We start from the raw sequence: 56,122 nt of genomic DNA, 5'->3' as shown, positions 1-56,122 counted from the left end.
GACATTGGCCAGGTGCGAGAACAGCTGCAGTTTCGACACCAGGCTGACACCGGCGTCATAGCCGCCCTTCAAGCTGAAGGTGAACACCGCGCCGGCGCCCTTCGGCGCATATTTGCGGGCGAGCTGGTTGTACTTGTCGCTCGGAAGGCCGGCATAGCTCACCGAGGCCACCGCGGGGTGGCCGGCGAGGAATTCGGCGACCGCCTTGGCGTTTTCGCAGTGCCTCTGCATGCGCAGCGGCAGCGTCTCGATTCCCGTGAGGATCATGAAGGCATTGAAAGGCGACAGCGCCGGGCCGAGGTCGCGCAGGCCGAGCACGCGGCAGGCGATCGCGAAGGCGAAATTGCCGAAGGTCTCCTGGAGGCGGATGCCGTGATATTCGGGGCGCGGCTCCGACAGCATGGGGTATTTGCCGCCCGTGGACCAGTCGAAGGTGCCGGCGTCGACGATGATGCCGCCGAGCGAGTTGCCGTGGCCGCCCAGGAATTTCGTCAGCGAGTGCACGACGATGTCGGCGCCGTGGTCGATCGGGCGGATCAGGTAGGGCGAAGCCAGCGTGTTGTCGACGATCAGCGGCACGCCCGCCTTGCGCGCGACCGTCGAGATCGCCTCGATGTCGGTGATGCTGCCGGCGGGGTTGGCGATGGACTCGATGAAGATGGCTTTCGTGCGCGGCGTCACCGCGCGCTCGAAGCTTGAGATGTCATCGGGATCGGCCCACACCACATTCCAGCCGAAACTCTTGAAGGCGTGCGTGAACTGATTGATCGAGCCGCCATAGAGCTTTCGCGCAGCGATGAACTCGTCGCCGGGCTGCAGCAATTGCTGCAATACCACGACCTGCGCGGCATGGCCCGAGGCCACCGCAAGCGCGGCCGTGCCACCTTCAAGCGCGGCGACGCGCTCTTCGAGCACGGCATTGGTCGGGTTACCGATGCGGGTATAGATGTTGCCGAACGCCTGCAGGCCGAACAGCGAGGCGGCATGGTCGGCGTCGTTGAAGACGAAGGACGTCGTCTGATAGATCGGCGTTGCGCGCGCACCGGTGGTGGGGTCGGGCTGCGCACCGGCATGCACGGCAAGAGTCGAAAATCCCGGAAGGCGATCGCTCATTTGGGCGTCCTGTTTCTCGTTGTCTGAAATCGCGCGGCATGCTGATCGGCGCCGCGCTCGCCGTCAAGGCGCGGCTTCACATCGGAATGATCGTGCTACGCATTGCCGCGTTCGCGAAAGAAATCCTTCGCAATTGCGTCAGCTCTGTTCGCTCTTGTTTTTCGCGGCGCGATCCGATGCTGCGGTATCGCCACCGCCGACACTCATCCGATTGAGGGATAGCCGCATGCCCTGCGTCGGTGCCGGCGCCCGCTTCGAACTGAGCGTGCGCGAATTCACGCCCATCCAGGAGATTTCGGACGACAGCCGGCCATACTCGATCTTCGGGCAGCGGTTCATGACCACCTTGATGCCGACCGACTCCGCCTTTGCCGCCGCGGCCTCGTCGCGCGCGCCGAGTTGCATCCAGATCACCTTCGGCAGCGGGTCCAGCGTGAGCGCCTCTTCGACGACAGGCATGATGTGGCTGGAATTGCGAAAGATGTCGATCATGTCGACGGGACGGCCGAGGTCGGAGAGCGAGGCGACGAACGGCTTTCCGAGCAGCTCCTTGCCGACATGGCCGGGGTTGATCGGGATCATGTCGTAACCGCGCTGCGCCAGATACTTGAACGCAAAATAGCTCGGCCGCACGTTGATCGGCGAAGCGCCGACCATCGCGATCGATTTCACGCTGTTGAGGATGCCGCGGATGTAATTGTCGGGATAGGCGTCGTGGTTCATTTGTTTCTTTCTCTGACCCTCATGGTGAGGAGCGCGGCACGCGCGTCTCGAACCATGAAGCCGCAGTCGGGCCTCTATCCTTCGAGACGCCGCGTTCCGCGGCCTCTCAGGATGAGGAGTTGACTATTCATCCCGCCATGTCGGCGTGCGCTTCTCGATGAAGGCGCCGATGCCTTCCTCGGCGTCGCGCGCCATCATGTTCTCGGTCATCACCTCTGCCGCATGGCGATAGGCGTCTGCAAGGCTCATCTCGGCCTGGCGGTAGAACGCCTCCTTGCCGAGCTTGATCGTGTAGGCGGATTTCAACGCGACCTTCTGCGCGAGCGCAATCGCGGCCTCGCGCTCGGTGCCGGCGGGGACGACGCGATTGATGAGCCCGATCTCGCGCGCACGAGTGGCCGGAATTGGCTCGCCCGTCAGCAGCATCTCCATCGCCTGCTTGCGCGGCACGTTGCGCGACAGCGCCACCATCGGCGTCGAGCAGAACAGGCCGATGTCGACGCCGGGTGTCGCAAAGCTCGCTGCTTCGGAGGCGATCGCGAGATCGCAGCTCGCGACGAGTTGGCAGCCGGCCGCGGTCGCGATGCCCTGGACGGCGGCGACCACCGGCTTTGGCAGGTGCACGATCGCCTGCATCATCGCACTACAGGCATTCATCATCTCGGCGAAAAAGGCGCGGCCGCGATCCGGATCGGTGCGGCGTGCGGTGAGCTCCTTCATGTCGTGGCCGGCGGAGAATGCGGGACCGTTGGCCGCGATCACCACGCCGCGGACGGCCTTGTCGTCGCGGATCTCATTCAGCTCGGCATGCAGGCTCGCGATCATCGCCTCCGACAGGCTGTTGCGTGCGGCCGGGCGGTTGAGCGTCAGGACCGCGATGCTGCCGATCGTCTCGCGCAGCAGGATCTGTGGTTGCGGGGAGGGGGCGCGGGCAACCTGGACGGACATTGACGCGATTTCCGCTAAATGATTGCAATTGGATGACGCAGATAACTTAATGTAACAGCACAAGCGAAGCGAGGGTGGGGAACGGCATGGCGGTAGCGAAAATGAGCGTGGCGGAGCTTGAGCTGTTCCTCCGTGATGAATTTCCCCAGGCCTTCAGCGGTGACGACATTACGATCGAGAGCGCGGACGGCCAGACCTGCCTCCTGCGCCAGCGCTACAGCGAACGAATGCTGCGGCCGGGTGGAACCGTGTCGGGCCCGACGCTGATGGCGCTCGCCGATTTCGCGATGTACGTGGTGCTTTTGTCGGCGATCGGACCGATCGGGCTCGCGGTCACCACCAATCTCAACATCAATTTCCTGCGCAAGGGCCAGCCCGGGCAGGACGTGCTGGCTGAGGCGCGGCTGCTCAAGCTCGGCAAGCGCCTCGCGGTCGGGGAAGTGAACCTGCTGTCGGGGACCTCCCCCGACCCGATTGCCCATGTCACCTCCACCTATTCCATTCCAAATGTTTGAGCTTTTTGCGGGTAATATAGCACCATAATTCTAAATTATTGATTTTGCTAATGTAATTTATGTGCTTGGGCATTGACCGTTGCGCCTCTCTTCTCTAGAAAACCGCGCAGTCCGGTGCGGTGTTCGCGCCGATGTCTCCCTCACGGAAATTCTGACATGAAAACCTTTTCGGCAAAGCCGGCCGAGGTGACGAAGAAGTGGGTGCTGATCGACGCCAAGGGTCTGGTCGTCGGCCGTCTCGCCACCATCGTCGCCATGCGGCTCCGCGGCAAGCACCTCCCGACCTACACCCCGCACGTTGATTGCGGCGACAACGTCATCATCATCAACGCGCAGCATGCGGTCCTCACCGGTCGCAAGCGCGAGCAGAAGACCTACTACAAGCACACCGGTTATGTCGGTCACGTCAAGGAGCGCACCGCGCGCCAGATCCTCGAGGGCCGTCATCCCGAGCGCGTGCTCGAGAAGGCCGTCGAGCGCATGATCCCGCGTGGCCCGCTCGGTCGCGTGCAGATGGGCAATCTTCGCGTCTATGGCGGGGCCGATCATCCGCACGAGGCGCAGCAGCCCGAGAAGATCGATATCGCCAAGTTGAACCGCAAGAACACGAGGGCCGCATAACATGGCCGAATCCATCCAGTCGCTCGACCAGCTCTCGCAGCTCAAGACGGCGGCAGCGCCCGAGGCGCCCAAGCACGAGAAGAAGGTCGACAAGTTCAACCGCGCCTATGCCACCGGCAAGCGCAAGGACGCGGTCGCCCGCGTCTGGATCAAGCCGGGTGCCGGCAAGGTCACCGTCAACTCGCGCGAGGTCGAGGTCTATTTCGCCCGTCCCGTGCTGCGCATGATGATCGAGCAGCCGTTCTCGGTGGCCCAGCGTTCGGGCCAGTACGACGTGATCTGCACCGTCGCCGGCGGCGGTCTGTCCGGCCAGGCCGGCGCGGTCCGTCACGGCATCTCCAAGGCGCTCACCTATTTCGAGCCGGAGCTGCGCGGCGTGCTCAAGAAGGGCGGTTTCCTCACCCGCGACTCGCGCGTGGTCGAGCGCAAGAAGTACGGCAAGGCCAAGGCCCGCCGCTCCTTCCAGTTCTCGAAGCGTTAATCGCTTTTGTCACATTCGCCGCGAAAGCGGCTTCAATGAGATGCAAAAGGGCGCTGATTTCAGCGCCCTTTTTGCTGTTCGTTTGTATGCAAATTGACGGCGTGTTTCCTGAAAACTTGGGCGTCCGCGAAAACCTGAATGGAACTCGCCGGACCTAGCGTCGCCTGTGGAAGGGCGCGCAAATCGGATGTGCCGATCGCGTAACTGCTATGTTCTAGAGGGGGCCGACATGATGTCGCTCGATAGCATCACGCTCTATTTGGTCGCCACCATGGTCGCCGCACTGCTCGGCGCCATGATGGTGTTTTTCGGCAAGCAGGAGAACAGCCCCGCGCTGAAATGGTGGGGCACCGCCTATCTGCTCGGTGCCGCCTCGGTCGCGCTGTGGACCGCGGCAGGCGACAGGCTGGGCCCCCATATTTACCTTGCGCTGAACGCCGTCGGTTTCGTCGCCTGCGGCATGGTGTGGAATGCGGCGCGCGTCTTCCACGGCCGCAAGCCGAACTGGCCTGGTCTCGTGCTTGGTGCGCTCGCCTGGGTCACGGCTGCGACGCTGCTCGATCCCGCTGCGTCCATGCTGCGCATGCTTCTCGGTGCAGGTATCGTCTCGATCTATGCGGCGCTGACCGCGAGCGAGCTCTGGGTCGAGCGGCGCAAGAGCCTGCAACGGCGCTGGCCCGCCGTCGTGGTGCCGGTGATGCACGGCGGCGTGTTGATGCTGCCGATTCTGATCGGCAGTTTCCTGCGTCCGCACGATGCTGGCTTTTCATCGAGCATCTGGGTGACCGTGTTCGCGGTCGAGCTCGTGCTCTACGCCGTCGGCACCGTGTTCGTGATCTTCATGCTGGTGTCGGAGCGCACCGTCACCGCGCACCGGACCGCGGCGTCCACCGATCCTTTGACCGGCATGCTCAACCGCCGCGGCTTCTCGGAAGCCTGCGCACGCGTGATCGAGCGCGAGGCCAAGGCCGGGCGGCCCGTGACCGTGATGATCTTCGACATCGACCACTTCAAGTCGATCAACGATCGCTTCGGCCATCCCGCCGGCGACGAGATGCTGAAGCTGTTCTCCACCGTCGTCGTCAGCAACTTGCGCATCTCCGACCTCTCGGGCCGCATCGGCGGGGAGGAGTTCGCCGCGCTCCTGCCGTGTTCGCTGGAGGAGGGCGTGCTGGTCGCCGAGCGCGTGCGCGAAGCGTTCGAGACCTCCGGCGTCGTGGTCGACGAGGGTCCGGTCGACACCACCGTCAGCATCGGCGTCGCCGGCGGTCCGGCCGGCACCGAGCTCGAAGTGCTGCTGGCCTCCGCCGACACCGCGCTCTACCAGGCCAAGCGCGGCGGCCGTAACCGCGTCGAGGCGGCCGAGGAGCTGCCGCTGTCGCTCGAGAACTGGCGCCGCCGGAGCGCGGCACGGATCGGCGCGCCGCAGGCGCGTCCGGCCACCGCCTGATCGCAGGGGCCTTGCGGTAATCCTCTGTTTACCGTTCGATTCCTACCATTGCGGTCATGGAATCGATCCGTCGACAGAATCCGCAAATCACCCTGATGTCGCTCGAAGCAGCCGCGGCCTCCGCACGCGGCGGTTTCGGCTGTCTGTTCTCGACCGCCGACGAATACGAGACGGCGCTGATCGCCGAACGTCGCGCGCAGGGACGCTACGGCCAGCACCGCAGCTATTGGCCCTTCGCAATGTTCGTCGGTTGCGTGTTCATCGTGGCGGGCACCGTTTTGCTGATCGCCTGACAGGCCTGCATTCAAGAGACCTGCGATCAAGAGACCTGCGATCAAGAGACCTGCATATTCCAGCGAGCCAGGCGCCGTTTCGGCGCCTTTTTCTTTGTCGCCGTCTGCGGTAGACACGCCGATCGAACGAGGAAAGGGTGGAAACCGATGATCACCGAGATCGCGCAAATCGACGTCAAGCCGGGCAGCGAGAAGGATTTCGAGGCGGCCGTCGCCAAGGCCAAGGCCGCGTTCGGCCGTTCCAAGGGGTTTCACGGCTTCGAGTTGCACAAATCCATCGAGAAGCCGCAGCGCTACCGGCTGATGGTGAAGTGGGCGACGCTGGAGAACCACACCGTCGATTTCCGCGGCTCGGAGAATTTCACCGAATGGCGCGGCCTCGTCGGCCAGTATTTTGCCTCGCCCCCCGAGGTCGAGCACACCGAGACCGTGCTCACGACCTGAAGGCCTGAGCGACGTCAGGCCGCCTCGGCGAGCGGCGGCGCCTCATACGTCTTGAAATGGTCGATCACGACCTTGGCGATGGCGACGAGCGGCAGCGCCAGCGCGAGGCCCCAGATGCCGAACACGACGCCGAGCAGGATCTGGAACGCGAACAGCGTCGCCGGCGGGATGTCGAGCGCCTGCCGCTGCAGGATCGGCGTCAGCACGTAGCTCTCCATGGCGTGCACGCCCATGAAGAGGAGAAAGGCCGACAAGGCAGGGATCCAGCCCGAGGCGAGGCTTGCCAGCACCACGATGACGCCGGCGATGATGGCTCCGACGGTGGGGATGAAGGCGAGCAGGCCCGCCTGGATTCCCAGGATGAACGCGCTCGGGATGCCGATGATCGCAAGCCCGATCCAGGTCACGACACCGACCGCGATCATGACGACGATCTGGGCGATCAGCCAGCGCTCCAGCGTTTCGCTGATACGGTCGATGACGAGGGCGACACGCGTGCGGTGCCTCGCCGGTGCCAGGAACAGCAGGCCGTCATGATAGACGGTGGGCTGGGCGGCGAAGGCGAGGCCCAGGAACAGCACGATGAAGATGTTGCCCACGCCGTGAATGGTGCCGAGCAGCAGCTTGAAGGTCTGGCTGACGATCGCCCCGCCGCTGGAGGCGAGCGCGCCGGCGCCGGGCAAGGGACCGCGCGAGGGCGCTGCTGGCGGGGATGTCGCCTCCGACGAAGGATTGGCGGAGGAGTCCGACGCAGCGTTGCCGAGATCGAAGAAGCTGGTGTCGATGCCGTGGTTATCGAGGAAGGACCTGACATTCACGATCTGCGACTTGATCGTCTTGCTCAGCAGCGACGCCTGCTCGGCGATGGTGGCGCCGCCAAGATAGGCGATGCCTGCGAGAAGCAGGGCAAGCGCGACACAGACCATCGCAAGTCGGACCGCGTGGGGCAGGTGAACCCGGCGGCCGAGCGCATGGATCAGCGCGTTGAGGCCGAGGCCGAGCAGCATGCCGGTGAAGATCAGCAGCAGCGTCGGCGCAAAATACCAGGTGAAGGCGAGCAGCGCGGTGAACAGCACGACGCCGATGCCTCCGACCGAAATCGCCCAGGCCTGGTCCCGAGCCAGGTCGCTGCGGGTCCGGGAGCGTTCATCTCTGGGAATCGTCACATTGGGTCCTTTTCGAGGGAGGCGGCGCCAGCGCACTCTTTCGCGAAATCCCGGCGGGGATCAAGCGGGACACGCGCCGGTTTGGCGCGCTGGCCGCCAACGCGGGGCTGTAGTCCCCTCCGAGCGATCGGACTCGCCGCCGCCCGGCCTGCCACGGCGCTCCAGTCCGGGCATTTGCGCGAAAATAGCATTGCCGTCCCGCGATCCCTTCTGTTGAATTTGTTCTATCGGAGGGGCATGTTGACGGAATCTTCTTACCCGGAGGCGCGAAACGACAGATGAGAAAGCCGGTCGTCGGCGTGATCGGGAATTCCCATCGCGTCGAAAATCGATTTCAGGTCCAGATGGTCGGCGAGCGAAACCTGCGCGCCGTGGCCGAGGTCTCCGGCGGCTTGCCGGTGATGTTCGCAGGCTCCCCCGACATCACGGATATCGCGGCGCTGCTCGATACCGTGGACGGCATCATCCTCACCGGCGCCCGCGCGAACGTGCACCCGACCCGTTTCAACGTCGATCCTTGCGAGAAGCACGAGCCCTACGACATCCACCGCGACGAGGTGGCGCTGGCGCTCTCCGTCGCCTGCGTCTCCCGCGGCATCCCGCTGTTCGGCATCTGCCGCGGTCTCCAGGAGATGAACGTCGCGTTCGGCGGCTCACTGCACCCCGAGATCCGCGAGATCCCGGGCCGTATGAATCATCGCATGCCCCGGCTCGAGAACGGCGAGATACATCCCGATCCGACGGTGGTGTTCGCCGACCGCCATGATGTCGACCTGACGCCGGGCGGGGCGTTCGCAAAAATCCTCGGCTGTGAGAGGATCCGGGTGAATTCGCTGCACGGCCAGGGCATTCTCGAACCCGGCAAGCGCGTCCTGATCGAGGGCGTCGCCGAGGACGGCACCATCGAGGCGATCCGCATCGCCGAAGCCCCGGCCTTTGCGCTCGGCGTGCAATGGCATGCGGAGTACGATCCGCAGCACAATCCGATCAACCGCAAGCTGTTCGAGGCCTTTGGCCAGGCATTGGCCGCGCGGCAAAAGGCGGCGGCGTAGCTCGCGCTTGCGTCCGGACGCGCTGCAGCGTTCCAAAGCTGCCAGCACCGTCAGCCGCGTGATGCGGCTGCGGCCTCCCCTCAAACGAAAAGGCGCCTCCTTCCGGAAGCGCCTTTTGCCTGTCGTGGTCTGTTCGAGCCGATCAGCCCGAATAGTACATGTCGAACTCGATGGGGTGCGGGGTCATCTCGAAGCGCTCGACCTCGGTCATCTTCAGCTCGATATAGGCGTCGATGAAGTCGTCGTCGAACACGCCGCCGGCCTTGAGGAAGGCGCGGTCCTTGTCGAGGTTTTCGAGCGCCTCGCGCAAGCTGCCGCATACCGTCGGAATCTGCTTCAGCTCTTCCTTCGGCAGGTCGTAGAGGTCCTTGTCCATCGCCGGACCCGGATCGATCTTGTTCTTGATGCCGTCGAGGCCGGCCATCAGCATCGCGGCGAAGCCGAGATAGGGGTTGGCGAGCGGATCGGGGAAACGCACCTCGACACGCTTGGCCTTCGGCGAAGCGGTGTAGGGAATGCGGCAGGACGCCGAGCGGTTGCGCGCGGAATAGGCGAGCAGGACGGGGGCCTCATAGCCCGGGACCAGACGCTTGTAGGAATTGGTCGACGGGTTGGTGAAGGCGTTGATCGCCTTGGCGTGCTTGATGATGCCGCCGATGTAGTGGAGGCAGGTCTCCGACAGGTCGGCATATTTGTTGCCGGCGAACACCGGCTTGCCGTCCTTCCAGATCGACTGGTGCACATGCATGCCCGAGCCGTTGTCGCCGTAGACGGGCTTCGGCATGAAGGTGGCGGTCTTGCCGTAGATGTGGGCGACCTGGTGGATGCAGTACTTGTAGATCTGGATGTGGTCGGCCATCAGCGTCAGCGTGTCGAACTTCATGCCGAGCTCGTGCTGGGCGGAAGCGACCTCGTGGTGATGCTTCTCGACCTTCACGCCCATCTTGGCCATGGCCCCGAGCATCTCCGAGCGCATGTCCTGGACGGAGTCCTGCGGCGGAACCGGGAAATAGCCGCCCTTGGTGCGGACGCGGTGGCCGAGATTGCCGCCCTCATATTCGGTGTCGGAATTGGTCGGCAGCTCCGAGGAGTCGAGACGGAAGCCGGTGTTGTAGGGAGTGGAGGAGAAGCGCACGTCGTCGAACACGAAGAACTCGGCTTCGGGACCGACGAACACGGTGTCGCCCACGCCCATCGACTTCACCATCGCCTCGGCCTTCTTGGCGATGCCGCGGGGGTCGCGGTTGTAAGGCTCGCCGGTGGTCGGCTCGAGCACGTCGCAGGTGATGACCATGGTGGTCTCGGCGAAGAACGGATCAATCGTCGCGGTCACCGGATCGGGCATCAGGCACATGTCGGACTCGTTGATCGCCTTCCAGCCGGCGATCGAGGACCCGTCGAACATCGTCCCTTCGGCGAAGATGTCTTCATCGATCATGCTGACGTCGAACGTGACGTGCTGCCACTTGCCGCGCGGATCGGTGAAGCGCAGGTCGACGTACTTGACGTCGTTGTCCTTGATCGATTTCAGGACGTCTTTGGCGGTCTTCATGCATACCCCTTTTGGCTCTGCGGATCGGTTTCCAGATGAGCAAACTCGTTCTCGCTTTGGGCGAGTTTTGCGCGACCGCACAAACGAAATCAGGCCGCCGAAGCAGCCTTATTTCTTGTCGGAGTGTCGCAAAACGCGGGATAGCACCCGGCTCAGATAGCGTCCAGCCCGGATTCGCCGGTCCGGATGCGGATCGCCTCTTCGATGTTGGAGACGAAAATCTTGCCGTCGCCGATGCGGCCGGTCTGCGCGGCGCGGCGGATCGCGTCGATGGCGCGCTCGACCAGATCGTCGCCGATCACGATCTCGATTTTTACCTTCGGCAGGAAGTCGACGATGTATTCTGCGCCGCGGTAAAGTTCGGCGTGACCCTTCTGCCGGCCGAAGCCCTTGGCTTCGGTGACGGTGATGCCCTGAAGACCGACCTCCTGAAGCGCTTCCTTCACCTCGTCTAGCTTGAATGGCTTGATGATGGCTTCGATTTTCTTCACTGCGCGACTCCCGGCCTTTCGATCAAATAGCAACGTCTTCGTCAGGATGCGCATCTCTCAACGCACGATCTTGTCTTCTCTATGCCGGGATCCCTGACCAGTCCGGCAACAACGGCCGGCCACACCCTGTAAGATGCCAGTGAGCACGACAAACCGAAGCGGCTTCCTCGAAAGCAGGGTCTATGCCAAGTTGCACATGCCCTGGTTATTGGAGCGTTATCAGCCTTTTAACGAGCATCCTGGGTGGTGGCGCCGATCTGCACAAAATACCGAAGACTACGAAATAGGCAAACGGTTCAATATATGTGCAGATCGATGTTCCCGCCGTCGGATCGGCACGGAAGGTGCCTGTTGAAGAGGCGTTTGTACTAGGAAGTGGCATGGAAGTTCTGACCAACGCCGAAATGCAGCGCGCCGACCAGCTCGCCATTGCGGCCGGTACGCCCGGTTTCAAGCTGATGCTGAGCGCGGGCCAGGCGGTCGCCGAGGCCGCCCATGCGCTGGTGGAGGAGGGGCCGATCCTGATCGTGGCCGGCCCGGGCAACAATGGCGGCGACGGCTTTGTCGCAGCCGCCGAGCTCGCCGCCCAGGGGCGGGAGGTCTCGGTGATCCCGATGTGCGAGCGCGATCGGCTCCAGGGCGATGCGGCCTCCGCGGCGCGCGGCTGGAAGCATCCGGTGCTTCCGTTCAACCCCCAGGCAATCGGAAAGCCTGCGCTGATCGTCGATGCGCTGTTCGGCGCCGGTCTCAGCCGTCCCGTCGACGGCGAGGCGCGCGAAATGATCGAGGCGATCAACGCCAACGGTGCTCCGGTGCTCGCGGTCGACCTGCCGAGCGGCATCAACGGCACCAGCGCGGCCGTGATGGGGGCGGCGGTGAACGCCACCGAGACCGTCACCTTCTTCCGCAAGAAGCCGGCGCATCTGCTTCTGCCCGGGCGGATGCATTGCGGCCGCGTGCGCGTCGCCGACATCGGCATCGATGCGCAGGTGCTGGACGAGATCGCGCCGCAGACCTTCGAGAACGATCCGGACCTCTGGGGCGCCGCCTTTCCGGTGCCGCGCATCGATGGCCACAAATACGCGCGGGGTCACGTGCTGGCGGTTTCCGGTGATGCGGCAGCGACAGGCGCCGCGCGGCTCGCTGCGCGCGGAGCGCTGCGGGCCGGCGCGGGCCTCGTGACGCTGGCGAGCCCGCGCGATGCGCTCGCGATCAATGCGAGCGCGCTGATTGCGGTGATGGTTCGCCCCGTCGACACCGCCATCGAGTTCGGCGAGCTGCTTGGCGACAAGCGCTATAGTACCTGCATCATCGGTCCCGGCGCGGGCATCGGTCAGCGCACCTGCGACCTCGTTCACACCGCTCTCAACGCGCAGCGGCATCTGGTGCTCGATGCGGATGCGCTGACGAGCTTCGCTGCGACCCCCGAGCGCCTGTTCGAATCGATCAAGTCCTCGCAGGACAATGCGGTGGTGCTGACCCCGCACGAGGGCGAGTTTCCGCGCCTGTTCTCCGACCTCAGCAACAAGCATCCCGGCCGCTCCAAGCTCGAGCGCATCCGCGTTGCCGCCGAGCGCTGCGGCGCCGTCGTGCTCCTGAAAGGCCCGGACACCACCATCGCCGCCCCTGACGGCCGCGCCACCATCGCCGCCAACGCGCCGCCCTGGCTCGCCACGGCCGGTGCCGGCGACGTGCTCTCCGGCATCATCGCAGGGCTCCTGGCGCAAGGCGTCCCGGCTTTCGAAGCCGCCAACATCGGCGTCTGGATGCACGGCGAGGCGGCAAGCGAGGCGGGGCCGGGATTGATCGCGGAAGACCTGACTGAGACGCTGCCGGCGGTGCACCGGCGGATCTACGATGCGCTCGGGGTGGATTACTAGTGCTCAGGCAGCTTGCGCTCACGGAAATGGGCGAGGCGGCGCAGATCCATCGGATCGCGTTTGACCAAGCGATGCCGTGGCTGGTCGGGCTGCACACGCCGGATCAGGATCGCTGGTTCTATCGTGAGCGTGTTCTCCAGACGTGCCGGGTATGGGGACGCTTCGACGGCGATCAGCTGAGCGGGATCATCGCGTTTCGGGACGGCTGGGTCGAGCAGCTCTACGTTCGTCCCGCGGCACAGGGACGGGGCTTCGGCACCGAACTCCTCAACGTCGCCAAAGGCACCTACGATCGGCTGGATCTCTGGACTTTCCAGCGCAATGCGTCGGCGCGGCGCTTCTATGAGATGCGCGGGTTCGCGCTGGTCGAGCAGACCGACGGAGCGCGGAACGAGGAGAAGGAGCCGGACGCTCGCTATCTCTGGATACGCCAGTAGGCGCTCACTCCACCCCATACCAGCGCACCAGGCGCGGCGCGGCCCAGTCGGTTGCGACGGATTCGATCAGCCAGCGTCCGGGGGCGATCGCCGCGAAGGCGATGCGCTGGGTCTGGCCGGGCTCGATCGCGAGCGTGTCGAGCCAATAGGGCTTCCAGCCATCGTCGAGCGTGTCGAGCAGGCGGAAATGGTGGCCGTGCAGATTGAAGATGGTGGCGATCGGGCCGGAGTTCTTCAGCGTCAGCACGACGGTGCGGCCGGTCCTGGCGCGGAAGATGGGGGCAGAGGCCGTGGAGAAATTCGCGGGCCGCGTCCAGGCGGCGTCGGCTGCGCCAAGCGCGACATCGAACCGCAGGGCGCCTCTCAGATCGAGCTTCTCGGGAAGGTCGTTCGAAGGGAGCGGCTGCGGCGGCAACAGCGGCACGTGCTCCTGCTTCCCGGAGATGGCGAGGCTTCCGACCTGGCGCGCCTCCTTGCCGTCATGGAGTAGGAATGGGGCCGGTGTGGCCGCATCAACAAATGCGTCGGCTCGCGCGCCCGGGGCCAGCACCAAGGCGCCGTTGCGCGCGGCGAACGGCTCGGCCGGCTGGCCGTCCAGGGCCATCACGCGGACCTCGTGGTTTCCCAATTTGATCGCCAGAACAGTACGTTGGGAGCCGTTGATGAAGCGCAGTCGCAGCCGCTCATTGGCCGCGGCTGAGAGTTCGAATGAAGTTCTGCCATTGACCGTGTAGAGCGGTGTCGTGTCCTTCGGGTCCTGGCCCGGCGGGACCGCGGTGCCATCCGGCCGCAGACGCCATTCCTCGATCAACAGCACCTCGTCACGCTCGGCGGCAACCCGGCCGGTCTCGGCCACGATGATCGGGAGCGGGCGCGCAGGATGCTTCAGGCTGCCCTCGAAGAGACGGAAGTCCGCCAGCAGGGTTCCCGCGCTTGGTATTGAAATGATTGATGTTTCGGTCGTGTCTGGTGCGGCGGGCGCGCGCCCTCGCAACGGGTCGGCGGCAGTCGCGCCATTGAGGCCGTACCAGACCGGTGCAAGTGGCACAGGCAGGTCATTGCGAAACACCACCTCGCATCGGTCGCCGCGCTTGAGACGGACGGTCCCGAGATGGCTTGCGGCGGCCAGCTCCCAGATTGCCGTAGCTGGTTGCCCCGCCTTCGAAGCCAAGGTTGACGGCCTTGCCTGAAGCGCAAGCTGGGCGGTCACAAGCGGGCCTGCGCCCCCGATCATCAGTCCAGCCGCCGAGGCCCCGAGACCGGTCAACACCTCCCGTCGGGTCGGGTCAAGAATCCGCGGTTTCATGGGTCGATCCGGACCATGCCATGCTGGATAAGTCCAGCCATCGAGCCTACTTGAAGCATGCCTCCAACCGGCCATTTTTTTGCTGCGAACAGTCAGGCACATGCTATAAGCCCGGCCGCCCGCGGCATCGCGGCCGGTCTTGATGCAAATTCACGCGGGCGTGGCGGAACTGGTAGACGCGCTGGATTTAGGTTCCAGTGACGAAAGTTGTGGGGGTTCGAGTCCCTCCGCCCGCACCAAGCGCTTATCGCGTTTGCACGGATTACGAGACCTGCTTCTGCGGATGATCGTCCGTCTGGAGCCGGTCCGATGAACCACCGGTGGTGAGGCGTTTGCCTCGTGCCGGATCGATTAATGACAGCGTCCCGACGCGCGACGTGCCGGGACCGAACGAGAAGAAGATTGGACGCCATGCAGGTCACAGAAACCCTCTCGGAAGGTTTGAAGCACGAGTTCAAGATCAGCGTTCCCGCGTCTGATCTCGATGCCAAGGCCGGCGCCAAGCTCGTCGACCTCAAGGACAAGGTCCGCATCAACGGCTTCCGTCCGGGCAAGGTGCCGGTCGCGCACCTGAAGAAGGTCTATGGCCGCTCTGTGATGGCCGAAACCATCGACCAGACCATTCGCGACACCAACACGCAGCTGTTCTCCGAACGCGGCTTCCGCCTCGCGACCGAGCCGAAGATCACCATGCCGACGGAGCAGAAGGATGTCGAAGAGCTGCTGAGCGGCAAGACCGATCTGACCTATACGGTCGCGATCGAAGTGGTGCCGGCGATCGCGCTCGCCGACTTCAAGACCTTCCAGGTCGAGAAGCCCGTCGCCGACGTCACCGATACCGACGTCGACGAAGCGATCAAGCGCATCGCCGATACCAACCGCACCTTTGCCGACAAGGGCGAGGGTGCCAAGGCTGCCTCGGGCGACCGCGTCACCATCAACTTCAAGGGCAGCATCAACGGCGAAGTCTTCGAGGGCGGCACCGGCGAAGGCATCCAGGTCGTGATCGGCTCCAACACCTTCATCCCGGGCTTCGAGGAGCAGCTGATCGGCATCGGCGCGAACGAGACCCGCACGCTGAAGGTGTCGTTCCCCAAGAACTACATGAACGACAAGCTCGCCGGCCAGCCGGCCGAGTTCGAGACCACCGCGACCCTGATCGAGGCGCCGCAGGACCTTGCGATCGACGACGCATTCGCCAAGTCGCTCGGCCTGGAATCGCTGGACAAGCTCAAGGAAGCCGCGCGCGAGCGCCTTTCCGCCGAGTTCGCGACCGCGACGCGCCAGCGCGTCAAGCGCGCGCTGCTCGACCGCCTCGACGAGGCGCATCGCTTCGAGGCGCCGCCCTCGCTGATCGACGAGGAGTTCAATCTGATGTGGAACTCGGTCAAGGCCGAGATGGATTCCGCCGGCAAGACCTTCGCCGACGAGGACACCACGGAGGACGCCGCCAAGGAGGAGTACCGCAAGATCGCCGATCGCCGCGTGCGGCTTGGCCTCGTGCTCTCCGAGATCGGCGAGAAGAATAAGATCACCGTGACCGACGACGAGGTCGGCCGCGCCGTGATCGAGCGCGCACGCTCGATGCCCGGCCGCGAGAAGGAGGTCTGGGACTATTACCGCAACAACGCCCAGGCGCTGGCCCAGCTTCGTGCACCGATCTACGAGGACAAGGTCGTCGACTTCATCCTCGAGCTCGCCAACGTGACGGAGAAGAAGGTCTCGCGCGAGGACCTCTACAAGGACGACGACGCGGAAAAGACCGCAGCCTGAGGGCCTTGGAACAGTCTTCCATTAAGGATGATCAGCGAAGAGGCCCAGCTAGCCAGATGGCCGGCTGGGCCTCTTTGTGCGAATCAGCTTCAACTGCCGCACGGATTAAGCCTTATTTCGCTCCGCACTTGTCAGAAGCGAATTGGGCTATATCTGTCGCTACGCCTTCTACTTCTACCATGTTCCTGCATCACAGGACGTCCATTCGCCCTTCCGGCAATCCAGCCAAACTGGCGGCCAGGCCCGGCGATGTCCGTCTCCGAAAACCCTAGGTGACTCATGCGCGATCCGGTTGAAACCTACATGAACCTCGTGCCCATGGTGGTCGAGCAGACCAACCGTGGCGAGCGCGCCTACGACATCTTCTCGCGCCTCCTGAAGGAGCGCATCATTTTCCTGACCGGGCCGGTCGAGGACGGCATGTCGACGCTGGTCGTCGCGCAGCTGTTGTTCCTCGAGGCGGAAAATCCGAAGAAGGAAATCTCGATGTACATCAACTCGCCGGGCGGCGTGGTGACGTCGGGCCTTGCGATCTACGACACCATGCAGTTCATTCGCCCGCCGGTCTCGACGCTGTGCACAGGCCAGGCGGCCTCAATGGGTTCGCTGCTGCTCGCCGCCGGCGAGAAGGACATGCGCTTCTCGCTGCCGAACGCGCGCATCATGGTGCATCAGCCCTCCGGCGGCTTCCAGGGGCAAGCCACCGACATCATGCTGCACGCCCAGGAAATCCTCAACCTGAAGAAGCGTCTCAACGAGATCTACGTCAAGCACACCGGCCAAACCTACAAGGCGATCGAGGATGCGCTGGAACGCGACAAGTTCCTGACTGCGAACGACGCCAAGGAGTTCGGCTTGGTCGACAAGGTCATCGACAGGCGCGCCGAGGAGCCGGCGCCGGTGAAGGCTCCGTAGCACTACGGGGTCGTCACGGCGATCCCTCAGATCGCCGTGGACCCGTCGGGGTGCGTTCACGTTAGATGCGGGTGCGCGCGTCGCAAAATGCGGTTTTGCGCGCTGCGACAAGCAGAAAGTTCCGCTTTCGTGCTTTTTTCGTGGCAATCCAGCAACGCCGGGGTGATTTCGATCACTTCGTCCGTGCCAAGACCGGAAATCACGGTATTGTCACGGGTAGCCGGCGGCGTCCGATTAGCGAATTCTTGATAGTCGGGTGACAGCATGGTTGGCTACGACTGATCGGCTATGATCGCGGGAGAATCGAGTGACCGTGATTCGCACGGGATGTGATGCGTAGGGTCTTTTTTGGTACGGAATTTGCTCTACTTAAGCTTCATGCCGGCCATCGTGTCGGAATGGAGCGATCGAGCGGAACGGGATCGAACCGCGGACGGAGACAGGAATGAGTAAGGTCGGCACGAGCGACTCCAAGAACACGCTATATTGCTCGTTCTGCGGCAAGAGCCAGCACGAAGTCCGCAAACTGATCGCGGGTCCCACGGTCTTCATCTGCGACGAGTGCGTCGAGCTCTGCATGGACATCATCCGCGAGGAGAACAAGTCCTCGCTGGTCAAGTCGCGCGACGGGATTCCGACGCCGAAGGAAATCTGCAAGGTGCTGGACGATTACGTGATCGGCCAGAGCCATGCGAAGAAGGTCCTGTCGGTCGCGGTGCACAACCACTACAAGCGCCTCAACCATCAGACCAAGCACAACGACGTCGAGCTCGCGAAGTCGAACATCCTGCTGATCGGTCCGACCGGCTCGGGCAAGACGCTACTCGCGCAGACGCTCGCCCGCATCCTGGACGTGCCGTTCACAATGGCGGACGCGACGACATTGACCGAAGCCGGTTATGTCGGCGAGGACGTCGAGAATATCATCCTGAAGCTGCTCCAGGCCGCCGACTACAATGTCGAGCGCGCCCAGCGTGGCATCGTCTATATCGACGAAATCGACAAGATCAGCCGCAAGTCCGACAATCCCTCCATCACGCGCGATGTGTCGGGTGAGGGCGTGCAGCAGGCGCTGCTCAAGATCATGGAAGGCACGGTGGCTTCGGTCCCGCCGCAGGGCGGCCGCAAGCATCCGCAGCAGGAGTTCCTGCAAGTGGATACCACCAACATCCTCTTCATCTGCGGCGGCGCTTTCGCCGGCCTCGAGAAGATCATCTCGGCGCGCGGACGGTCGACTTCGATCGGCTTCGGCGCCCAGGTGCTCGCCCCGGAGGACCGCCGTACCGGCGAGATCTTCCGTCACGTCGAGCCTGAGGACCTCCTGAAGTACGGCCTCATTCCCGAGTTCGTCGGCCGTCTGCCGGTCGTGGCGACGCTCGAGGACCTCGACGAGACCTCGCTGAAGAAGATCCTGACCGAGCCGAAGAACGCGCTGGTGAAACAGTACCAGCGGCTGTTCGAGATGGAGAACATCGAGCTGACCTTCGCCGACGAGGCGCTTGGCGCGGTCGCCCGCAAGGCGATCGAGCGCAAGACCGGCGCGCGTGGGTTGCGCTCGATCCTCGAGGCGATCCTGCTCGAGACCATGTTCGACCTGCCGGGCTTGGAAGGTGTGGAAGAAGTCGTGATTTCCCGCGAAGTGGTGGAAGGAACGGCGCGTCCGCTCTACATCTATGCCGATCGGTCCGATCGCGCCGTCGAGAACGCCAGCGCCTGATCCGGCGGCGCTGAAACGCTCCAATCGTCCCCTTGAGATGGGCTGCGGAACTGTATTTCCGCAGCCGATGTTGCGTCGCTTATTTGCGTGCGTAAGCGCCTGATGGCGCGCGTTTTTCAATGACTTGACACCCCCCGGGTCGATAGCCACCTAATGTCGGCGGCGAGCGAAAATTCTCTTCAAGATTCGCCTCAGTCCATCCGGCGAGCCGGTCCAACTTGTAGAAGACCGATCGGTTTTGCGGATCACCTCGGCACCTTGTGGCGGTTGCGCATCATCAGCGGGCTGCGTGCAAGGGGGCAAAGCAAAAGGAAAAGGCCATGACCAATCCCAAACCCCGGCCAACCATCGTGCATGGCGAAACGCACGCTTATCCCGTGCTGCCGCTGCGCGACATCGTCGTCTTCCCGCACATGATCGTGCCGCTCTTCGTCGGCCGCGAGAAGTCGATCCGCGCGCTCGAAGAGGTGATGAAGAACGATGCGCTGATCATGCTCGCGACGCAGAAGAACGCGTCCGACGATGATCCAGCGCCCGATGCCATCTACGAGACCGGGACGCTTGCCAGCGTGCTCCAACTCTTGAAGCTTCCGGACGGCACCGTGAAGGTGCTGGTCGAAGGGCTCGAGCGTGCGCGCGTGGCGAAGTACACCGATCGCGCCGACTATTACGAGGCGACTGCCGTCGCGCTCGCCGATACCGATGCGAAGTCGGTCGAGGCGGAAGCGCTGGCGCGCTCGGTCGTGTCCGACTTCGAGAGCTATGTGAAGCTCAACAAGAAGATCTCGGCCGAGGTCGTCGGCGTCGTGCAGGCGATCACCGACTTCGCCAAGCTCGCCGACACCGTTGCCTCGCATCTCGCCGTCAAGATCGCCGACCGCCAGGGCATCCTGGAGACGCTGTCCGTCACCACGCGCCTGGAGAAGGTGCTGGGCCTGATGGAGAGCGAAATCTCGGTGCTGCAGGTCGAGAAGCGCATCCGCTCGCGCGTCAAGCGCCAGATGGAGAAGACCCAGCGCGAGTATTATCTCAACGAGCAGATGAAGGCGATCCAGAAGGAACTCGGCGACGACGATGGTCGCGACGAGCTCGCCGATCTCGAAGAGAAGATCTCCAAGACCAAGCTCTCCAAGGAAGCGCGCGAGAGGGCGCAGCATGAATTGAAGAAGCTGCGCCAGATGTCGCCGATGTCCGCGGAAGCGACCGTCGTGCGCAACTATCTGGATTGGCTGCTGTCGATTCCGTGGAACAAGAAGTCCAAGGTGAAGAAGGACCTGGAGGCTGCGCAGGCCATCCTGGATTCCGATCACTATGGGCTCGAGAAGGTCAAGGAACGCATCGTCGAGTATCTCGCGGTGCAGTCGCGCGCCAACAAGCTGACGGGCCCGATCCTGTGCCTCGTCGGACCTCCCGGCGTCGGCAAGACCTCGCTCGGCAAGTCGATCGCGAAGGCGACGGGGCGCGAATTCGTGCGCGTCTCGCTCGGCGGCGTGCGCGACGAGGCCGAGATCCGCGGTCACCGCCGCACCTATATCGGCTCGATGCCCGGCAAGATCATCCAGTCGATGCGCAAGGCGAAGTCGTCCAATCCGCTGTTCCTGCTGGACGAGATCGACAAGATGGGCGCCGATTTCCGCGGCGATCCGTCCTCGGCCTTGCTCGAGGTGCTCGACCCCGAGCAGAACGCGACGTTCAACGACCACTATCTCGAGGTCGACTACGACCTGTCCAACGTGATGTTCATCACGACCGCGAATACGCTGAATATTCCCGGCCCGCTGATGGACCGCATGGAGATCATCCGGATCGCGGGCTACACCGAGAACGAGAAGGTCGAGATCGCGCGCAAGCACCTGATCCCGAACGCGGTGTCCAAGCACGGCCTGGACTCCAAGGAGTTCTCGATCGACGACGACGCGCTGCTGCTTCTGATCCGCCGCTACACCCGCGAAGCGGGCGTGCGCAATCTGGAGCGTGAGCTCTCGACACTCGCCCGCAAGGCGGTGAAGGAGCTGATGATCTCCAAGAAGAAGTCGGTCAAGGTCACCGAGAAGACTCTGGAAGAGCTGCTCGGCGTGCCGAAGTACCGCTTCGGCGAGATCGAGAGCGAGCCGCAGGTCGGCATCGTCACCGGCCTTGCCTGGACCGATGTCGGCGGCGAGCTGTTGACGATCGAAGGCGTCATGATGCCCGGCAAGGGCAAGATGACGGTCACCGGCAATCTGCGCGACGTGATGAAGGAGTCGATCTCGGCGGCGGCGTCCTACGTCCGCTCGCGCGCGATCAACTACGGCGTCGAGCCGCCGCTGTTCGACCGGCGCGACATCCACGTGCACGTGCCGGAGGGCGCGACGCCGAAGGACGGTCCGTCCGCCGGTGTCGCCATGGCCACCGCGATCATCTCGGTCATGACCGGCATCCCGGTCCGCCACGATGTCGCGATGACCGGCGAGATCACGCTGCGCGGTCGCGTGCTGCCGATCGGCGGCCTGAAGGAGAAGCTGCTGGCTGCGGCCCGCGGCGGCATCAAGACGGTGCTGATCCCCGAGGACAACGCCAAGGATCTCACGGAGATTTCCGATGCGATCAAGGGCGGCATGGAGATCATCCCGGTCTCGCGCCTCGACGACGTCATCGCCAAGGCGCTGGTGAGGAAGCCGGTGCCGATCGTCTGGGAAGAGGACACCAAGGTGACGGTGAAGCCGGACGGCGACGAGGCCGCCGGCGGCCTGACCGCTCACTGAGGTTCAGCTGAAGATGATAAAACGGCGCCTTCGGGCGCCGTTTTTGTTTGAGGGGAAGGGGAGGAGGCAATGCACATCGACGGACAATGCCATTGCGGAAAGATCACCTTCGAGGCCGAGATCAATCCGGAGGAGGTCTCGGTGTGCCATTGCACCGATTGCCAGGCATTAACCGGCTCGCCGTTCCGGGTGACCGTCATCTGTTCCGCGGCCGATGTCCGCCTGACCGCCGGCACGCCAAGGATTTACGGCAAGCGCGGCGACAACGGCCGGATGCGCTTCCAGCACTTCTGCGCCGACTGCGGTTCCCCGCTGTTCACGAGCGGCGAGGGCGACCAGGCCGACGATTGGGGCATCCGCTGGGGCAGTATCCGCCAGCGCGACCAGTTGCGGCCGGTTCGGCAGATCTGGTGCCAGTCGGCGGCGGTGTGGATCGATGCCGTACCGCTGCTGCCGGGAAGGCCGGGGGATTGAGGTCGGACCGGTCGGGGGTACTTGCCCGGTCGGGCTGCGAGAGGCTAAAGAGGCGGCGAGGGCGGTTAGCTCAGCTGGTTAGAGCATCTCGTTTACACCGAGAGGGTCCGCGGTTCGAATCCGTGACCGCCCACCAACATCTCATTGAACTTGTTGAAGTTTTGTTGGCGATCTCGCGCCGATGCGAGACAGTTCCCCGCGATTCAATCGAACTTCAATAGAAAACAGCCGCCGTTGGCATTTCAATTGTAGCTGCTGCATCACGAAGTCCGTCGCCAACGCGACGTCTTCAAGGAATTCGGGATCCTCCGCCTCGTAATTCGAGGTGGTCTGTGAGCCCTCGCGGACGACGTGACCCATCCAGATTGATCGCTGCTCGCGCGTGACGCTGCGGCAGAGACGGCGCACCATCGTGCTCATGAAATGCCTGTATCGACCCGGTGAGAACTTGATTCCGACCTTGCTGGCCTGCGCCACCAACCCCTTTTTGACGCTTGCGACCCGCTCGCCTTGGTACACCAACAGCGCTGCCGGCGGCGGTTCTCGCCCGGCCGCAATTGCGGTTTCACGCGCGGCGACGTCGACCACTGCCCAATGGTTCAGCCAGCCAGCGAGGCAGCGCGTCTCGGGAATGCGGGATCGGCGTTTGTTGGTCTCGACGCGTCCCGGGGGATTCAGGTCGATCAGGCCGCCGCTCCGCTGCGTGGCAGGCTCGAAATCCATCACGGCTTCCGGTCGCGCCCACGTGTTGAGGGACAATATCGCAAACCTGAACTGATGCTCATCCTTGAGCGCGTCAATGACCTTCGCCATGTCGTCGATGGTGAGGGTGTTGTGTCGCGGCTTCGAGGGCGCGATTTTCAGATCCTTGGCGATGCGAGCGCGCTTGTAAACAAACTTTGGTGCGTGCGTCATCAGCGCCGTTTCGATCTGCTGACCGAACGGATCGACACGCAATTTGACTTGGGTCATCTCGTGGAATGCGGCGCAGATCACATCAAGTCGGCGCTCGATCGAGGCCGGCTTATGTTTGAACGTCTCGTGCAGCCACTTCGCGAAATCTAGCTGCCGCGAAGGCGTCCAGAACGACACCGGCGCCATCGGCTTTTTGACGTGCTCAAGGTACTGCTTGGCCAATTCGCCTGCGCGGATCGCGTCGTCCTCGCTGCGAATGGTCGTCGCGTGACCGTCGATGTAATTGGCCAGTGCTGCGACTGTCAGGACCGCGTCGGGACCTGGGACGGTGGCGCTTGATCCGGCCGGGGCGGATAGGACGAGCGCGGCGAGCTTGACCTTGGCTTCTTCGAGATCCGCTGTCCTAAGAGAGCGGCGGCGGACGATGCCAGCTCCGCGGTCATACTGGCAGGCATAGAAAGACCCGCCTCGATCGGGGTGCGGTTGGTCGAGATAGTATCCGCCGATCTCGAAGCGTTCGCGACCGGCGACGTCTGCTGTCCCGATTGGGGCGGGCTCGGAAACTGCTGCTTTGGCTGTTCGGCGCATGACGTTTTCCGGAGATACGTGCGATCGATGTAATCTTGCACCTGTTGGTGCGTGTAGGAAGGGCCGGCTTTGAACGCAAAATGTTCAATCAACCGGTTCTTTCGAGCCTTCCGAAGCTCTTTGGCCGTGAGCATGGGCCAGCGTGCGAGCACGTCAGATTCGGAAATGTAGTCGCAGGACTCCAACTGCTTCATCGAGGCTACTCGTTTACAATGGAGGGATGGACCCCGCCGCGGTGAGACGACGGGGTCCGGTAACGGGGTCACGCTGCCAGCAAGGCTTCGCGCAGCGCGTCGGCGGCGCCCGCTCGGATGGATTCCTCATTGATGAGAGCCGCATAGGGCCGCCCGCGCACCGACGCGAGGCCTTCGGCGATCCGGGCCGGCGCGGTTGCCGCGGCATATTCCGCCAGGGCGGCCGAGATGCGCTGCGCCGAGTTGTCGGGCACTTCGCTGAGCCAGCCGGCGGCGTCGCTGATGCAGTTTGAGGCGGCTTGGTGGGCGGATTCCAGCAGATTCAAGGTCGAGGCGTTGCTTTTGGTCATTGTAGGTTCCCCTGCTTGTGTGAACTGACATTGGAGATTTTTCCAGAAACACCCGCAGTTGTCAACGGGGATTTTTTCAGTTATAACGACTGAAGTACAGATGGAGGGTTTGCGTATGAAGTTGTCGGAACTGGTCACGCACACGAGCGACTGGGTTGGAGTGCCGCGGACGGTCGTCGAGTCGCACGCTCGTTACCTGCGCGAGGCTGGATTGCTTACGACGGGAGGCCGTGGTCTTGCCGCGTCCGAAATGAACGATGACGACAAAGTTCGGCTACTGATCTCTGTTTGCGGAACAAGCGTCGCATCGGACGCCGCCGCGCGGCTCAATGATTGGCTCAACTGTCAGAGCGTGGAAGTCGTTCAGTCGGACGCTCCGTTTCGTTTCGAATTCCCCACCAAGTCGACTTTGCCGTCGGCGCTCATCGCCTTCTTTAAGCGCGATCTGCAAAGCGCAGAAATGAAGGCTTGGAAAAGTGGTGAGCGATTTGAAAAACCCCGCGGAGCGCAATTTCAAGCCACATCGGACATGCTGAGCTTGATTTTTGTGATCGACAGTATTCGAGCCAACATCAACCTTCAACGCGTAGCGGTTGTCGATAGCAAAATCGAAGCAAAGCAGACGATCAGCAATCGGTTTGCACTCACGCTCGATTTTTCGAAACCATTACCTATTGGTCGGAAGGAAAATTATCGCGCGAAAGCAGAGTTCACTTGTCAGCTCTCCGAAGAAAATTTGATCGGGTGGAGCGGGTGCTTTGACGAATGACTCGGGGAGAACACACATGATCGGTACGGTAAAATTCTGGAATCTGGACAAGGCTTTCGGCTTCATATCGCTCGAAGGCGAGCCCGACGTCTTCGTGCACCTGTCCGGGCTGAGTCCCGAATGCAGCGGCTATCTGACCCAAGGAGACGAGGTGCAGTTTCGCATCATCGTTGACGCGAAGACTCGACGCCAGAAGGCCGTGGAAGTCAGCCCGCGCAAGCCGAGCGTCGCGGAAGCGCTTCGCGAGATGCGGTCACTGCGACAGGTTCTCGACAATGGCCTCAAAGGCCCCGGCGCAAACGATGCGCTCACCGATCTGCGCCATCTCCTTAACGAACTGGAGCAAATCGCCGCCGCCTAAAACAGAAACCGCCCGGTCGAGTGTGCGACCGAGCGGCGAAACGTTGTATCTGAATTCCTGACAGTCTTTGAATACGACGGTTTTCCGCTTTTCGCAAGCGCTTTTCGATCGGGCTCTCAGGAAAGAGAGACCCAAGTGTACACTGAGAGTGACGTTCACAAACGACTCGCCGCCAAACTTCGGTTGCATGACTTCTATGATGGTCGCACATACGCGATGCCTCCGACGCTTCAAGATGCGTTGGCCGTTCCGATCCCGCGCGAGTTGGTCGCGTCCTGGCTGTTCTACATCGAGAAGAACGGACCACCCTGCTTCCCGATCACTAGTCTGATTTGGGATATCCGTCGCCTGCTCGGTGGCGATTACGATCTCGCCGAAGAATGGTTACTCCCCGTCCTATGGGAATGGGCTGATTCAAAATCGGAGGATCTTCCTCGTCTATGGGCGGAGGCAGACCGGCCGTACCGTGACGGCGAAGACATGCTGGTGCTTCGGGAGCTGGCCTCGATTTATCATCACGAGGAAACCGGCCTGTGGGTGCTGTCGCCGGACGATGATTGCCCGCCTGAGATTGAGGCGATCAAGCGCCTCCAGTGCTTGTTCAACGAACTCGACACGGCTGCAATTGAGCGACTCGAAATCGAAGCCGGCCACACCAACCCCACAGCGCTTGCCGCGATGCTCGCAAGGCCGCTTCTGGAAATCACGGAAGCCGACCTTGAATCGCTCCCGTTCCGAGATCGCCTCCGCGTGGAAAATGAGATCCTGATGGCTCGCTACGAACAGACGAAGGCGCAGGCCGCCGCTCCACCGCCGCGCTATATGTTCGAAACCGTTACCGACCTGCGCAACCTGCCCGCGGCAAAATGGCTGGTAGACAAATGGATTCCTGATGAGGGGGTCGGGTTGGTCTTTGGCGAATATGCCGGCGGGAAATCGTTCATCGTCTTCGATCTGCTGCTGCACCTCGCCTATGGACTTCCGGAGTGGCACGGCACGAAGCTGCCAGGTCAGCCGATTGACGTGCTGCTGATCGCGCGAGAGGGCAGCAAGGGATTTCGGGACCGCATCGACGCCTTCAAGGCGCATCACGACATTGTCGACGACACCAACCGGCTAGTGTTCATGCGCTCGCCGGCAAACTTCGGCGATCCCCAGCAATTTGCGGAATTGAAATCGGCGGTCGAAAATTGCGGCCGCAGATTCAAGGTGGTGGCGGTGGATACGGTCGGCCGAGCACTACCGGGCGAAGATTTCTACGACGCGAAGTCGATCACCGCATTCATGGAGCGCCTGCAGCAGCTCGGCGAGGCTGGCGGTGGCGTCGCAATTGGAGTGCACCACGTCAACAAATCAGGCGAGGCATTTGGCTCGGTCTATTTCGGCGCCTCCAGCGATTTCATGTTCATGGTCGAGCGCGAGGGCGACGGCCCCTTGGTCCGCGGCAAGATCACATGCACGAAGATGAAGGACGGCGAGGACGGTTGGAAACGGCGGGTCGATTATCAGAAGGCCGCCAATAGCCTCGTCGTCGCCAGTGTGACGGAGAGCGGCGACATGGTGGGCAAGGCTATCAAGCTGTCCGATGACGACAAGCTGGCGTTCCGGGCCCTCGGCGAGGCCCTCAAGGCATCTGGCAAATTGCGAACGGAAATGCAGGGGCGCACCGTTACGATCGATGAATGGCTTGAACAGTGCTTCAAGATCGGCGCCGTCGGGAAAGACGCGGCAAAGCCATGGCGTGACCTGCACCGCAGGCAAGTGAAGCTGCTCGCCAATAAACTGATCCTGGTACAGGACCAGCTTGTACGCATCATTGACCATTCGGCGAACGCCAGTGCTGCAATTCCCATGGCTGCACCTGGTGGATCATTGCCCGCAATCCCTCCGCGATGACCGGACCGGACCGCCGGACCACCCTTTAGGGTGGTGGTCCCGGTCGTCCGTGTGGTCGGTCGAGGGACCGGTCGGACCGTGGTCCGTGTTTGGTCCGGTCGGTCCGAACGTTTTCAAAGACTTAGATTTCAACTGCAATTTGAAGTGGACACAATGGACGAAATCAAGATCACTGAAGCCAATCTTCCGGTCGAGCGCATTTGGGGACTGCCCGACATCGCGGCGTTCCTCGACGTCAGCGTCGACACGGCGCGGCGCTGGTCACGCAAACCCGGCGTGCCGATCTATCGGTGCGGAGGTCGCTACTACGCTTTCCGCAGCGAACTGTGGCGATGGCACCGGTCGAAGGCGGCGTGAGTCGATGAGTTGCTAGGGTTTGCTAGGTCTTGCAATCTGGCGACGGCGCGGCCGATCAGGCATAAACTCGTGAATGCGCCTCGGCCCATTCGAATTCAAACTCACCCGCAAATCCCTCGGCAATCCGACCGCGGATGAGCTTGCCCTCTTTTCTGGCGGCTCGACCGGTCAAGCGACCCCGCTCGACAACACGGCCGTTGCGATGGCCGTTCGGCTCGTGAGCGAAGCGTGCGCCGTCCTGCAACCCAATGTCGTCACCCGTGGCGCCAAGCCCGAACAGGTCGATCATTCGTCGCTGACGCTTTTGCGTGGCGAGGCCAACCCGTGGACTTCCGGCTTCGAACTGGTGCGTGATCTCGTTGGAATGGCGCTGCTCAGTGACTCCGGTGGCCTGGCATGGTGCAATCGTGTCGACGATAAACCTGTCGAGATCATCCGGTATGATTTCGGGCGGATTGCCGTTCAATATGCCGGCGACGGATCCGGCGAGCCGACGTATTCGATTGACGGCAGGCAACTCGACCCGCGCGACGTGATTCATGTTCGCAGCCCGTTCAGCAAATCCCCGGTGAACCTCGCCCGCGGCGCTATCAATGCAGCCGCGAGCATGGAAAAGCATGTGACCGGCCTGTTCGAAAAGGGCGCGCGACCGGGTGGCGTGATCGAGTTTCCGGGCAAACTCGGCGACGAAGGTCTCAAGAAAATGAAATCGGCCTGGCGCGCTGCGTTCGAGGGCGCCGACAACGCCGGCCGAACCGCCGTGCTGTGGGACGCCGCGAAGTTCACGGCCCTGACCATGGCATCGACCGACGCGCAGTTCCTCGAAAATCGCCTGTTCCAGCTCAGCGAGATCGCTCGCGCGTTCAACATGTCGCCCACCATGCTCGGCGATCTGACCAAATCCAGCTACGCGAACGCGTCTCAGAAGCAGCTCGAATTTCTCGTCTATGCGGTCGAGCCGTGGCTTTGCGCGCTGGAAAGCGCGTTCAACCGTGCGCTGCTGAGCGATGACGAGCGCGCGACGATGACTTTTCGCTTTGATCGTGACGACCTGACCCGCGCCAGCCTGACAGAGCGGGCGACCGCGATCAATTCGCTGATCGCTTCGGAAACGATCAACCCGAACGAGGGTCGCGACTGGCTCGGTCTCGATCCGTACACCGGCGGCGAGACGTACGGAAACCGCAACATCACTACGAAGCCTGCGACGGTGCCAGCAAATGAGTGATCTCGCGCACCTTCAGGACATTGTCGAAGGCCAGGACCGCGGCGCCGAGTTGCTCATCAAGCATCCGGTGACCGGCGAGCCGACCGACGTCGTGTTGATCGTAGCCGGTCCAGACTCGGACGTGCAGCGTCGCGCGCGGCTCAAGATGCAGGACGCGCTTTACGCGTTCCGCGGGCGTCCGCCCGCTGATGATTTCGATCGGCTCGAAATCGAGCGCCTCGCGCGGTGCATCGTCGGATGGCGTGTCAAGCGCGACGGTCAAGACGTGCCTTTCGCATTCAACTCAGCGGTCAAGCTGCTCACCGAAATGCGCTTTATCCGGGAGCAGGTCGAAGCCTTTGCGGCAAGCCGGGTCGACTATTTTCTCAGGGTGACACCGTGATGGACAAGATCGAACTCAAGGCGACGCTTGCTGTCGATGATGCCGGCACCATCACAGGCAACGCCTGGCCGTTCGGATCGGCAGACACCGCGGGCGACCTGATCACAAAGGGCGCCTTCAACGTCGCAGTGTCGAACATGCCGATGCTTTTCAACCACAATCCCTCGGACCTGATCGGCACGTGGGATGAAGTGAAGGAAACGCCCGACGCGCTCGTGGTCAAGGGCCAGTTGCACATGGATCAGCCGCGCGCGCGTGCTGTTCACGGCATGATCAAGGGCGGTTTGGTGTCCGGTCTGTCGATCGGTTTTCGCACGAAGGCTGCAACTAAGCAGGGGCGTGGCCGCGTCATTTCGGCGCTCGATCTCTACGAAGTCAGCGTTGTCCGCGATCCCGCGCATCCGCGGGCGCGCATCACATCCGCCAAACAATTCGACTCGGCCGCTGCGATCGCATCGGCCCTTAACCGGGCCGCGGCCCATCTCAAACCCAAGGAGTAACCATGTCCAAGCACTTCTCTGCGCTCGAATTCAAGGATGCCGAAGTGACCGATCCGGTCGAACTCGTCACGAAGTCGATCGACGATCTGACCAAATCGGTCGATGAACGCCTCAAGGCGCTCGAAACCAAGGGCCTGGATCCGAAGCTGGTCGAGCGTTTGACCAAGCTGGAGGCCAAGGCCAATCGCCCCGGCGCCGCGGCTTCGACCGACGAAGCGAAGGAACTGGAGCGCAAGTCGATCAACGCGTTCATGCGCGGCGAGCCGCTCGACGGAATCGAGCGCAAGTCGCTGACGATCGGCGGATCCCCGACGACCGGCGCTGACCTGGTTGCTCCGCAGTACCTCGCGCAGATCATCACGAAGCTCGTGCAGTTCTCGCCGATGCGTGCCGTGGCGAGCGCGATGGGTGTCGGCACGGGCAAGGTATTTCTGCCGATCGAGGGCAACGCGCTTTCCGGAACGTGGGTTACGGAGACCGGCTCACGGTCCGAGACGAACCCGGATTTCGGCCAGGTCGAGATCGATGCATTCGAACATGCGGCGATCGTTCCGGTTTCGCGGCAGTTGCTGGAGGACTCGATTGTCGATCTGTCCGGCTATCTGTCGAACCAGATCTCCAAGCAGTTCGGCAAGGCGGAGGCGACCGCCTTCGTTTCCGGCGATGGCAACGGCAAGCCGACCGGCTTCCTCAACACGCCTTCTGCCTTCGACCAGGTTGTCGCGAAGCAGGACGGCAGCAACATCCTCGACAAGCTCATCTCGCTCTTCTACGCGCTGCCTGATGCCTATGCCTCGCAGGGCGTTTGGTTCATGAACCGGACCACACAGGGCGTCATTCGGTCGAAAGCTGTCCTGGCCACCAATGGGATCCTGTGGTCCGACGGTCTCGCCGACGGCACGCCGGCTCGCCTGCTCGGTCGCCCGGTCTATGATGCGGTCGATATGCAGAACCTCGTTGGCACTGGCTCTCCGGTGGCTGCGACTTACCCGATCGCATTCGGGGATTTCGCGAGCATGTATCAGATCATCGACCGGGTCGGTGTCCAGATCATGCGAGACGACTTCACTGGCGCCGACAACGGCATCGTCAAGTTCCGCGCTCGGCGCCGTGTCGGTGGCAAGGTCGTTCTGCCGGAAGCCGTGAAGCTGATGAAGGCGACGGTTTCGGGTTCGTAACTCTATGCCGATCAGGGCACCGCGCATCTGTGGTTGTGGCGTTCGCGTCGCGGCTGGTGCGCGGTGTCCCTGCCAGGTCAAGCGGCAGGCGGAGTACGACGCGAGGCGGCCTAGCGCTGCTGCGCGTGGCTACGATGGCAAATGGCAACGTGAGAGCAAGGTGTTCTTATCCCTTCCTCAGAACCGCTATTGCGCTTGCGGATGTGGTCGGGTGGCCGATGTCGTCGACCACAAGATCCCTCACCGCGGCAACATGCGACTGTTTTGGGATCGGTCCAACTGGCAGCCCATGGCAGCGTCACCGTGCCACAACGCGCGTAAGCAGAGCCACGAACGAAAAGAGGGCAGCCTTTCGGCTACCCTCTTCACTAACCGAGCGATCAAGATTGATCGATGAGTTCCGCGATCAAAGCAAGGAACGCTGCAATGAGTCGCAGTAGCCTCGAAACATCGGACATTGGCTGTCCTCCGTATTCTTGGCGTCGTGCCTTCCGCTCTGTGCTTCAAGGCCGAGGGCCTTCAGAGCCGCTTGGGTTTGTTGGGTTACTCTCGGGTTTTAATGGCTCGAAGGACAGACAACCGGCGCCGCCCTCGACAGGCGTCATGTATTCCTTCTCGGTCGTTGCGCAAGGCATCGCGGCCGGGGGTGGTCTGAAAGTTTCGAAAAACGCTCTCTGACCGGTCCACTCCCTCCGCACAAGATTTCCCCGAAATAGGACTTTTTTGGTTATGGCCGTCGATCTCGCAACCGCAAAGCAGCAACTCAATCTGACGACGGACGATGACAATTCGCTCGTCGAGCGGCTGATTTTGGTGGCTCAAGACTGGCTTGAGCGGCAGTTGGGTTACACGCTCGCCGACCGGTACACGGTCGGAAGTCCTGCGACGTTGACCGTACCGCCCGCACTTGACCATGCCGTTCTGCTCATGGTCGGGCACTTCTACGCCAACCGAGAGGCATCGCTGATCGGCGGAACTGGCGGCTCGGAGCTGCCACTTGGCGTCTGCGACATCGTTAACGATTATCGCGATTGGTCGTGGTCCGATGGCAACGCATGATCCGAGCACGGCGGTTCAGATCGCGTTGCGGGAACGGTTCATCGCGACCGACGTCCTGACTGCACTTGTGCCGGCGGCGAACATTCTCGACCGCAACCAACGACCAGCGCCGGATCCCTCCATCATCCTCGGGGAGGATCAGGTTGTCGACACGGGCCTAACGATCGCCCGCGACTACGTTCGGGTCTACAGCACGATTCACATCTGGAAAAAGGAAGTCAGTCTGGCCGGCGTCAAGCTCATCGCCGGAGCCATTCGCCGCGCGATTGGCCGCGTCCGGGCGCTCGACCTGACAGATCCCGATTTCGTCTGCTCGGACTGCAAGATCGACTCGGCGCGCTTCCTTCGTGACCCCGACGGCGAGACCAGCCACGGGATTCTAGTGATCAACTGCCTGGTGCAGCAGCGTTGGAGCGTCACGATATGAGAGCCGGCTCGATGGATCGGACGATCACCATTCAGCGCGTTTCGACCAGCATCGACGCGAGCGGAACGCCGGCCGAGATTTGGTCCGACCTGGTGACGCTGCGCGCGCAGCAAGTGCAGGCGAGCACCGAGGAATTCATCCGCGATGTCGGCGCATCGGATGAAACGGTCGTGGTGTTCCGGACATGGTGGCGCGACGGAATTACCAACGCGGATCGGATCATCTACGGCGGCGTGATCCACAACATCAAAGAGACCAAAGAAATCGGTCGCCGCAACGGGCTCGAAATCCGCACGCTGAGCTATGGGAAAACAGCATGAAAATGACTCGAGAGAACAACCTTCAATCCGATCCGCCGCCGGCAGACGACGAAAAGCCGACACCCCGTAAAGATCAACCTGCCGATGAGTCGGATGCGTCCGTAGCCGGCCATTGCATCGGCGAAATGTAAAGGAGCATCCAAAAGTGTCTCACAAGCTCAACCTTGTTCGAGTTCTCACGGCGGCAACCGGCCCCGGAACGAATATCACGCTCGGCGCAGCCTATTCGCAGTCCTTCATGACCCCCGCCGAATCCGGTGCGATCGATGGCCGCACCTACACCTATCTGATTTCGGAAGGCAACAATTGGGAACTCGGTCGCGGCGCTTATACTGCGGCTGGAACTGTGCTTGCCCGAACGACGGTGCTCGCCTCTCGCAGCGGCGGTACGCTCGGCACTTCGCGCATTTCGCTGACCGGATCCGCACAGGTCCGTTTTACCGAATTGGCGGAGGACATGGACGGGCTGCGCGGAACGCGTTCAGTCACCGGCACGTCCGACGTCATCACGAACGCCGATCTCGGCTATGCGATCACCTATTCCAACGCGTCAGCGATCGCCGCGACCATCGCACAGGCCGGTGCGTCGAGCCAATTCCTTGACGGCTGGGCATGCTGGGTCAAGAATACCGGTGCCGGAGCGCTGACGATTACGCCGGCAGCGTCGACCATCAACGGCGGGTCGAGTCTGGTCCTGGCGCAGAACCTCGGCGCGATGATCTGGTCGGACGGTAGCAACTATCATGCGTTCGTGATGCCGATCACCAAGCCGCTGTTGGCCGCTAACGATCTGTCCGAAGTGAATGCCGTAACCGCTCGCAAGAACCTCGGCATTCCCGCCACGATGCGCGGCTATCTGGACGGCTTGACGCTGTCGACTGCCGGTTCATCCTCGACGTTCTCTGTTGCGCCTGGTGTCGCGGTCGATGATACCAACACAGACTTTATGACGCTCGCCGCGGCCATCTCCAAGACCACAAGTGCTTGGGCAGTCGGCAACAACAACGGCGCGCTGGATGCCAGCACGATCGCGAACAATACCTGGTATCATGTGTTCGAGATCAAGCGGCCGGACACGGGTGTGGTCGACATTTTGATTTCGACTTCAGCATCATCGCCAACGATGCCGACGAACTACACGTTGAAGCGTCGCATTGGCGCCATGAAAACGAACGGCTCCGGCCAGTGGACGAAGTTCATCCAACGCGGCGACGAATTCTTGTGGGACGCCATGGTCAACGATACCAATGCGGCAAATCCCGGCACCGGATCCGGCTCGCTCTATACGCTTTCTGTTCCGAGCGGCGTTCAGGTCTCGGCCACCCTGGCGATACTCTGGTTCAATGTTAGCGCGTCGGTATATCTCGCCGTGGTCTCGCCGGACACGGGAACGAGCGTCGGTGCCAATGCGCAGAATTCGATGCTGTATAGCGCCAACAGTTCGTCGCCTGGCTCGACTGGCGCGACAGTGCGAACGAATACGTCCGGCCAGGTCAGGGCGATAGCGAGCGGCGCGAGCGGCTCAATGTATATCAATACGCTCGGCTGGATCGATCGGCGCGGGCGCGACGGCTAAACTGGTTCGGACCATGCGCGGCACTAAACCCACCATGCAGGTGGACCGGGACGCGATCAAGACGAACCGGCCACCGCCTAAATGGCTCTCCGCGGACGCGAAGGCAGAATGGAAACGTGTCTTTCCGATCCTGCTCGACCGACGAATCTTAACTGTCGCCGATCTCGGATCGTTGGAGAATTACTGCGTCGCGATCGGCACCGTGCGCGCCATGGAACGCACGTTGCAGACCGAGGGACATGTCTACACGTCCGAAACGGGCATCAAGCGGCATCCGGCGACGGCTATTCAGGCCGACAATATGAATCGCGCCAGGCTCCTGGCGGCCGAACTTGGTCTTACGCCTGTCAGCCGCTCGCGGCCGGCCGTGCGAGAGGACAATTCCGGGGACGATGATGACCCGCTCGCCGTATCCTGATTGGCTGTTCGACGACAGTCCGATCGCGGATCCGCTCGGTCACGGTAATCGGGCTGTCACGTTTCTGCGGCGCCTGCGACACCCTAAGAGCAATGCCGCACGCCACGCGCTTCAGTTGGACGCGTGGCAAGAGCGCATTGTTCGTCGCGTTTACGGTCCGCGAAACGCGAACGGAACGCGCATCGTCAAGACCGTCGTTCTCTTGCTGCCGCGTGGCAACCGAAAGACGTCGCTGGCCGGAGCATTGTCGCTGCTCCACACGATTGGACCTGAGCGCCGGCCAGGTGGCGAAGCGATCTTCGCTGCATCCGATCGACAGCAAGCGGGTCTTGGGTTCCGCGAGGCGGCCGGAATTATTCGCCAAGACACCCGCCTTCTAAAGGCCACACGCATCTATGACGCTCACAACAGTGTAAAGAAGATCGAATTTAAGTTAGATGGCTCATTTCTTGAGGCAATTTCTGGCGAGGGTGCACCTGCACATGGTCGCACGCCGGCTTTCGTCTTTGTCGACGAACTCCACATCTGGAAAAATGCCGAACTTTGGAAAGCGCTGACATCGGCGCTGCCGAAGACGCAGGGTTCGTTGATGGTCGTCGCCACCACGGCGGGGCGCGGCCAGGAGAATATTGCGCACGAGATCGTCGACCGCGCTCGCAAGGTCGCCAGTGGTGAAATCGAGGATCCGAGCCTCCTTCCGATCCTTTTCGAAACGTCGGCTGACGCGGATTGGACCGATGAAGCCCTTTGGTATCGAGCCAATCCAGGCCTGAAGCTCGGCTATCAGGATATCGAGGGCTTGCGGCAGCTCGCGCGCGAAGGTGCAACCAGCATCACGGCTCGCGAGACGTTCCGCCAATATAATCTGAACGTCTGGCTCGACCACAGCACCGATCCGTTCATTGAAATGTCGATTTACGATCGCGGCGACAAACCGTTGCCGGACGACATCGACGGGTTGCCGTGCTGGATCGGCGTCGACATGTCCGTGACGACGGACCTAACCGCAGTCATCGCGTGCGTTCGCAAGGATGATGAATTCCTGATCCTGCCGTATTTCTTTTGCCCGAAGGACAATCTGCGCGCTCGCGCTGATCGGGACGGCGTGCCGTACCCGGAATGGGCAGAGAAAGGGTTCATCACCCCGACGGTTGGCAATGTGATCGACTATCGCGCGGTCGAAGCTTGCATCCGCGGACTGTGCGAGCGCTTCGACGTTCGCGAGATCGATTTCGACAAGGCGTATGCCAACCCGGTCATGGGGCCGCTCACCGATGACGGATACCCCACGGCGACGCTGCAACAGGGATGGGTCACGCAATCGCCCGCGCTGAACGAATTGGAGCGCGTCATCATGGCGGGCCATTTTGTCCACGCTGGTCATCCGGTGTTGCGTTGGTGCTTCGCAAACGTGGCGATCCACACCGACCAGGCCGGCAATCGTGTCATGCACAAAGGCAAGAGCACCGATCGAATTGACGGCGCCGTGGCTACGTGGATGGCGGTGTCACGCGCTGCCGCGGCAGAATCAAAGTCGGTCTATGACCGGGAAGACTGGAACGACGAGATGGGGTTCTTTTGATGGCTGACGATACCGACGAGCTGGACCGATATTTGAACGGCCTTCCCGACAAGATCTTCGCGGAAGTATCCGACGAGGTTTTGAGGCAGGCGTTCATGCTGTCTGACGCGCAGCGCGCGGCGTTGCAATCACTTGAGCAAACAGCCGAGACCGGCGCGCTGGAAGCGTCCTGCACCGTGGCGCCTGGCTCGAACGATCTCGAATATATCGTGCAAGCCGGCGGCGACATGACCACCAAGGAAGTCCGCCAAGGTAGCGGCGTTGAGTACGACTACGCCCTTGCCTTCGAATACGGCACGTCGCGCCAACACGCGAAGCCATTCTTTTGGCCGACGTATCGCGAGAAGCGCGAAGGCATCGAGCAAGCCATCAGCGACGCCGTGGAAAGGGCAATCAAGTGAGCAAGTGCGCCAAATCGATCAATTGGGCAGGCGGAACGCACGTCTTTGACCTGAATAGTCCGCGCGTGGCGTGGATGCTGGGGAAATCGCCTTTCCCTGGTCAGTTCGGCGATACGCCCGCAGCTTGCCTGCGACGGTTCGAGGAAAGCGTTTTCTCGCCGGCCGACGTCGAGCGGATCATGGAAATGGCGCTGATCGGCGGTGGTTTGGGACGCAACGAAGCGGCCGGTCTGATCGCCGGCCACGTCCGCGGCGAGCCGATCGCAGCCAATGCGCTGATCGCTTACGAGGTTCTCGCCAATCTGTTCACGGGGGTAAACAATGTCGACGCCAGCGCTTAGTATTCCGATCCGGGCGGACATCTCGAAGTTCAAGCAGGACATGCAGTCGACCAGCTCCCTGGCGACGACCGCGGTCAAGCAAATCACCAAGTCCGTTATCGACATGAATGCAAGCTGGCTGGCCACTCAGGGCGCGGCCGGCGCCACGGCGCTCGCATTCCGCGGCGTGCTCGGTGTGCTTGGACCGATCGCGGCCGGCGTTGCCGTGGTCACGAAGACGTTCGAGCTGATGGCCTATGCGACCGACCTCGCAAAGGTGAAAATCGCCGAGTTCAACGACGTCGCGAACAAGGCCAATGCGTCCGGTCTGAGCACGGATTTCTTTCAGCGCTTCTCGAAATCCGGCAATGTGGCTCTGTCGATCGATCAGGTGACGGAGGCCCTGAAGCGCTTCAACGAAGCTACTGCGGACAAGCTCGGCGGCAGCGACGTCAACCAGCGCGTGGGGCAGCTCACGGAAGCCGGGAATTTCTCCGGTAACAGTGGCGTCGGTTCACTGGCGCAGGCCAGCACGACCGAGCAAAAGCTGCGCGCCGTCGTTCAGTTGATCGACGAGGCCATGCAGAAGGGTGAACGTCTGGCGGCGCTCGATATCGCGGGCAAGGCGTTCGGTGCGCCAGTCGCCGCCGCGCTGCAAGCCGACAATGGTTATCTCGACCAGATGCTGAAGCGCGCCGACGCGATGAGCAATACCAAGATCATTTCGCCCGAGGACGTCGGTCGGGCGATCGAGCTTAAAGAGCGCATGGAAGCGGCCGAAAAGGTTCTGTCCGAGAAGTGGAAGCCGATTCAGGACGATCTCGCCAAGCTCGGCATGAATTATCACGAGAGCTGGGTGAACATCACTGAGGACTTGGCGAGCGCCGTCGGCTACGCGACCCAGCTTTATGAAGCGCTGCAAAAGGTGCCGGACTGGTTCGCAAAGCGGATCGGCGGCTCATCGATCTGGTCGTCGATCGTGGATGCCACCACGACGCCGGAAAGCCGCGCCGAAGCGGAAGCTTACTACGGGATCACGAAGGATCCGCGCGACGTCCAGATGGCTCCCGCCAATGCCAAGCTGGCCGCCGCTTTGCAGAATCACGGCAACGTCGCGCGTGCCATGCGCCAAGCGACCGACGTTCAATCCGCGGTGCGGGGCGATACGTCTAAGGCACCGGGAACGACCGGTGAGGCGGACGACGCGGTTGACCGCGCGATTGCCAGCCTCGGCAAGCATGTCGAGATGGTCAAGGCGGACACCGCGGCGGTCGGCCTCAGTGACGCAGCCCTGGCGAGGTTCAAGGCGCAGGCACTGGAAACTGCCGCGGTGCAGGCCAACGGCGGCGAGGAAACGGCCGAACAGGCCGCGCAGTTCAAGAAGCTGCAGGACGCCGCTGCGGACGCCGCTGCCGCGCTGGCCAAGGCGCGGGTGGCGAGCGATATCAGCGTCGGCCGCCAGACGGCATTCCTGACGCCGGAGGACGCGGCGATCGCCAGGCAGTTGGCCGGCATCTACGGCGACGACATTCCCGCGGCCCTGGCGAGCAGCGAGGCGGCCCAACTCCGGTTCAATAGCCAGTTGAAACAGATGGGCGACCTTGGCCAGGACGTAAATCGGACCCTGTTCGTCGACTTCGAGACCGGCCTGCGCAACGGCAAGAGCGCGTGGGAGTCATTCCGCGACGCAGGCGTAAGCGCTCTCAGCAGGATCGCCGACAAGCTGGCGCAGATGGCTGCGGACAACCTTTGGAGTGCCGCGTTCGGTGGCGGATCGGGCGGCGGGTTCAATCTTGGCAGCCTGTTCGGGATCGGAGGTGGCGGCGCTGGTTCCGGTAGCGTCCCGACATGGTCGGGTGCCGATCTCGGCGCCGGCACGGGCGGCCTGTCCATTCCCATGTTTGCCGGAGGCACTGACTCGGCCCCGGGTGGCCTGGCGATCGTCGGAGAGAAGGGGCCAGAGCTGGTGAACCTGCCGCGGGGCAGTCAGGTCATTCCGAACGACAAGATGCCGGCCGGCGGCGGTGGAGTAACCGTTCATGGCGGCGATACCCACATCACCGTGCAAGGGAACGCCGACAACCAGGCGATTGCGATGATGCGTCAGGAGCTGGCGAAGCGCGACGCTGAATTCGCAAGGAATGTCGTGCAGACTGTTGAGCGAGCGAAAAAGAGCAGGGTTTTGCGATGACGACTGAGGAATTCAAGCTGCTGCGAGACGAAATGACCGCCACGGATGCAACCTTGGCCCGATTGGTCAATGTGCTCACCCGGAAGGGACTGCTGACGCAGGAGGAGGCGAAACACGTTATCGACGTTCCCGGGCGGGAGCCGCCCAAACTGACGATCGTCGAATGATCGATCTCGACTGGCTCACCGACCGCCTTTGTGACGTGCTGCGGTGGCAATTGGCCAATCCGGGGAATGAAGATGGCCCTGAGGTGCCCATGGCCGGCCGCCGGGTCTGGTCGGTCTTTTTGGACCTGACTGCGACGCGCAGCGTCGGGATGGGACCGGCGCCAATAAGCTTCGGGGAGATCGAGGCGTGGTCACGGCTCAACCGGGAGCCGATTCGCCCATTCGAACTGACCATGCTGCGCGCGCTGGACGCGGCGTTCTTGAAGGCGGCGGCGGAGCGGTCGGAGGAAGGCGACAAGCCCGCGGTGAGCGCGCGGCCGTTCTCGATAGAGCTGTTCGATGCGTGGTTTGCTCAATAGCCATTCAATAGCAAAACCCGGTTCGTTCCGCGATCGTTCCGAGATTGTTCTGACGCTCTCGGCGTCCAAAACGTTGGATTTGCTGCCTTTTTGAGTGCTGTTCACTCGTTTACACCGAGAGGGTCCGCGGTTCGAATCCGTGACCGCCCACCATTCCCAGAGACATGTGGGCTTCGCGATCTGCTCGCCGGACTGGATACGGCAGAGCTAACGCTACTGGCATGGGGCGAGCCGGCCATGTTTGTTATCGAGGACGAAGCGCACGCCGAGTGGCACGGCCAATTTCAGACACGCCAGCAAGCACTCGCAGAGTTGCAGCGGCTAGCTGCGATTCCCTGGGACCAAGAGCCCAATCGTGCACCATGCACCAGCTGGAAGAATTGTGGTCGCCGATATGAGCTAATCGAGTACGATGACAGCGCTACGCCATGGAGAGAGTTTTCCCGCACGCTTCTCCTTGAGATTTCTGCTTCCGGCGCGCAGTGGGTTATCGAGACGTAGACGAGCGACAATCAAGAGGCTCCCAATGGAACAGCCTAGCGGACACGAGCAAAACGCCGACCAGATCGCCTATTGGAACGGGCCGAGCGGGCAGCGCTGGGCCGACCGCCATGCGGCGCAGGAGAGCCTGCTCGGCCCCATTGCCGACGTGCTGATCGACCGCGCCAGGCCGAAGCCGGGCGAGCGCGTTCTCGACGTCGGCTGCGGCTCCGGTGCGACGACGGTGGCGTTCGCGAAGACCGTGGCGCCGGATGGCTTTGCGCTCGGCCTCGATGTCTCCGAGCCGATGCTGGCGCAGGCGCGCGCGTTTGCGCCGAAGGGCCTGCCGCTCGATTTCGTGCTGGCGGATGCGACCGTCTATCCGTTCGAGCCGGCGAGCTTCGATCTGCTCGCCTCGCGCTTCGGCGTGATGTTCTTCGCCGATCCCATTGCGTCCTTCACCAATCTGCACCGCGCGCTGAAACCGACCGGGCGGCTCGCCTTCGCCTGCTGGCGCGAGCCGAAGGAGAACCCGTGGATGATGGCGCCGCTGATGGCGGTCTACAAGCACGTGCCGAAAATGCCGCCGGTCGGTCCGGAGGAGCCGGGCCCGTTCGCCTTCGCCTCAGAGGAGCGCGTGATGCGCATCCTGAAAGGCGCAGGCTTCGTGGATGTGGCGATGGAGCCGCACAATCTCGCAATGGACATCGCGATCGGCGGCGGCCTCGATGCCGCCGTCGACGGCTCGCTCCAGATCGGCCCGGCCAGCCGCGCGCTCCAGGGCCATCCGCCGGAGACCTATGAGGCCGCAAAGGCTTCGATCCGCGAGATGCTGACGCCGTTCCTGAAGGGGCAGAGCGTGGCATTGCAGGGCGCGATCTGGATCGTGACGGCGAAGGCGGGGTAGCGAATTCGCTGCTCCGTGACGTTGTGGCGTGCACTGTTGCCGCAAACTCGGCGTCGTCCCCGCGCAGGCGGGGATCCATAACCACAGGGAGTAATTTGGCGCGCAGCTGGTTACTCCGAGTCTTCGCCAAACCGCTCCCTGTGGTTATGGATCCCGGATCGGCGCTGCGCACACGACAACGCTGCGCGTTGTTGTGAGCTACGCTTGTCCGGGACGACAGCGGAGATTGGAGCGGCCACGCATCCCCTCACACCACGTCATCCGGCGCCAGTGCGCAGCCGTTGTCGGGATGCGTCTCGACCTGGAGTGTGGTGTGACCGATGCGGAAAGAGGCCTTCAGCAGCTGCGCCGTCTCCATCAGGAATGCGTCGCCGCCGCCTGCGGGCATGACGAGGTGGCAAGTCAGGGCCGTCTCGGTGGTGGAGATCGGCCAGACGTGGAGATCGTGGATCCCTGAGACGCCGGGACGGGCCAGAAGGAAAGCTCTGATCGCGGCGAGGTCGGTGCCCTTGGGCGCCGCTGCCATCGACATGTCGATGGACCCGCGCAGCAGGCTGGTCGTGCTCCAGAGGATGGTGGCGCAGATGACGAGGCTGGTGACGGGATCGAGCCAGAGCCAGCCGGTCCAGATGATCAGCGCCGCCGAGACCACGACGCCGAGCGAGACCGCGGCGTCGGCGGCCATGTGCAGGTAGGCGCCTTCGATGTTGATGTCGTCCTTGCGTCCGCTCGCGAATAGCATGGCGGTAAACCCGTTGATGAGGATGCCGATGCCGGCGACCACCATCACCGTAACGCCTGCGACCGGCTCCGGCTGCTGCAGGCGCAGGATTGCCTCCCAGCCGATCGCGCCGGTTGCGACCAGCAGGAACACCGCGTTCGCAAGTGCCGCGAGGATGGTGGAGGCGCGCAGGCCGTAGGTGAAGCGGCCGCTCGGGGCACGGCGCGCTGCGATGGAGGCGCCCCAGGCCACCACCAGGCCGAGCACGTCGGAAAGATTGTGACCGGCGTCAGCGAGCAGGGCGGTGGAATTGCCGAGATAGCCGTAGACCGCCTCGGCCACCACCAGCGCGATGTTGAGCGAAATGCCGATCGCGAACGCCTTGCCGAAACTGGCGGGCGCATGGGCGTGGCCATGGCCATGATCATGGCCGGCATGGTCATGGTGGTGATGACCGTGATGGTCGTGGCTTCCCACCTCTAGCGCTCCCCGGAAGCTGCCAAGTCGGGCGCCATTGTAGGCGCTTCCCGCGCTACGTCACGACGGAACAGGACATAGAGCGCCGGCAGCACCAGGAGCGTCAGCATGGTGGAGGAGATGATGCCGCCGATCACCACGGTCGCGAGCGGCCGCTGCACCTCGGCGCCGGCTCCGGTGGCGAGCGCCATCGGCACGAAGCCGAGGGAGGCGACGAGGGCCGTCATCAGCACCGGCCGCAGCCGCGTCAGTGCGCCTTCGCGAACGGCCTCCACAACGGATCGTCCCTCGCTGCGCAGACGCTCGATGAAGGCGATGATCACGAGCCCGTTGAGCACGGCGACGCCCGACAGCGCGATGAAGCCGACGCCGGCGCTGATGGACAAGGGAATGTCGCGCAGCAGCAGTGCCGCGACCCCGCCGGTCAGCGCCAGCGGCACGCCGGAGAACACCAGCGCCGCATCCGCCGCCGATCCCATGCCCATGAATAGCAGCAGAAACACCAGCAGCAACGCAACCGGCACGACGATGGTGAGCCGCTTGGTCGCGGAGACCAGCTGCTCGAACTGTCCGCCCCAGCCGATGAAGTAGCCCGGCGGCAGCTTGACCTTCTCGGCCACGGCCGCCTCGGCCTCGGCCACGAAGGAGCCGAGGTCGCGCGCGCGGACATTGGCGGTGACGACGATCCGCCGCTTGCCGTTCTCGCGGCTGATCTGGTTGGGTCCGGGCGTCGCATCGACGGTTGCGACCGACGAGAGCGGCACATAGCGCATCTGGGTGAGGGAAGAGGCGGACAATGCTGTTCGGACCGGCGTGTTGGCCGTGGCCTCCTCACCGGGCGGCAGTGGGATCGGGATCGCCCGGATCGCCTCGAGATTGCCGCGCAGATGCTCAGGCAGGCGCACGACGATATCGAAGCGGCGGTCGCCTTCGAACAGCTTCCCGGCCGACTTGCCGCCGACGGCGATCTCGACGATGCCCTGCACCTCGGCAACGCTGAGGCCGTAGCGGGCGAGCGCCTGGCGGTCGAGCCGCACGGTGAGGATCGGCAGGCCCGCGACCTGCTCGATCTTGACGTCGCTGGCGCCGCGGATGCCCCGGATCGCGGCTTCCACCTGTTTTGCGGCGCCTTGCAGGATGTCGAGGTCATCGCCGAAGACCTTGATGCCGACATCGCTGCGCACGCCGGAAATCAGCTCGTTGACACGGAACTGGATCGGCTGGGAGATCTCATAGGCGCTACCCGGAATCTCGTCAGCAGCATGGTCGATGGCCTCGATCACCTCGGCTTTCGGCTTGTCCGGGTCGGGCCATTCGGCGCGCGGTTTGAGCATGATGTAGCCGTCGGTTTGCGCCGGCGACATCGGGTCGGTCGCGATCTCCGCGGTGCCGATGCGGGTGAAGAACTCCTTCACTTCAGGGATCTGCTTGATGCGCTTTTCCAAGGCCTTCTGCAGGTCCAGCGACTGGGTGAGGCTGGTGCCGGGAATCCGGATCGACGCCAGCGCGACGTCGCCTTCGTCCAGGCTCGGAATGAACTCGCCACCCATGCGCGCGGCGGCGATGCCGCTCGCAACCACGATGACCACGGCCATGATGGCGACCGCGGCCCGGTTGTCGATGGCAAAGTGGAGCAGGGGGAGATAAGCGCGCTTGGCGACCCGCATGAACAGGTTTTCGTGTTCGGACACCTTGCCGGTGACGAAGATGGCAACGGCTGCCGGCACGAAGGTGATGGAGAACAGCACGGCGGCGCCGAGCGCCATCAGCACGGTCAGTGCCATCGGCGTGAACATCTTGCCTTCGACGCCGGTCAGCGTCAGCACGGGCAGATAGACCACGGCGATGATCAGTGTTCCGAACAGGCTCGGCTTGATGACCTCGCTCGACCCGCTCTGGATCGCCCGCAGCCGCTCCGGGAGCGTGAGCAGGCGACCCTTCTCGCGCTGGGCCTCGGCCAGCATGCGCAGGCAATTCTCGACGATGATGACGGCGCCGTCGACGATGATGCCGAAGTCGATCGCACCCAGGCTCATCAGGTTCGCGCTGACCTTGGTCTCGACCATGCCGGTGATCGTCATCGCCATCGAGAGCGGAATGACACAGGCGGTGACCAGTGCGGCGCGGATGTTTCCGAGGATCAGGAACAGCACGGCCACCACCAGCGCCGCGCCTTCCAGCAGATTGTTCCTGACCGTGCGGATAGTGGCCTCGACGAGGTCGGTGCGATCGTAGACAGTCCGCGTCACGACGCCTTCGGGCAGCGACTTGGCGATGTCCTCGATGCGGGCTGCGACCCGGCGGGCGACGCTGCGGCTGTTCTCGCCGATCAGCAGCATCGCAGTGCCGAGCACGGTTTCCTCGCCGTCTCGCGTCGCCGCGCCCGTGCGCAGATCGCGGCCTTCGATGACGGTCGCGACATCCCTGATCCTGACGGGATTGCCGCCGCGCGAGCCGATCACGATGTCCTGGATTTCGGCGATGTTGCCGACCTGCCCCGGCGAGCGCACCAGATATTGCTCGCCATTTCGCTCGATATAGCCGGCACCGACATTGGCGTTGTTGGCGGCCAGCGCCGTCATGACGTCGCGAAAGCCGAGCCGGTAGGCCATCAGCTTGCCGGGGTCCGGCAGCACGTGGAACTGCCGCTCGAAGCCTCCGATGGTGTTGACCTCGACCACGCCCGGCACGTTGCGGAGCTGCGGCCGGATGATCCAGTCCTGCACGGTGCGCAGATCGGTCAGCGAATAGTCGTGGCCGCCTTGCGTCTTGGCGCCCGCCTTGGCCTCGACGGTGTACATGAAGATTTCGCCGAGCCCGGTCGAGACCGGTCCCATCGCGACCTCGACGCCCGCCGGGAGCTGGTCCTTCACCTGCTGGATGCGTTCGCCCACGAGCTGGCGGGCGAAATAGATGTCGGTGCCGTCCTTGAAGACGATCGTCACCTGGCTGAGGCCGTAGCGCGACAGCGAGCGGGTGTAGTCGAGCTTCGGCAGCCCGCTCATAGCGGTCTCGACCGGGAAGGTGATGCGTTGCTCTGTCTCGAGCGGCGAATAGCCGGGCGCGCGGGTGTTGATCTGGACCTGGACGTTGGTGATGTCGGGCACGGCGTCGATCGGCAGGCGCTGGAAATTCCAGGCGCCGAAAGCGACGGCGCCGAGCGCGAGCAGCAGGACCAGCCAGCGCTGATGCAGCGAGGCGGCGATGAGACGCTCAATCATGCTCGGCCTCGCCCTTGCCCATCTCCGCCTTCACGACGAAGCTGTTCTCCGCGACGTAGTGCTCGCCGGCCGCGAGCCCTGCCTTGATCTCGACGAACCTCGGATCGGAATCCCCGAGCTCGACCGGGCGCGCCTCGATCTTGTCGCCGTCCTCGCGCACGAACACGATGGTCCTGTTTTCCAGCGTCTGGATCGCGCTTCGGCGCACGGCGACCGCAACATTGCGGGTGGCGAGGATCAGCCGCGCCGTGACGAAGAGACCGGGACGCAGGCGTCCGTCCGGATTTGCCAGCACCACGCGCGCCAGCGCGGTCTGGGTCTCGCTGCTGCCGATCGGCGCCATGTAGGAGATCGTGCCCTTGATCTCGCCGCGTCCGTCGTCGGGATCGATCAGCACCTCGTCGTTGATGCGGACGCGCCTCAAGTCCTGCCGGTAGATCGACAGATCGACCCAGATGGTGGAGAGGTCGGCGACGACGAAGGCAGGCTTCTGCTCGGAGGCGTATTCGCCGAGCGAGATCTGCCGCTCGATGATGGTGCCGGCGAACGGCGCCTTCAGCTCATAGACGGTGAGACTCTGGTTGCTCTCGATCGTGGCGAGCAGATCGTCCTTGGCGACCTTGTCGCCGATGCGCTTCAGGATGGACTTGACGACGCCCGGAAAGCGCGGCGTCACCTGCACCACGGCTTCCTGGTTGGCGCGCAGGATGCCGTTGAAGGCGAGGGTGTCGGTCAGCGTGGCGCCCGCGGCTTCGGCCAGCGTGACGCCCGCGGCCGCGAGCTTGACGTCGGAGATCCGGATGCGGTCGGCGCCGTGCTCGTCCTGCTCGACATGGTCGTTCGGCTTCTTTTCGGAATGCTCTGCATGCTCGGAGTGTGCGAGCTTGGCCGGGGCGAGCAAGGAATAGCCGTAAGCACCGAGCGCGGCGGCAACGATGGCGACGAGAAGGGTGGAGAAGGTCCTCATCGTGCGTTCTCCCGCGCCAGCGTGAAGGGATTGCCGACGAGGCCCTCGATGATCGCAACGCCGGCATGGAAATTCTGCAGCGCCTCCTGCTCGCGCAGCCGCGCCTGGGTGACGCTGGCCTGGGCGTCGAGCACCTCGAGCAGGGTGAAGCGGCCCTGGCCGTAGCCCTGCGAGATCGCCTCGGACGCCTCGACGGCCTTGGGGATCGCGGTCTCACGCAGCACGGCGAGCTCGCGCAGCGAGCCCTGGACCGAGTCATAGGCGCGGCCGGCAATCACGATCAGCGTGTTGCGGTTGGCCTCGCGCTCGGCCCTGGTCTTGGCGAGGCTTTCCTGCGCCGAGAGGATGTTGCCCTGGTTCTGGTCGAACACGGGGATCGGCACGGAGACGGTCAGGCGCGCCGCATCGTCGCCCGTTTCGTTGAAGTGGCGCCAGCCGGCGGCGATCCGCACGTCGGGATAGGGTTTGAGCCGCGCCAGCAGCAGCTCGGCATTGCGCTGCGCGTAAACGGCGGTCCAGCGCACCAGTTGCGGATTGGCATCGATGGCGGCAACCACCGCCTGGAAGGTGGGCGGGCGTCCCGTGGTGTCGAGCCGGCCGGAGACCTCGCCGTATTTTGCGGCTGGATCGCCCATCAGCACCGCAAGCTCGCGCCGGGCGCTGGCCAGCGTCGCCTTGAGGCGCTCGCGGTCGGCTTTCACCAGAGCGGAGGCGACCTCGGCACGGCCGGTCTCAGCGGGCGAGGAGGCGCCGGCCTCGACGCGGCGGCGCAGCAGCGGCGTCAAGCGATCGATGGCGGCAATCTGCTCGTCGAGGATCTGAATGCGCCGCTGCGCGCCGAGCACGCTGAGGAAGGCGATCGCGGTCTCCGACAGCACCTCCAGCCTGACGGCCTTGCGCTGGATCGCGGCCACTTCGACGCCGGCGACGCCTGCGGCAATCCGCGCATCGCGCTTGCCGAACAGCTCGAAGGCCTGGCTGATCTGCAGCGTGGTCTCGGCCGATCGTGTCCCGCGATATTTGCCGGAGCCGAATGAATCGTCCTGTTCGTAGGACAGCTCCGGGTTGAAGAGGGCGCCCGCCTGGATGCGCTGGCCGGTGGCGATGCCGACGTCGCGCTCCGCCGCCGTCAGCCGCGGGCTTGCGGCCAGCGCGCGCGACAACGCGCTCCGCATGGTCAACGTCTGGGCGTGAGACGGCGCAATCGCGAGTCCGGCAATCAGACACGCCGCCGCGCACGCCAGGCGCGCGGCCATTCCTCTGAAAAACATCAAGCCGACCTGTGAAGGATGAACCTATTGGGCGCGGGACGCCCGACCAATCCGTTCAGGCTATATGTTTGGGAGGCGGCGAGTCGGTATCCAGGACAATTCCGGCGAGCCGGGATGCATGTTGCGGGCTCGGTGCGGAAACAAGCGCGACCGATGCGGTCGACGGTGCCGGCTGTGTCACCGTCAGCGAAAAGCAGCCATGACAGTGATGGCTGCCGATGACCTTGTGGTCGCTGTGGCCCGCGGGGCCGTCAAGGGCCGCCACGATCTCCGAGCCGCCGCCGGGCGTGGTGACGTCGATGTCATGCGAACCGTGCAGCGCGCTCGCGAGCAGATAGACGGCCGCGATCAGCACGGACAGCAGCCCGCGCCAGTTGCGCGGGCGGCAAGATCCTGAGGGCTGGCGGTTTGCGAGCACGACGTCTCTCTGGTTGCGGTCTGTGCCCGGCCTAGCATGGGCGCGGGAACAGTGTCGACCCGCAACATTGTTACGTCACTGGAACAATTGCCGCAGTGGCGTTGCCAGCCTCTCACTGGCGGGTCATGGCGCGTCGCTCTGAGGTCATGGCTTTGATGGCAGCCGTGCGGGACGCAGACAAAACCGACCGCAACGCGAAAAGGCCCCAGCCCGGACGAACCGGCTGAGGCCTCATGTGCTCACAATCTCTATCCTTGGGACTTGAGCAGATAACCCCCGTTTCGGCAGTTCGTTCCCGCCGCCCTGTCCAATTGGAACGTTCCTCATGCCTCGCGATTAGCGACGAGAAACTGAGGAGGACGGACAATGGACGGACTGATTTATATGATCGGCTTGATCGTCGTCATCATGGCGATCCTGTCTTTCTTCGGCCTGCGCTGAGAGCGATGTGATGACGATCGAAACTCTCGTGCGCGAAGAGATCATGGAAGGCGGCCTGGAGGGCGAAGCTCCTCGAACCATCCAGTGGAGCTCGGTGTTCGCAGGCGCGCTTGCGGCGGGCGCAATGTCGTTCATCCTGCTGGGCTTTGGTGTTGCCATTGGCCTTGGCGTCAGTTCGGCCTCGCCGACCTGGCGCGACGCCTCGGCTGCGCTGGCGCTGCTCTCCGGGCTGTATCTGATCATCCAGGCGGTCATCAGCTTCGGCTTCGGCGGCTACATCGCCGGACGGACGACGCGGCCGGCCCCCGCGCTGGCGACGATCGAGGACGACGGCGAGCGGCGGGACGGGCTGCATGGGCTGACGTCCTGGGCGCTCGCCGTGCTGCTCGGAGCCGCTCTGCTCGCGCTGCTCGGCGCATCTGCGCTCGACCGCTCGCCGTTGCGCAGCTCGGCCGGCAACACGTCCGCGGCCGAACCCCTGCTGAGCTATGAGCTCGACAAACTGTTCCGCGCGCCGCGGCGTCCGCCTAACACGGACCTTCGCGAACCGCGCGCCGAAGCGGGACGCATCCTGATGACCTCGTCGAGCCACAGCGGCGTCACCACCGACGACAGGGCCCATCTCGTGCAGCAGGTGGCCGCGCTCACGGGTCTGGCAGCGCCCGATTCCGAAAAACGGGTGGATGCGCTGATCGTGGAGTCCAAGACGGCGATCAACCGCGCGCGGCGCAACTCGATCATCGTTGCGTTCTCGGTCGCAGCCGCGACCCTGATCGGAGCGGTGGTGGCGTGGGCGGCGGCCGCCGCCGGTGGGCGGCATCGTGACGGCGCACCGTTGCCGAACTGGATGGCGAATTCAAATCGCTTCCATCGCAATCCGCGCGCGATGCCGGTGCCGTAGTCTCAAAGCAAATGGCCGGGCGTGAGCCCGGCCATTTCGACATCTGCGACGGTGAGGGGGCGCTAGGCCCGTTCCTCCCAGATCATGGCGAGGTGGACGATGGTCTGCACCGCCTTTTCCATGTCCTGCCGGCTGACCCATTCGAGCCGCGAATGAAACGCGTGCTCGCCGGCGAAGATGTTGGGGCAGGGCAGGCCCATGAAGGACAGGCGGGAGCCGTCGGTGCCGCCCCGGATTGCGGTACGCATCGGGCGCAGGCCGGCACGGCGGATGGCTTCGATGGCGTATTCGACAACGTGCGGGTGACGATCGATCACCTGCTTCATGTTGCGGTACTGCTCCTTGACCTCGAACTTGTAGGTCGAGCGCGGATAGTCCTTCATCACGTCCTTGACGATGGTCTCGAGCAGAACCTCTTTCTCCTTCAGCCCTTCCTCGGTGAAGTCGCGGACGATGAAGGAGAGCGTCGCCTGTTCCAGCGCGCCCTCGATGTCGATCGGATGCAGAAAGCCCTGCTTGCCTGAGGTCGTCTCCGGCGAACAGCCTTCCTTCGGCAACCGCTCGACGATGGCGGCGGCGATCTTGATCGCGTGCTCCATCTTGCCCTTGGCGTAGCCGGGATGGGCGCTGACGCCGTTGATGGTGATGGTGGCGCCGTCGGCCGAGAAGGTCTCGTCCTCGACGCAGCCGGCGCTTTCGCCGTCCATGGTGTAACCGAAATCCGCGCCCAGCTTCTTCAGGTCGACATTGTCGACGCCGCGGCCGATCTCCTCGTCCGGCGTGAACAGGATCTTGATGGTGCCGTGCCTCACATCGGGGTTGTTGAGGAAGAAATGCGCGGCATCCATGATCTCGGCGACACCGGCCTTGTTGTCGGCCCCCAGCAGCGTGGTGCCGTCCGTGGTGATGATGTCGTTGCCGATCTGGTTCTTCAGCGCGGGGTGCTCGGCAACGCGGATCACCTGGCTGGTGTCGCCGGGCAGCACGATGTCGCCGCCGCGATAGTTCTTCACCATTTGCGGTCTGACGTCCTTGCCGGTGACGTCGGGAGATGTGTCCATGTGCGAGCAGAAGCAGATCACCGGCACCTTCTTGTCCGTGTTGGCCGGAATGGTGCCGTAGACATAGCCGTAATCGTCGAGATGAGCGTCCTCGACGCCCATGGCCTTCAGCTCGGCGGCGAGCACGCGGCCGAGATCCTTCTGCTTCTCGGTCGAGGGAGAGCTGGGGGATTCCGGATCGGACTGGGTGTCGATGGTGACATAGCGCAGGAAGCGCTCGGTCACGGTGTGCGAAAAGGTGAGGGAGGACATTTCTGGTCGAACCGCCGAACTTGAGGGAAGCAGGCGGTATATCAGAAAAGCCGGCCGCGATGCGGCCGAACGAGCTCCGATCAGGCCTAATGAATCGTAAGCGCTAGATCGCCTCTTTCAGTTCCTTCACCGGGCGGAACGCGACCTTCCTGCTGGCCTTGATGTGGATCGCTTCGCCGGTGGCGGGATTGCGGCCGGTGCGGGCGGCGCGCTTGCGGACCTGGAGGATGCCAAGGCCCACGATACGGACACGGTCGCCCTTCTTGAGGTGCTTGGTGATGAGGTCGACCATGTCGGTCAGGACGGCTTCGGCGTGCTTTTTCGAGAGGTCCTGGCGCTCCGCGATGTCGGCGGCGAGGTGCTTGAGCGTGATGGTCGCGGGAGCGGCTGCCTTCTTCCCCGAATCCTTCTTAGCCATGACTGGCCTCCTCGATTCCACTGACACGAAGCCCCGGAAAAGCCGGAAACGCGCGGGGATCCCTCTAAGTCTCGGAGGGCGTAGACGATTCGGGCGTGGGCTGACTATGCCGAGAGTTCCCGCCGGACACCGGCAATCGCTGGCGCAGATGCGACAGGCGTGGAGAAATTCAGGCTAAGACTATGAAGGGATTGCCAAAATGGCGCGAGAGACGGGGCTCGAACCCGCGACCTCCGGCGTGACAGGCCGGCGCTCTAACCAACTGAGCTACTCCCGCGTGGTTCGCTCGACGCGCGCGGAACGAGGGGGGACTTAAAGGGGGGACATGGTGAAGTCAAGGACGTTGCGCTTTACCGGTCTGTCTCGGCTAAGCATTGCTCTGGAAAACAAAAAGGCCGCCCGGGGCGGCCATTGGTCAGCCCGGAAGAGGACGTATCAGCGAATTTCCGAGCTCGCCGCGCTCGTCACCGCCACCGGCTTGCCGGCCTTGATCACAGGCGTCGACTGGGCCGTCTGGCCGTAATCGCCATGGGTGCGGGCTGCGATCCCGAAGCCGGCCACGACGATACCGGCCACCAGCGCCACCACCACGATTTTCAGGTGGGTCGCACGATCAGCGGAATGAATTGAGTGGTTCATCTGAGCCTCCCGACGGGCTTTGCCGCCGTCTATGTCTTTGTCTTAAGGGCGATCTGTTTCCGGATCGTTTCGCGGGTTCCGCAAAATGGTTTCATCTGTCCGCCTGGCTGGTTTCGTCCGGGGCAGGCAAGCGGGCCCGGACGAAGAGCGGCGCCGAGGCCGTCGGCCAGGACAGGGACAGATCAGCCACCCGTTCGCAGATCTGTTGTCGCGCAAGCTGATCGTGAAATCCGAAAATCCGACGTTGCGGCGAGCGCCTGACCTTCCTGATCGCGGTGGCCCAGCGCAGCCGAGCTCCTTGCAGTGCTGCGACAGGCCGGTCGGCTCACGGCGATCGCCGCCGAGATGTTCGAGAGCGAGAAGGATGCGCACCACTCTCGCTGCAGCAGCGGAAACATTGGAGCCTTTCTAAGAGTCCTTCTAAGAAGCTTTCAATTAGGGAAATCGCGCACCCTCACATAAGCGTCATCGCAAGCGCATGCCGTTCCGGGACAGGCGGCATGATGCATCACACATGCAGCTTTGGGGTGGCGCGTTGAACAGTCTTGGAATGCTGCGGTCGGCCGTGTTGGCGACTGCATCCGCTTGGGTCTTGATGCCGCAGGCATCGCTCGCACAATCTTCCACGCAGAGTGGCGCACAGAACCTGCCGGCGGTGACCGTCACCGCGCCGGAAGCGCGCCGCCGCGCGGCTGCTGCGCCCCCTCAGCGCCGTGCGGCGAGGTCGTCGGTGCAGACCGCCGACAGGAACAAGCCGCCGCAGCAGCGCGATGTCGGCTTCGTCGAGACGCCGCGTGGCCCGGTGCACGGCTATGTCGCGAACCACAGCTCGTCCGGCACCAAGACCAACACGCCGATCATGCAAACACCGCAATCGGTGTCGGTCATCGGTGCCGAGCAGATCCGCGACCAGAAGCCGAACAAGCTCGACGAGGTGCTGCGTTACACCGCCGGCGTGCGGGCAGGGACGTTCGGCGCGGACACCCGCAACGACTGGTGGCTGATCCGCGGCTTCAAGTCCGACGACATCGGGCTGTTTCTCGACGGCTTGCAGCTGTTCTACACGTCCTATGCGAGCTGGCGTCTGCCGCCGTCCAACATGGAGCGCGTCGAGGTGCTGCGCGGTCCGTCCGCCGTGCTCTATGGCGGATCGAGCCCGAGTGGCATCGTCAACGTCATCAGCAAGATGCCGCCGGCCGAGCCGATCCGTTACATCGAAACCGGCGTCAACAATTTCGGCAACGCCTATGTCGGCTTCGACGTCGGCGGTCCCGTCGCAACGCAGCCCCAGGACGGCAAGCTGTTCTATCGCGTCGTCGGCGAGGTCAGGAACGGCGGTACGCAGGTCGACTTCACGCCTGACAACAACTACTTCATCGCGCCGTCATTCACCTGGAAGCCTGATGCCGATACGACCTTCACGGTTCTCGCGTCGGCGTCGAAGACGGACACCCGCGGCATCAACTTCCTGCCTTACCAGGGCACGGTGACCAACGCGCCGTTCGGCAAGATTCCGACCAGCTTCTTCGTCGGCGATCCCAGCGTCGACAAGTTCACCCGCGAGCAGGAGATGCTCGGCTACCAGTTTGAGCGCAATCTCACCGACGACCTCACGTTCCGGCAGAATGCGCGGTTTGCGCATATCGACCTGACCTATCGCGGTTACATCGGCAACGGCTGGGACAACATCAACACGGCGACGATGGGCCGCTATAACTGGTATGCGAAGAACACCGCGAACCAGGCCAATCTCGACAACCAGCTGGAGTATCGCTTCAACACCGGTCCCGTCAGGCACACGATGCTGTTTGGCGTCGATCTCAAGGGCTATCAGATCGACGACTACCAGAGCTTCAATTTCGGCACCGTCCCTTCGATCAATGTGTTCAATCCCGTCTATGGTCTGAACATTCCGCTCACGGGCGCCCCGTTCCGCAACTACCAGATCACGCAGAAGCAGGCGGGCACCTATCTTCAGGACCAGATGAAGCTTGGAAACTTCACGCTGGTGCTGAGCGGTCGCAATGACTGGGTCGAGACGACGCAGGCCGCCCGTGACAGCGGCGTGACGCTCGCCAGTCGCGACGACAGCAGGTTCAGCGGGCGGGCCGGGCTGATCTACAATTTCGACAACGGCATCGCGCCCTATGTCTCCTATGCAACGAGCTACAATCCCGTCGTCGGCCTGAACGCCAGCAACCAGTTGCTGCTTCCGGAGACCGGCAAGCAGGCCGAAATCGGCGTGAAGGTGGCACCAAAGGGATTTGACGGCTATTTCACCGCCTCGGTCTTCGACCTGAAGCGCCAGAACGCGCTGACGACCGATCCGTCGAATTCGTTGCTGCAGAACCAGACCGGTGAGGTAACCTCGCGCGGCATCGAGCTCGAAGCGGTGGCCAACGCCACCAAGGAACTGAAGCTGATCGGCGCCTTCACCGCCTACCATCTCTTCACCAGTAAGGACCTCGATCAGTCGCTGGTCGGCAAGACGCCGACCAACACGCCTGAACTCCTGGTGTCGGGTTGGGCCGACTACACCTTCAAGGACGGGCCCCTCGAGGGCTTCGGCTTCGGCGGTGGCGTGCGTTATGTCGGCTCGTCCTGGGCCGACGCCGCAAACACGCTCGAGGTTCCCGCAGTCGTGCTCGGCGATCTCGCGCTCCATTATGAATGGCAGAACTGGCGCACGGCGCTGAACGTGATCAACCTGACCGACAAGATCTATGTCGCGAGCTGCGCGTCGGCCTCGTCCTGCTTCTACGGCGACCGCCGGCGCATCACCGCCAGCGTCTCCTACAAGTGGTGAGCGAGGACGGGACCTCGTGCAGCCTGCGAGAGGCGGCCAGTCGATCGCGACCGTCCTTCTGCTCCGCCTCACCGGGCAACCACGGATCTTCCGCCAGGAGATCGATGAGCTCACGGGCCATGCCCCCCAGCCCGAAGCTCATCCGAGCGCGGCGCGAGCGACGAACCAGCAAGTCGCCGCCGCCGCGCTCGCGGCCGGTCCGGGATGGGAGCGCGGGCCGACGCATTCGCCAGACGAGCCCCGGCCCCGTCGTGACGCATGGCTCTTCCGATCATTCGCAGCTGTGGATAGTATCCTTGCGGCACCTGTCCTGATCGCGGCGCGCACCATCATTGGCTCCCTTGGCTGCGCTGCTCTGGGGGGGCCGTCGGCAAAATCTGCTGCTGCGGTGGCGGGAGGGGACCTGCGGCGGTCATTGCCGGGGTTTGAGTGTGCTGCCGACCCGAGAAAACCGAGCATTTTGGTCGTCAGCGCATCGCGCATAGCTGTCCCGGCCCGAGCGCCGCAATCTCAGAACTGCTGACCTGCGAAACCGTGACTGCCCTTGCTGGGTCAGGCGATCTGCTCCATACCAGCCGCGGGGTGATTCCGGGATTTTCACCGTTCTGGGAGCGGCAAAGGGCCTGAAAAGAGCGTGTCTTGCGCCCATTGGTGCACTGCGCTAAGGCTCAGAATAATTCCAAATCGGACGAATCCGTGGCTGTCCCGAGGCTGCGGGAAAAAGGGCTCGTCAATGAGCGGCATTCTTCAGAACTATCTACCACTTGTCGTCTTTATAGGGGTAGCGGGCCTCATTGGCCTGGTGCTGCTGATCGCGCCCTTCATCGTGGCGTTTCAGCAGCCGGACCCGGAAAAGCTGTCGGCGTATGAGTGCGGTTTCAACGCCTTCGACGACGCCCGCATGAAGTTCGACGTCCGCTTCTATCTGGTCGCAATCCTCTTCATCATCTTCGACCTCGAGGTGGCGTTCCTGTTTCCCTGGGCGGTGGCGTTCGGCAAGCTTGGCGCAACAGGCTTCTGGTCCATGGTGGTGTTCCTCGCCGTGCTGACGGTCGGGTTCGCCTATGAGTGGAAGAAGGGAGCACTGGAATGGGATTGAATCCTGCACCGTCCGCGGGTCCGGTTGTCGCGCCGGCCCCCAAGGGCATCCTGGATCCGTCGACCGGCAAGCCGGTCGGGGCCAATGATCCGTTCTTTCTCGAGGTCAATTCGGAGCTGTCCGATAAGGGCTTCTTCGTGGCCGCGACCGACGACCTCATCACCTGGGCGCGCACCGGCTCCCTGATGTGGATGACCTTCGGCCTCGCCTGCTGCGCGGTCGAGATGATGCAGGTGTCGATGCCGCGCTACGACGTCGAGCGCTTCGGCTTCGCGCCGCGTGCCTCGCCGCGCCAGTCCGACGTGATGATTGTGGCGGGAACCCTGACCAACAAGATGGCCCCGGCGCTGCGCAAGGTCTACGATCAGATGCCCGAGCCGCGCTACGTCATCTCGATGGGCTCCTGCGCC

56 protein-coding genes and 3 tRNA genes (2 of these 59 running past the window's edge) are annotated in these 56,122 nt (G+C 63.2%); 40 read left to right on the top strand and 19 right to left on the bottom strand.

What is annotated here, in order from left to right:
• The 3 genes from ACM42_RS18915 to ACM42_RS18905 all read right to left on the bottom strand — a co-directional run.
• Window positions 1-1,113, bottom strand: partial view of an O-acetylhomoserine aminocarboxypropyltransferase gene (locus ACM42_RS18915; RefSeq protein WP_271529362.1) — the 5' portion only. It extends 168 nt beyond the left edge of the window; the window shows 1,113 of its 1,281 coding nt (coding positions 1-1,113); the start codon lies at window positions 1,111-1,113; the stop codon falls past the left edge of the window.
• A gap of 138 nt (window positions 1,114-1,251) precedes the next feature.
• Complete coding sequence (locus ACM42_RS18910) at window positions 1,252-1,836, bottom strand: CoA-binding protein (RefSeq protein ID WP_271529361.1); 585 nt, start codon at window positions 1,834-1,836, stop codon at window positions 1,252-1,254.
• A gap of 123 nt (window positions 1,837-1,959) precedes the next feature.
• The gene (locus tag ACM42_RS18905; protein ID WP_271529360.1) at window positions 1,960-2,784 is read right to left on the bottom strand and encodes an enoyl-CoA hydratase; all 825 of its coding nucleotides are present in this window, start codon (window positions 2,782-2,784) and stop codon (window positions 1,960-1,962) included.
• Window positions 2,785-2,870: 86 nt separating this feature from the next.
• On the opposite strand from ACM42_RS18905, the gene ACM42_RS18900 reads away from it, so the two are divergent.
• The 6 genes from ACM42_RS18900 (at window position 2,871) to ACM42_RS18875 (ending at window position 6,588) form a co-directional block, all read left to right on the top strand.
• Window positions 2,871-3,299 (top strand): PaaI family thioesterase, encoded by a 429-nt coding sequence (locus ACM42_RS18900; RefSeq protein ID WP_271529359.1) that lies wholly within the window; start codon window positions 2,871-2,873, stop codon window positions 3,297-3,299.
• 156 nt (window positions 3,300-3,455) lie between these two features.
• Window positions 3,456-3,920, top strand: coding sequence for a 50S ribosomal protein L13 (gene rplM / locus ACM42_RS18895; protein WP_018642440.1), 465 nt, complete (start codon window positions 3,456-3,458; stop codon window positions 3,918-3,920).
• 1 nt (window position 3,921) lies between these two features.
• Window positions 3,922-4,401: a 30S ribosomal protein S9 gene (gene rpsI, locus ACM42_RS18890; RefSeq protein ID WP_028178828.1), complete on the top strand. Its 480-nt coding sequence runs from the start codon at window positions 3,922-3,924 to the stop codon at window positions 4,399-4,401.
• A 229-nt stretch (window positions 4,402-4,630) separates the two neighbouring features.
• Window positions 4,631-5,851 (top strand): GGDEF domain-containing protein, encoded by a 1,221-nt coding sequence (locus ACM42_RS18885; RefSeq protein WP_271529358.1) that lies wholly within the window; start codon window positions 4,631-4,633, stop codon window positions 5,849-5,851.
• A gap of 56 nt (window positions 5,852-5,907) precedes the next feature.
• The gene (locus ACM42_RS18880) at window positions 5,908-6,144 is read left to right on the top strand and encodes a hypothetical protein (RefSeq protein ID WP_271529357.1); all 237 of its coding nucleotides are present in this window, start codon (window positions 5,908-5,910) and stop codon (window positions 6,142-6,144) included.
• Window positions 6,145-6,291: 147 nt separating this feature from the next.
• The gene (locus tag ACM42_RS18875; RefSeq protein WP_035673823.1) at window positions 6,292-6,588 is read left to right on the top strand and encodes an antibiotic biosynthesis monooxygenase family protein; all 297 of its coding nucleotides are present in this window, start codon (window positions 6,292-6,294) and stop codon (window positions 6,586-6,588) included.
• A gap of 14 nt (window positions 6,589-6,602) precedes the next feature.
• On the opposite strand, the gene ACM42_RS18870 is transcribed toward ACM42_RS18875, so the two are convergent.
• Window positions 6,603-7,754, bottom strand: a complete 1,152-nt coding sequence (locus ACM42_RS18870) for an AI-2E family transporter (RefSeq protein ID WP_271529356.1) — start codon at window positions 7,752-7,754, stop codon at window positions 6,603-6,605.
• Between the two features lie 278 nt (window positions 7,755-8,032).
• Between ACM42_RS18870 and ACM42_RS18865 the strand changes: the two genes are divergently transcribed.
• Window positions 8,033-8,806 (top strand): gamma-glutamyl-gamma-aminobutyrate hydrolase family protein, encoded by a 774-nt coding sequence (locus ACM42_RS18865; protein ID WP_194393675.1) that lies wholly within the window; start codon window positions 8,033-8,035, stop codon window positions 8,804-8,806.
• 142 nt (window positions 8,807-8,948) lie between these two features.
• On the opposite strand, the gene glnA is transcribed toward ACM42_RS18865, so the two are convergent.
• Together glnA and ACM42_RS18855 are read right to left on the bottom strand one after the other, a co-directional pair.
• A complete protein-coding gene (gene glnA / locus ACM42_RS18860; RefSeq protein ID WP_028182123.1) occupies window positions 8,949-10,358 on the bottom strand; it encodes a type I glutamate--ammonia ligase in 1,410 nt (469 codons plus the stop codon).
• 152 nt (window positions 10,359-10,510) lie between these two features.
• Entirely contained in the window at window positions 10,511-10,849 is a 339-nt protein-coding gene (locus tag ACM42_RS18855; RefSeq protein ID WP_007603495.1) for a P-II family nitrogen regulator, read from the bottom strand.
• 380 nt (window positions 10,850-11,229) lie between these two features.
• Between ACM42_RS18855 and ACM42_RS18850 the strand changes: the two genes are divergently transcribed.
• Complete coding sequence (locus tag ACM42_RS18850; protein ID WP_271529355.1) at window positions 11,230-12,729, top strand: NAD(P)H-hydrate dehydratase; 1,500 nt, start codon at window positions 11,230-11,232, stop codon at window positions 12,727-12,729.
• Window positions 12,729-13,166 carry a GNAT family N-acetyltransferase gene (locus ACM42_RS18845; RefSeq protein WP_271529354.1) on the top strand — a complete coding sequence of 146 codons (438 nt, stop codon included), beginning with the start codon at window positions 12,729-12,731 and terminating at the stop codon, window positions 13,164-13,166. Before ACM42_RS18850 ends, ACM42_RS18845 begins: the two co-directional genes overlap by 1 nt.
• Window positions 13,167-13,170: 4 nt before the next feature.
• Here ACM42_RS18845 and ACM42_RS18840 read toward each other — a convergent pair whose 3' ends face one another.
• On the bottom strand, window positions 13,171-14,472 hold the full coding sequence (locus ACM42_RS18840) for a multicopper oxidase domain-containing protein (protein ID WP_271529353.1): 1,302 nt from the start codon (window positions 14,470-14,472) through the stop codon (window positions 13,171-13,173).
• 154 nt (window positions 14,473-14,626) lie between these two features.
• Between ACM42_RS18840 and ACM42_RS18835 the strand changes: the two genes are divergently transcribed.
• From ACM42_RS18835 to ACM42_RS18825, 3 genes are all read left to right on the top strand, one after another.
• Window positions 14,627-14,711, top strand: a tRNA-Leu gene (locus tag ACM42_RS18835).
• Between the two features lie 172 nt (window positions 14,712-14,883).
• Complete coding sequence (tig, locus tag ACM42_RS18830; protein ID WP_028181339.1) at window positions 14,884-16,245, top strand: trigger factor; 1,362 nt, start codon at window positions 14,884-14,886, stop codon at window positions 16,243-16,245.
• 279 nt (window positions 16,246-16,524) lie between these two features.
• On the top strand, window positions 16,525-17,160 hold the full coding sequence (locus ACM42_RS18825) for an ATP-dependent Clp protease proteolytic subunit (protein ID WP_028181340.1): 636 nt from the start codon (window positions 16,525-16,527) through the stop codon (window positions 17,158-17,160).
• Between the two features lie 56 nt (window positions 17,161-17,216).
• On the opposite strand, the gene ACM42_RS18820 is transcribed toward ACM42_RS18825, so the two are convergent.
• The gene (locus ACM42_RS18820) at window positions 17,217-17,426 is read right to left on the bottom strand and encodes a hypothetical protein (protein ID WP_271529352.1); all 210 of its coding nucleotides are present in this window, start codon (window positions 17,424-17,426) and stop codon (window positions 17,217-17,219) included.
• Between the two features lie 179 nt (window positions 17,427-17,605).
• Between ACM42_RS18820 and clpX the strand changes: the two genes are divergently transcribed.
• The 4 genes from clpX (at window position 17,606) to ACM42_RS18800 (ending at window position 22,231) form a co-directional block, all read left to right on the top strand.
• The gene (gene clpX / locus ACM42_RS18815; protein WP_008547851.1) at window positions 17,606-18,877 is read left to right on the top strand and encodes an ATP-dependent Clp protease ATP-binding subunit ClpX; all 1,272 of its coding nucleotides are present in this window, start codon (window positions 17,606-17,608) and stop codon (window positions 18,875-18,877) included.
• A gap of 320 nt (window positions 18,878-19,197) precedes the next feature.
• A complete protein-coding gene (lon, locus tag ACM42_RS18810) occupies window positions 19,198-21,621 on the top strand; it encodes an endopeptidase La (RefSeq protein ID WP_028181341.1) in 2,424 nt (807 codons plus the stop codon).
• A 69-nt stretch (window positions 21,622-21,690) separates the two neighbouring features.
• Window positions 21,691-22,095: a GFA family protein gene (locus tag ACM42_RS18805; protein WP_271529351.1), complete on the top strand. Its 405-nt coding sequence runs from the start codon at window positions 21,691-21,693 to the stop codon at window positions 22,093-22,095.
• Between the two features lie 59 nt (window positions 22,096-22,154).
• Window positions 22,155-22,231 (top strand) — tRNA-Val (locus ACM42_RS18800).
• A gap of 5 nt (window positions 22,232-22,236) precedes the next feature.
• On the opposite strand, the gene ACM42_RS18795 is transcribed toward ACM42_RS18800, so the two are convergent.
• Together ACM42_RS18795 and ACM42_RS18790 are read right to left on the bottom strand one after the other, a co-directional pair.
• On the bottom strand, window positions 22,237-23,598 hold the full coding sequence (locus ACM42_RS18795; protein WP_271529350.1) for a hypothetical protein: 1,362 nt from the start codon (window positions 23,596-23,598) through the stop codon (window positions 22,237-22,239).
• 262 nt (window positions 23,599-23,860) lie between these two features.
• Window positions 23,861-24,142, bottom strand: a complete 282-nt coding sequence (locus ACM42_RS18790) for a hypothetical protein (RefSeq protein ID WP_271529349.1) — start codon at window positions 24,140-24,142, stop codon at window positions 23,861-23,863.
• Window positions 24,143-24,257: 115 nt separating this feature from the next.
• Between ACM42_RS18790 and ACM42_RS18785 the strand changes: the two genes are divergently transcribed.
• The 20 genes from ACM42_RS18785 to ACM42_RS18685 all read left to right on the top strand — a co-directional run bounded on the left by ACM42_RS18785 (window position 24,258) and on the right by ACM42_RS18685 (window position 41,020).
• Window positions 24,258-24,911, top strand: a complete 654-nt coding sequence (locus ACM42_RS18785) for a hypothetical protein (RefSeq protein WP_271529348.1) — start codon at window positions 24,258-24,260, stop codon at window positions 24,909-24,911.
• 16 nt (window positions 24,912-24,927) lie between these two features.
• A complete protein-coding gene (locus ACM42_RS38715) occupies window positions 24,928-25,272 on the top strand; it encodes a cold-shock protein (RefSeq protein WP_442868934.1) in 345 nt (114 codons plus the stop codon).
• Between the two features lie 135 nt (window positions 25,273-25,407).
• Window positions 25,408-27,168: an AAA family ATPase gene (locus ACM42_RS18775; RefSeq protein WP_271529347.1), complete on the top strand. Its 1,761-nt coding sequence runs from the start codon at window positions 25,408-25,410 to the stop codon at window positions 27,166-27,168.
• 153 nt (window positions 27,169-27,321) lie between these two features.
• The gene (locus tag ACM42_RS18770; RefSeq protein WP_271529346.1) at window positions 27,322-27,525 is read left to right on the top strand and encodes a hypothetical protein; all 204 of its coding nucleotides are present in this window, start codon (window positions 27,322-27,324) and stop codon (window positions 27,523-27,525) included.
• A 73-nt stretch (window positions 27,526-27,598) separates the two neighbouring features.
• The gene (locus tag ACM42_RS18765; RefSeq protein WP_271529345.1) at window positions 27,599-28,753 is read left to right on the top strand and encodes a phage portal protein; all 1,155 of its coding nucleotides are present in this window, start codon (window positions 27,599-27,601) and stop codon (window positions 28,751-28,753) included.
• The gene (locus tag ACM42_RS18760; protein ID WP_271529344.1) at window positions 28,746-29,135 is read left to right on the top strand and encodes a hypothetical protein; all 390 of its coding nucleotides are present in this window, start codon (window positions 28,746-28,748) and stop codon (window positions 29,133-29,135) included. Before ACM42_RS18765 ends, ACM42_RS18760 begins: the two co-directional genes overlap by 8 nt.
• Complete coding sequence (locus ACM42_RS18755) at window positions 29,135-29,635, top strand: HK97 family phage prohead protease (RefSeq protein ID WP_271529343.1); 501 nt, start codon at window positions 29,135-29,137, stop codon at window positions 29,633-29,635. The genes ACM42_RS18760 and ACM42_RS18755 overlap by 1 nt, the downstream gene beginning before the upstream one ends.
• A gap of 2 nt (window positions 29,636-29,637) precedes the next feature.
• A complete protein-coding gene (locus ACM42_RS18750) occupies window positions 29,638-30,813 on the top strand; it encodes a phage major capsid protein (protein WP_271529342.1) in 1,176 nt (391 codons plus the stop codon).
• A 729-nt stretch (window positions 30,814-31,542) separates the two neighbouring features.
• Entirely contained in the window at window positions 31,543-31,872 is a 330-nt protein-coding gene (locus ACM42_RS18740; RefSeq protein WP_271529340.1) for a head-tail connector protein, read from the top strand.
• Window positions 31,859-32,299 (top strand): DUF3168 domain-containing protein, encoded by a 441-nt coding sequence (locus ACM42_RS18735; protein ID WP_271529339.1) that lies wholly within the window; start codon window positions 31,859-31,861, stop codon window positions 32,297-32,299. The genes ACM42_RS18740 and ACM42_RS18735 overlap by 14 nt, the downstream gene beginning before the upstream one ends.
• Window positions 32,300-32,310: 11 nt before the next feature.
• Entirely contained in the window at window positions 32,311-32,619 is a 309-nt protein-coding gene (locus ACM42_RS18730) for a phage head closure protein (RefSeq protein ID WP_271529338.1), read from the top strand.
• 145 nt (window positions 32,620-32,764) lie between these two features.
• Window positions 32,765-34,195 (top strand): hypothetical protein, encoded by a 1,431-nt coding sequence (locus ACM42_RS18725; protein ID WP_271529337.1) that lies wholly within the window; start codon window positions 32,765-32,767, stop codon window positions 34,193-34,195.
• Between the two features lie 13 nt (window positions 34,196-34,208).
• Window positions 34,209-34,613 (top strand): phage terminase small subunit P27 family, encoded by a 405-nt coding sequence (locus tag ACM42_RS18720; RefSeq protein ID WP_271529336.1) that lies wholly within the window; start codon window positions 34,209-34,211, stop codon window positions 34,611-34,613.
• Window positions 34,591-36,195: a terminase large subunit gene (locus ACM42_RS18715; protein WP_271529570.1), complete on the top strand. Its 1,605-nt coding sequence runs from the start codon at window positions 34,591-34,593 to the stop codon at window positions 36,193-36,195. Before ACM42_RS18720 ends, ACM42_RS18715 begins: the two co-directional genes overlap by 23 nt.
• Window positions 36,195-36,596, top strand: a complete 402-nt coding sequence (locus tag ACM42_RS18710) for an HK97-gp10 family putative phage morphogenesis protein (protein WP_271529335.1) — start codon at window positions 36,195-36,197, stop codon at window positions 36,594-36,596. Before ACM42_RS18715 ends, ACM42_RS18710 begins: the two co-directional genes overlap by 1 nt.
• Window positions 36,593-36,937, top strand: a complete 345-nt coding sequence (locus tag ACM42_RS18705) for a GTA-gp10 family protein (RefSeq protein ID WP_271529334.1) — start codon at window positions 36,593-36,595, stop codon at window positions 36,935-36,937. The genes ACM42_RS18710 and ACM42_RS18705 overlap by 4 nt, the downstream gene beginning before the upstream one ends.
• Window positions 36,918-39,107, top strand: coding sequence for a hypothetical protein (locus ACM42_RS18700; protein ID WP_271529333.1), 2,190 nt, complete (start codon window positions 36,918-36,920; stop codon window positions 39,105-39,107). Before ACM42_RS18705 ends, ACM42_RS18700 begins: the two co-directional genes overlap by 20 nt.
• Entirely contained in the window at window positions 39,104-39,274 is a 171-nt protein-coding gene (locus ACM42_RS18695; RefSeq protein WP_271529332.1) for a hypothetical protein, read from the top strand. The genes ACM42_RS18700 and ACM42_RS18695 overlap by 4 nt, the downstream gene beginning before the upstream one ends.
• The gene (locus ACM42_RS18690; protein ID WP_271529331.1) at window positions 39,271-39,633 is read left to right on the top strand and encodes a phage tail assembly chaperone; all 363 of its coding nucleotides are present in this window, start codon (window positions 39,271-39,273) and stop codon (window positions 39,631-39,633) included. Before ACM42_RS18695 ends, ACM42_RS18690 begins: the two co-directional genes overlap by 4 nt.
• A gap of 526 nt (window positions 39,634-40,159) precedes the next feature.
• Entirely contained in the window at window positions 40,160-41,020 is an 861-nt protein-coding gene (locus ACM42_RS18685) for a class I SAM-dependent methyltransferase (RefSeq protein ID WP_271529330.1), read from the top strand.
• A gap of 247 nt (window positions 41,021-41,267) precedes the next feature.
• On the opposite strand, the gene ACM42_RS18680 is transcribed toward ACM42_RS18685, so the two are convergent.
• Genes ACM42_RS18680 through ACM42_RS18660 form a run of 5 tightly spaced genes read right to left on the bottom strand, consistent with a single transcriptional unit; the run spans window position 41,268 to window position 48,095 of the window.
• Window positions 41,268-42,218 (bottom strand): cation diffusion facilitator family transporter, encoded by a 951-nt coding sequence (locus ACM42_RS18680; RefSeq protein WP_271529329.1) that lies wholly within the window; start codon window positions 42,216-42,218, stop codon window positions 41,268-41,270.
• A gap of 2 nt (window positions 42,219-42,220) precedes the next feature.
• The gene (locus tag ACM42_RS18675) at window positions 42,221-45,439 is read right to left on the bottom strand and encodes an efflux RND transporter permease subunit (RefSeq protein ID WP_271529328.1); all 3,219 of its coding nucleotides are present in this window, start codon (window positions 45,437-45,439) and stop codon (window positions 42,221-42,223) included.
• Window positions 45,432-46,406 (bottom strand): divalent metal ion exporter adaptor subunit IhpB, encoded by a 975-nt coding sequence (ihpB, locus tag ACM42_RS18670; RefSeq protein WP_271529327.1) that lies wholly within the window; start codon window positions 46,404-46,406, stop codon window positions 45,432-45,434. Before ihpB ends, ACM42_RS18675 begins: the two co-directional genes overlap by 8 nt.
• Window positions 46,403-47,677 (bottom strand): divalent metal ion exporter subunit IhpA, encoded by a 1,275-nt coding sequence (ihpA, locus tag ACM42_RS18665; RefSeq protein ID WP_271529326.1) that lies wholly within the window; start codon window positions 47,675-47,677, stop codon window positions 46,403-46,405. Before ihpA ends, ihpB begins: the two co-directional genes overlap by 4 nt.
• Before the next feature lie 55 nt (window positions 47,678-47,732).
• Window positions 47,733-48,095 carry a hypothetical protein gene (locus ACM42_RS18660; protein WP_271529325.1) on the bottom strand — a complete coding sequence of 121 codons (363 nt, stop codon included), beginning with the start codon at window positions 48,093-48,095 and terminating at the stop codon, window positions 47,733-47,735.
• Window positions 48,096-48,546: 451 nt separating this feature from the next.
• On the opposite strand from ACM42_RS18660, the gene ACM42_RS18655 reads away from it, so the two are divergent.
• The gene (locus ACM42_RS18655) at window positions 48,547-49,437 is read left to right on the top strand and encodes a hypothetical protein (RefSeq protein WP_271529324.1); all 891 of its coding nucleotides are present in this window, start codon (window positions 48,547-48,549) and stop codon (window positions 49,435-49,437) included.
• A 62-nt stretch (window positions 49,438-49,499) separates the two neighbouring features.
• Here ACM42_RS18655 and pepT read toward each other — a convergent pair whose 3' ends face one another.
• The 4 genes from pepT to ACM42_RS18635 all read right to left on the bottom strand — a co-directional run bounded on the left by pepT (window position 49,500) and on the right by ACM42_RS18635 (window position 51,807).
• Window positions 49,500-50,750, bottom strand: coding sequence for a peptidase T (gene pepT / locus ACM42_RS18650; RefSeq protein ID WP_271529323.1), 1,251 nt, complete (start codon window positions 50,748-50,750; stop codon window positions 49,500-49,502).
• Window positions 50,751-50,853: 103 nt separating this feature from the next.
• Window positions 50,854-51,168, bottom strand: coding sequence for an HU family DNA-binding protein (locus ACM42_RS18645; protein WP_271529322.1), 315 nt, complete (start codon window positions 51,166-51,168; stop codon window positions 50,854-50,856).
• 200 nt (window positions 51,169-51,368) lie between these two features.
• Window positions 51,369-51,445 (bottom strand) — tRNA-Asp (locus ACM42_RS18640).
• Window positions 51,446-51,603: 158 nt separating this feature from the next.
• Window positions 51,604-51,807 carry a hypothetical protein gene (locus tag ACM42_RS18635; RefSeq protein WP_028178218.1) on the bottom strand — a complete coding sequence of 68 codons (204 nt, stop codon included), beginning with the start codon at window positions 51,805-51,807 and terminating at the stop codon, window positions 51,604-51,606.
• A gap of 550 nt (window positions 51,808-52,357) precedes the next feature.
• Between ACM42_RS18635 and ACM42_RS18630 the strand changes: the two genes are divergently transcribed.
• The 3 genes from ACM42_RS18630 to ACM42_RS18620 all read left to right on the top strand — a co-directional run.
• Window positions 52,358-54,613: a TonB-dependent siderophore receptor gene (locus ACM42_RS18630; protein WP_271529321.1), complete on the top strand. Its 2,256-nt coding sequence runs from the start codon at window positions 52,358-52,360 to the stop codon at window positions 54,611-54,613.
• Window positions 54,614-55,346: 733 nt separating this feature from the next.
• The gene (locus ACM42_RS18625) at window positions 55,347-55,712 is read left to right on the top strand and encodes an NADH-quinone oxidoreductase subunit A (RefSeq protein ID WP_008136158.1); all 366 of its coding nucleotides are present in this window, start codon (window positions 55,347-55,349) and stop codon (window positions 55,710-55,712) included.
• A protein-coding gene (locus ACM42_RS18620) for a NuoB/complex I 20 kDa subunit family protein (RefSeq protein WP_371740171.1) crosses the window boundary here: on the top strand, window positions 55,709-56,122 show its 5' portion. 168 nt of this gene lie beyond the right edge of the window; only the first 414 of its 582 coding nucleotides appear in the window; it begins with the start codon at window positions 55,709-55,711; its stop codon lies beyond the right edge, outside the window. The genes ACM42_RS18625 and ACM42_RS18620 overlap by 4 nt, the downstream gene beginning before the upstream one ends.

The organism is Bradyrhizobium sp. CCBAU 25338, assembly GCF_028128965.1.
Lineage (GTDB): Bacteria > Pseudomonadota > Alphaproteobacteria > Rhizobiales > Xanthobacteraceae > Bradyrhizobium > Bradyrhizobium liaoningense.
Note: the sequence above shows the minus strand (reverse complement) of the source record. Positions and strands in the feature narration are given on the sequence as shown.

Coding starts and splice junctions, on each gene's coding strand:
- ACM42_RS18715 (WP_271529570.1), top strand. CDS start 34,591: ATGACCCGCTCGCCGTATCCTGATTGGCTGTTCGACGACAGTCCGATC.
- ACM42_RS18770 (WP_271529346.1), top strand. CDS start 27,322: ATGGACGAAATCAAGATCACTGAAGCCAATCTTCCGGTCGAGCGCATT.
- ACM42_RS18820 (WP_271529352.1), bottom strand. CDS start 17,426: ATGCTGTCACCCGACTATCAAGAATTCGCTAATCGGACGCCGCCGGCT.
- pepT (WP_271529323.1), bottom strand. CDS start 50,750: ATGTCCTCCCTCACCTTTTCGCACACCGTGACCGAGCGCTTCCTGCGC.
- ACM42_RS18805 (WP_271529351.1), top strand. CDS start 21,691: ATGCACATCGACGGACAATGCCATTGCGGAAAGATCACCTTCGAGGCC.
- ACM42_RS18840 (WP_271529353.1), bottom strand. CDS start 14,472: ATGAAACCGCGGATTCTTGACCCGACCCGACGGGAGGTGTTGACCGGT.
- ihpB (WP_271529327.1), bottom strand. CDS start 46,406: ATGAGGACCTTCTCCACCCTTCTCGTCGCCATCGTTGCCGCCGCGCTC.
- clpX (WP_008547851.1), top strand. CDS start 17,606: ATGAGTAAGGTCGGCACGAGCGACTCCAAGAACACGCTATATTGCTCG.
- ihpA (WP_271529326.1), bottom strand. CDS start 47,677: ATGTTTTTCAGAGGAATGGCCGCGCGCCTGGCGTGCGCGGCGGCGTGT.
- ACM42_RS18785 (WP_271529348.1), top strand. CDS start 24,258: ATGAAGTTGTCGGAACTGGTCACGCACACGAGCGACTGGGTTGGAGTG.
- tig (WP_028181339.1), top strand. CDS start 14,884: ATGCAGGTCACAGAAACCCTCTCGGAAGGTTTGAAGCACGAGTTCAAG.
- ACM42_RS18720 (WP_271529336.1), top strand. CDS start 34,209: ATGCGCGGCACTAAACCCACCATGCAGGTGGACCGGGACGCGATCAAG.
- ACM42_RS18710 (WP_271529335.1), top strand. CDS start 36,195: ATGGCTGACGATACCGACGAGCTGGACCGATATTTGAACGGCCTTCCC.
- ACM42_RS18750 (WP_271529342.1), top strand. CDS start 29,638: ATGTCCAAGCACTTCTCTGCGCTCGAATTCAAGGATGCCGAAGTGACC.
- ACM42_RS18765 (WP_271529345.1), top strand. CDS start 27,599: ATGCGCCTCGGCCCATTCGAATTCAAACTCACCCGCAAATCCCTCGGC.
- ACM42_RS18735 (WP_271529339.1), top strand. CDS start 31,859: ATGGCAACGCATGATCCGAGCACGGCGGTTCAGATCGCGTTGCGGGAA.
- ACM42_RS18900 (WP_271529359.1), top strand. CDS start 2,871: ATGGCGGTAGCGAAAATGAGCGTGGCGGAGCTTGAGCTGTTCCTCCGT.
- ACM42_RS18880 (WP_271529357.1), top strand. CDS start 5,908: ATGGAATCGATCCGTCGACAGAATCCGCAAATCACCCTGATGTCGCTC.
- ACM42_RS18885 (WP_271529358.1), top strand. CDS start 4,631: ATGATGTCGCTCGATAGCATCACGCTCTATTTGGTCGCCACCATGGTC.
- lon (WP_028181341.1), top strand. CDS start 19,198: ATGACCAATCCCAAACCCCGGCCAACCATCGTGCATGGCGAAACGCAC.
- ACM42_RS18690 (WP_271529331.1), top strand. CDS start 39,271: ATGATCGATCTCGACTGGCTCACCGACCGCCTTTGTGACGTGCTGCGG.
- ACM42_RS18850 (WP_271529355.1), top strand. CDS start 11,230: ATGGAAGTTCTGACCAACGCCGAAATGCAGCGCGCCGACCAGCTCGCC.
- ACM42_RS18645 (WP_271529322.1), bottom strand. CDS start 51,168: ATGGCTAAGAAGGATTCGGGGAAGAAGGCAGCCGCTCCCGCGACCATC.
- ACM42_RS18825 (WP_028181340.1), top strand. CDS start 16,525: ATGCGCGATCCGGTTGAAACCTACATGAACCTCGTGCCCATGGTGGTC.
- ACM42_RS18795 (WP_271529350.1), bottom strand. CDS start 23,598: ATGCGCCGAACAGCCAAAGCAGCAGTTTCCGAGCCCGCCCCAATCGGG.
- ACM42_RS18910 (WP_271529361.1), bottom strand. CDS start 1,836: ATGAACCACGACGCCTATCCCGACAATTACATCCGCGGCATCCTCAAC.
- rplM (WP_018642440.1), top strand. CDS start 3,456: ATGAAAACCTTTTCGGCAAAGCCGGCCGAGGTGACGAAGAAGTGGGTG.
- ACM42_RS18760 (WP_271529344.1), top strand. CDS start 28,746: ATGAGTGATCTCGCGCACCTTCAGGACATTGTCGAAGGCCAGGACCGC.
- ACM42_RS18875 (WP_035673823.1), top strand. CDS start 6,292: ATGATCACCGAGATCGCGCAAATCGACGTCAAGCCGGGCAGCGAGAAG.
- ACM42_RS18675 (WP_271529328.1), bottom strand. CDS start 45,439: ATGATTGAGCGTCTCATCGCCGCCTCGCTGCATCAGCGCTGGCTGGTC.
- ACM42_RS18730 (WP_271529338.1), top strand. CDS start 32,311: ATGGATCGGACGATCACCATTCAGCGCGTTTCGACCAGCATCGACGCG.
- ACM42_RS18865 (WP_194393675.1), top strand. CDS start 8,033: ATGAGAAAGCCGGTCGTCGGCGTGATCGGGAATTCCCATCGCGTCGAA.
- glnA (WP_028182123.1), bottom strand. CDS start 10,358: ATGAAGACCGCCAAAGACGTCCTGAAATCGATCAAGGACAACGACGTC.
- ACM42_RS18740 (WP_271529340.1), top strand. CDS start 31,543: ATGGCCGTCGATCTCGCAACCGCAAAGCAGCAACTCAATCTGACGACG.
- ACM42_RS18755 (WP_271529343.1), top strand. CDS start 29,135: ATGGACAAGATCGAACTCAAGGCGACGCTTGCTGTCGATGATGCCGGC.
- ACM42_RS18630 (WP_271529321.1), top strand. CDS start 52,358: ATGCTGCGGTCGGCCGTGTTGGCGACTGCATCCGCTTGGGTCTTGATG.
- rpsI (WP_028178828.1), top strand. CDS start 3,922: ATGGCCGAATCCATCCAGTCGCTCGACCAGCTCTCGCAGCTCAAGACG.
- ACM42_RS18905 (WP_271529360.1), bottom strand. CDS start 2,784: ATGTCCGTCCAGGTTGCCCGCGCCCCCTCCCCGCAACCACAGATCCTG.
- ACM42_RS38715 (WP_442868934.1), top strand. CDS start 24,928: ATGATCGGTACGGTAAAATTCTGGAATCTGGACAAGGCTTTCGGCTTC.
- ACM42_RS18635 (WP_028178218.1), bottom strand. CDS start 51,807: ATGAACCACTCAATTCATTCCGCTGATCGTGCGACCCACCTGAAAATC.
- ACM42_RS18655 (WP_271529324.1), top strand. CDS start 48,547: ATGACGATCGAAACTCTCGTGCGCGAAGAGATCATGGAAGGCGGCCTG.
- ACM42_RS18790 (WP_271529349.1), bottom strand. CDS start 24,142: ATGACCAAAAGCAACGCCTCGACCTTGAATCTGCTGGAATCCGCCCAC.
- ACM42_RS18685 (WP_271529330.1), top strand. CDS start 40,160: ATGGAACAGCCTAGCGGACACGAGCAAAACGCCGACCAGATCGCCTAT.
- ACM42_RS18625 (WP_008136158.1), top strand. CDS start 55,347: ATGAGCGGCATTCTTCAGAACTATCTACCACTTGTCGTCTTTATAGGG.
- ACM42_RS18695 (WP_271529332.1), top strand. CDS start 39,104: ATGACGACTGAGGAATTCAAGCTGCTGCGAGACGAAATGACCGCCACG.
- ACM42_RS18700 (WP_271529333.1), top strand. CDS start 36,918: ATGTCGACGCCAGCGCTTAGTATTCCGATCCGGGCGGACATCTCGAAG.